Consider the following 56,596-nt stretch of genomic DNA (forward strand, 5'->3'; position numbering starts at 1 on the left):
GTGTCAGTGGAACTTTGGCAGCAGTGCGTGGAGCTTCTGCGCGATGAACTGCCTGCCCAGCAATTCAACACCTGGATCCGTCCGCTACAGGTCGAAGCCGAAGGCGACGAGTTGCGCGTCTACGCGCCTAACCGTTTCGTGCTTGATTGGGTTAATGAAAAGTACCTGAGCCGACTGCTCGAACTGTTGGGTGAGCACGGCAACGGCATTGCGCCTGCCCTTTCCTTATTAATAGGTAGCCGCCGTAGTTCGGCACCCCGTGCTGCGCCCAATGCGCCGTTGGCTGCTGCGGTGGCAGCGTCGCAAGCACAGGCTGCACAAGCGGCGGTGGTCAATGAGCCCGTTGCTGCACCGACTGCCGCGGTGGCTCCGGTCGCAGCGGAACCAGAGCAAGCGCCTTCGCGTGACAGCTTTGACGCCATGGGGGAGTCCAATACTGCTCCAGCACCGAGTGGCCGTACCGAACAGCGTACTGTTCAGGTTGAAGGTGCGCTCAAGCACACCAGCTACCTGAACCGCACCTTCACGTTCGAAAACTTTGTCGAAGGTAAGTCCAACCAGCTGGCGCGAGCTGCTGCCTGGCAGGTTGCCGACAACCCTAAGCATGGTTACAACCCGCTGTTCCTTTATGGCGGTGTAGGCCTTGGTAAAACGCACTTGATGCATGCTGTGGGTAACCACCTGCTCAAGAAGAACCCGAATGCCAAAGTGGTCTACCTGCATTCGGAGCGTTTCGTTGCCGACATGGTCAAGGCGTTGCAGCTCAATGCCATCAACGAGTTCAAGCGCTTCTACCGTTCGGTGGATGCGCTGCTGATCGATGACATTCAATTCTTCGCCCGCAAAGAGCGTTCCCAGGAAGAGTTTTTCCACACCTTCAACGCCCTGCTCGAAGGCGGCCAGCAAGTCATTCTGACCAGCGACCGCTATCCGAAAGAGATCGAAGGCCTGGAAGAACGGCTGAAGTCGCGCTTTGGCTGGGGCCTGACCGTTGCGGTCGAGCCACCGGAACTGGAAACCCGCGTCGCGATTCTGATGAAGAAGGCCGACCAGGCTAAAGTAGAGCTGCCCCATGATGCCGCCTTCTTTATTGCCCAACGTATTCGCTCCAACGTCCGTGAACTTGAAGGCGCATTGAAGCGTGTAATCGCCCATTCGCACTTCATGGGCCGTGACATCACCATCGAGCTGATTCGCGAATCGCTCAAGGATCTTCTGGCACTGCAGGACAAGCTGGTGAGTGTGGATAACATTCAGCGCACCGTTGCCGAGTACTACAAGATCAAGATCTCTGATCTGTTGTCCAAGCGCCGCTCACGTTCGGTCGCTCGGCCACGTCAGGTAGCCATGGCACTGTCCAAGGAACTGACCAACCACAGCCTGCCGGAAATCGGCGATGTGTTTGGCGGCCGCGATCACACCACGGTGTTGCATGCGTGCCGCAAGATCAACGAGCTCAAGGAATCCGACGCGGATATCCGCGAGGACTACAAGAACCTGCTGCGGACTCTGACGACGTGATTGGCGTCAGCGCAGCTTATTAAGGCAAGGGACTAGACCATGCATTTCACCATTCAACGCGAAGCCCTGTTGAAACCCCTGCAACTGGTCGCAGGCGTCGTCGAGCGCCGCCAGACCTTGCCGGTATTGTCCAACGTAATGCTGGTTGTTCAGGGTCAGCAGCTTTCACTGACCGGTACTGACCTGGAAGTGGAACTGGTTGGCCGTGTTCAACTGGAAGAGCCTGCCGAGCCGGGCGAGATCACCGTACCTGCACGCAAGCTGATGGATATCTGCAAAAGCTTGCCAAACGACGCGCTGATCGACATCAAGCTCGATGAGCAAAAGATCGTCGTCAAGGCTGGGCGTAGCCGTTTCACCCTGTCGACCCTGCCGGCCAACGACTTCCCGACCGTTGAAGAAGGCCCGGGCTCGCTGACCTGCAACCTTGAGCAAAGCCGTCTGCGCCGCCTGATCGAGCGCACCAGCTTCGCCATGGCCCAGCAAGATGTGCGTTACTACCTCAACGGTATGCTGCTGGAAGTCTCCAGCAACACCCTGCGTGCCGTGGCTACCGACGGTCACCGTCTGGCCATGTGCTCGATGAGTGCCGACATTGGTCAGGCCGACCGTCACCAGGTCATCGTGCCGCGCAAGGGCATCCTTGAGCTGGCGCGTCTGTTGACCGAGCCTGATGGCATGGTCAGCATCGTGCTGGGACAACACCACATCCGCGCCACTACCGGTGAATTCACCTTCACCTCGAAGCTGGTCGATGGCAAGTTCCCGGACTACGAGCGCGTGCTGCCTAAAGGTGGTGACAAGCTGGTAGTCGGTGATCGTCAGGCACTGCGCGAAGCGTTCAGCCGTACGGCGATTCTGTCCAACGAGAAGTACCGCGGTATTCGTCTGCAGCTGGCCAATGCTCAGCTGAAAATCCAGGCAAACAACCCGGAGCAGGAAGAAGCGGAAGAAGAAATCAGCGTCGACTACAACGGTAGCTCGCTGGAAATCGGCTTCAACGTCAGCTATTTGCTCGACGTGCTGGGCGTTATGACCACTGAGCAAGTTCGTCTGATTCTGTCGGATTCCAACAGCAGTGCGCTGCTGCAGGAAGCTGACAACGACGACTCCGCTTATGTTGTCATGCCGATGCGCCTGTAACGTGTTCAGCAGACGCTAGATGTCCCTCAGTCGCGTTTCAGTCACCGCGGTGCGTAACCTGCACCCGGTGACCTTCTCTCCCTCTCCCCGCATCAATATCCTGTACGGCGCCAACGGCAGCGGCAAAACCAGTGTGCTGGAAGCCGTGCACCTGTTGGGGCTGGCTCGCTCCTTCCGCAGTACCCGCCTGACACCGGTCATTCAGTATGAGCAACTGGCGTGTACCGTATTCGGTCAGGTCGAACTGAGTGAAGGTGGCAGCAGTAACCTGGGGATATCGCGGGATCGGCAAGGTGAGTTCACCATCCGCATCGACGGGCAGAATGCTCGCAGTGCTGCGCAACTGGCAGAGATTCTGCCGCTGCAGTTGATCAACCCGGACAGCTTTCGCCTGCTTGAAGGCGCCCCGAAAATTCGCCGTCAGTTCCTCGATTGGGGCGTGTTCCACGTGGAACCGCGCTTCATGGCTACCTGGCAACGCCTGCAGAAGGCTTTGCGGCAGCGGAACTCATGGTTGCGGCATGGTACACTTGACGCTGTTTCGCAAGCGGCCTGGGACCGGGAACTGTGCCTGGCCAGCGCTGAAATAGATGAATACCGCCGAAATTACATCAAGGCCTTGAAGCCAGTCTTTGAGCGAACCCTGAGCGATTTGGTCGAGCTTGAAGGGCTAACCCTGAGCTATTACCGAGGCTGGGATAAGGATAGAGAACTCAGTGAAGTACTCGCCTCTTCCTTGCAACGAGATCAGCACATGGGCCATACCCAGGCCGGACCTCAACGTGCTGATTTACGCCTGAGACTCGGTGCACATAACGCGGCCGATATCTTGTCTCGAGGCCAGCAGAAGCTTGTGGTCTGCGCATTGCGTATCGCTCAGGGGCACCTGGTTAGCCAGGCTCGACGCGGCCAATGTATTTATCTGGTGGATGACTTGCCGTCCGAGTTGGACGAGCAGCATCGCCGCGCACTGTGTCGCTTGCTGGAAGACTTACGCTGCCAGGTGTTTATCACCTGTGTAGATCACGAATTATTGAGGGAAGGCTGGCAGACGGAAACGCCAGTTGCTTTGTTCCACGTGGAACAGGGCCGTATCACCCAGACCCACGACCATCGGGAGTGAAGGCATGAGCGAAAATCAAACGTACGACTCCTCCAGCATTAAGGTGCTGAAAGGGCTAGATGCCGTGCGCAAGCGTCCCGGTATGTACATTGGCGACACCGATGATGGTAGCGGCCTGCACCACATGGTGTTCGAGGTGCTCGATAACTCGATCGACGAAGCACTCGCCGGCCACTGTGATGACATTACCGTAATCATTCACCCGGACGAATCCATCAGCGTTCGCGACAACGGTCGCGGCATTCCTGTCGACGTGCACAAAGAGGAAGGCGTATCTGCCGCCGAGGTCATCATGACCGTTCTGCACGCTGGCGGTAAGTTTGACGACAACTCCTACAAAGTATCCGGTGGTCTCCACGGTGTAGGTGTGTCTGTGGTTAACGCCCTGTCCGAAGAACTGATCCTGACCGTTCGCCGCAGCGGCAAGATCTGGGAACAGACTTACGTTCATGGCGTTCCCAAAGCGCCGATGGCCATCGTGGGTGACAGTGAAACCACGGGTACCCAAATCCATTTCAAACCGTCGGCCGAAACCTTCAAGAACATCCACTTCAGCTGGGACATTCTGGCCAAGCGGATTCGTGAACTGTCTTTCCTTAACTCGGGCGTCGGCATCCTGCTGAAGGACGAGCGCTCGGGCAAAGAAGAGTACTTCAAGTACGAGGGCGGTCTGCGTGCGTTCGTTGAGTTCCTGAACACCAACAAGACCCCGGTCAACCAGGTGTTCCACTTCAGCGTTCAGCGTGAAGACGGCGTGGGCGTGGAAATCGCCCTGCAGTGGAACGACAGCTTCAACGAGAACCTGTTGTGCTTCACCAACAACATCCCGCAGCGCGACGGTGGTACCCACCTGGTCGGTTTCCGTTCGGCATTGACCCGGAACCTGAACAACTACATTGAGCAGGAAGGTCTGGCCAAGAAGAACAAGGTTGCGACCACCGGTGACGATGCCCGTGAAGGTCTGACCGCGATTATTTCGGTCAAGGTACCGGATCCTAAGTTCAGCTCGCAGACCAAAGACAAACTGGTTTCCTCGGAAGTGAAAACCGCCGTGGAACAGGAGATGGGCAAGTACTTCTCCGACTTCCTGCTGGAAAACCCGAACGAAGCCAAAGCCGTTGTCGGCAAAATGATCGACGCTGCGCGCGCCCGTGAAGCTGCACGTAAAGCGCGGGAAATGACCCGTCGTAAAGGTGCGCTGGATATCGCCGGCCTGCCAGGCAAACTGGCCGACTGCCAAGAGAAAGACCCTGCCCTCTCTGAACTGTACCTGGTGGAGGGTGACTCCGCAGGTGGTTCGGCCAAGCAAGGTCGTAACCGTAAGACCCAGGCCATCCTGCCGCTCAAGGGTAAGATCCTCAACGTCGAGAAAGCACGTTTCGACAAGATGATCTCGTCCCAGGAAGTGGGCACCCTGATCACCGCGCTGGGCTGTGGTATCGGTCGCGAAGAGTACAACATCGACAAGCTGCGTTATCACAACATCATCATCATGACCGATGCTGACGTTGACGGTTCGCACATCCGTACCCTGCTGCTGACCTTCTTCTTCCGTCAGTTGCCAGAGCTGGTCGAGCGTGGCTACATCTACATCGCTCAGCCGCCGCTGTACAAGGTCAAGAAAGGTAAGCAAGAGCAGTACATCAAAGACGACGAGGCCATGGAAGAGTACATGACCCAGTCGGCGTTGGAAGATGCCAGCCTGCACCTGGACGAATCGGCACCGCCTGTTTCCGGCGTTGAGCTGGAGCGCTTGGTTAACGAATTCCGTACAGTGATGAAGACCCTCAAGCGTCTGTCGCGTCTGTACCCTCAAGAGCTGACCGAGCACTTCGTCTACCTGCCACCGGTTTCTCTGGAGCAGTTGGGCGACCATGCTGCCATGCAGCAGTGGTTGGGCAAGTTCGAAGAGCGTCTGCGCATCAGCGAGAAGTCGGGCCTGCTGTACAAGGCCAGCCTGCGTGAAGACAAAGAGCGTAATGTCTGGCTGCCGGAAGTGGAAATCACCTCCCATGGCCTGGCCAGCTACGTCACCTTCAACCGTGACTTCTTCGGCAGTAACGACTACCGCACCGTCACCGCCCTGGGCGCACAACTGAGCACTCTGCTCGGCGAAGGTGCCTACGTGCAACGTGGTGAGCGCAAGAAGGCTGTCACTGAGTTCAAGGAAGCCCTCGACTGGTTGATGACCGAAAGCACCAAGCGTCACACCATCCAGCGCTATAAAGGTCTGGGTGAAATGAACCCTGATCAGCTGTGGGAAACCACCATGGACCCAACCGTGCGCCGTATGCTTAAGGTCACCATTGAAGACGCGATCGCTGCCGATCAGATCTTCAATACCTTGATGGGCGATGCGGTTGAGCCACGTCGTGAGTTCATTGAGAGCAACGCGCTGGCGGTGTCTAACCTGGACTTCTGATCCGCTTGTAGGGGTGCAGAAAAGGTGACCGGATTGTCATAAAGATGACCGGCCGCCTCTGACTCCCACCGTGACCCAGTTACCACGAAGCCCGCGAAAGCGGGCTTTTTGCGTCAAAGCAGGTGAGCGAAGGTGCAACCAAACTCAATGCAGGATTGCCATGGGAAGCCTTCAGCTATGAGTAGTTTTCCCCGGACATTAGTGACGCGGAGCGTGGGAACGCGTCCCCACAAACCTCTGCGTCGGCACAGTACCACGGCGCAATTGCCATCACCTTGGCCATCCGAATACAATCGCGATTAATTCTTATCCGCATCGTTTTTTTGTAAAAGGAAGATCCGGGTGTCCCGCGCCTCGCTGCACGATGAAATGCACTGCCTCTATCGCGATCACGCCGGCTGGCTGCAAGGCTGGCTGCGCAAACGCTTGGGTGATCGGCAGCGTGCGGAGGACATTTCTCATGACACCTTCGTCCGCCTGATCGCCTCCACCGTGGCTTGTCCATTGCGCGAGCCGCGCAGCTTTCTGGCGACCGTGGCCAAGCGGGTGATGGTCGATCATCTGCGTCGGCGTAGCCTGGAGCAGGCCTATCTGGAGGCCCTGGCGCAGGAGCCGGAACTGCAGGTGTGCTCGCCGGAAAAGCGCCTGCTGATGCTGGAAACCCTGCTGCAACTCGACGCCATGCTCGATGGCCTCGGCCTCAAGGTGCGCCAGGCGTTTCTGTTCGCGCAACTGGAAGGCCTGAGCTATGCCGAGATCGCCCGGCGTCTGGATGTTTCCGTCAGTTCGGTGACCAAGTACATGGCCAAGGCCACCGAACAGTGCCTGCTGTTCGCCCTGGATGCCGAAGGATGAACAATCCCGCCGAACAGCGCCTGGCGCTGCGTGATGCGGCCCAATGGCACGCGCGCCTCGGCGCCGCGCCGGATTGCCGGAGCACCCAGCAGCAATGGCAGCTCTGGCACCAACAGAACGCTTTGCACCAATGGGCCTGGCAGCGCCTGGAAAACCTACAGGCTGAACTCCACGGTTTGCCGGGGCCGTTGGCGCGTCGCGCCATGGGCGGGAGCGTGCAGGCGACTCGGCGCACGCTACTCAAGGGGCTAGTACTCGGCCTGGGCGTTTCCGGCCTGGCCTGGACGGGCTATCGGCAGACGCCGATCTGGCTTGCCGATCAACGCACCGCCACCGGCGAGCGACGCAGCCTGACCCTGCCGGACGGCACCCGGCTGACCCTCAATACCGCCAGCGCGGTGGATATCCGTTTCGACGCCGAACAGCGGCTGATCATCCTGCGTGCCGGTGAAATCCTCATCGAGACGGCCAAGGACTCGCGCCCGTTCAAGGTGCGCAGCGCCCATGGCGAGATGCGCTCGTTGGGCACGCGTTTTAACGTGCGTCAGTATGAAGATCGCACCTCACTCAGTGTGCTGGAGCATGCCGTTGCCGTGCGTAACGCCCCGGGCCGTGAAGAAGTCCGTGTCGAGAGCGGCATGGGGCTCGACTTCGCCGCTGGCGCATTGGCCGCCCCGCACCCTATCGATACCAATCTGAGCGCCTGGAGCCAAGGGCGCCTGGTGATCGATGACTGGCGCCTGGATCGCACCCTGGCCGAATTGCAGCGCTACCGTCCTGGTGTTATCACGTGTGCCGATGAGATCGCCGGCCTGCGTCTGGCCGGCGCCTACCCGCTGGACGATACCGACCGCGCCTTGACCGTCATCGCCCAGGCGCTGCCGGTGCGCATCGAAACCCGTACCCGCTACTGGGTGAGCATCAAAGCGCGCAAGTGAAAATATTTTTCATTATCGATTGTCGGTTTTCCAATCTCGCTCGACCTCTCCTGCAAACCGCCTTACCGGCATTTGAAGGAGCCCTCATGTCGCATATCCACCAGCACACAAGAAAGCCTCTGGCCATCGCCATCCTCGGCACCACCCTGGCCCTGCACGCTGGCTTTATCCAGCCGCTGTTGAGCGACGCCAGCAAGGTCCATGCTGAAGAGGCGGTAAAGGCCTACGCCATCGCTGCTGGCACCCTGGGCTCGGTGCTCAGCCGTTTCGCCAACGAGGCGGGTGTCGTGCTGTCGTTCGATGCCGCGTTGACTAATGGCATGAGCAGTCAGGGTCTGCAGGGCAACTACAGCGTGGAGCAGGGGTTCGCGCATTTGCTCATGGGCAGTGGCTTGCAAGTGGTGCCAAGTGCAGGCGGCAACTACAGTCTTCAACCCGTTGGTGATGCGCTCACTCTCGCCCCCAGCACCGTTTCCGCTCCGGCGAACTTTGAAAGCGCCTGGGGTCCGGTAGACGGCTACATTGCCCGCCGAACCGCCACGGGAACCAAGACAGACACTTCAATGCTGGAAGCCCCCCAGGCCATCTCGGTGGTGACCCGCGAGCAAATGGAGGATATGGGTGTACAGCGCCTTGACCAGGCGCTGCGCTACACCTCGGGTGTTCGCTCCGACGGCGGCGGCGCCAGCAACGCCGCCGACAACATCTTCCTGCGTGGCTATGCCATCTCGCTCACATACCGCGATGGTCTGCGTCTGCGACCACTGGGCTTCTTCGGCATGTTCAGCGAAGAGCCGTACGGCATCGAGCGCATCGAAGTGCTCAAGGGCCCGAGCTCTGTCCTCTACGGCCAGGCGGAGCCGGGCGGCATGATCAACTCGATTTCCAAGCGCCCCACCGACTATGACCGTGGCGAGATCGGTGTTTCCGTGGGTAATGGCCACCGTCGCCAGGCCAAGTTCGACGTGAGCGGCGCGCTGAACGACGAAAAGACCCTGATGTACCGCCTGGTCGGCTTAGGCCGTGAGGCCGATGGCCTGTACGACCACACCGATGACGATCGCGGTTACATCGCACCCAGCTTCACCTGGCGCCCCGGCGACCAGACCCACCTGACCGTATTGGCGTCGTACCAGAAGAACAAGGGTCTGGCCCCAACCACCATTCCCTGGGCCGCCGTCAACGGCTCCAGCCCCTACGGCAAGGTACCCATGGGCCGCTTCGTCGGCGAGCCGGACTTCGACTTCGAGGAAGTTGAAAGCACCTCGCTTGGCTACGAGTTCAGCCATGAGTTCAACGATACCTGGGCCGTGCGCCAGAATGTGCGCTGGGCCGATTTCGACAATCAGGAGAATTATCTGGCACGTTCCTTCGGTGCCAGTGCGACCGGTCTGATCACCGGCCCCGACGGGGTTCCCGGCGCCTCAATCAACCGCGAGTGGCAGATCCGCCACGCCTACGGCAGCCACTTGGCACTGGACAACCAGTTGCAGGCCAGCTTCGATACAGGCCCGATTGCTCACACCGCGCTGTTTGGTATCGATTACAGCTGGAGCAAGTCGGTGCGAAACGAGCGCTGGGGCCGTGCCACACCGATCAACGTGTTCGATCCGTCCTACGGGAGCCCGGTTGACACCTCGGTTAACACCAGTTGGGTCAACAACCTGCAGCGCACCACCCAGATTGGCTACTACTTTCAGGATCAGCTCAAATGGGATCGCTGGGTGCTGACCGTGGGCGGCCGCGAGGATCGCGCACGCATCCGCACCGAAAATCGCTTCACCGACAGCGAAACGGCCGATCAGGACTGGCATGACTTCACTGGCCGTGCAGGCCTGGTTTACCTGTTCGACAGTGGCTTTGCGCCGTACGTCAGCTACAGCGAGTCGTTCAACCCGGTCGTCGGCTCCACCGGCCCAGCCCGTGGCAGCAAGCCTTTCGAGCCAGAAACCGCCAAGCAGTATGAAGTGGGCGTGCGCTACCAACCGCCAGGCACGGATACCCAGATCACCTTGTCGGCGTACGACCTGACCAAACAAAACACGGTCACTACCGATCCGAACGACCTGTTCAACAGCATCCAGACCGGCGAGATTCGCTCGAAAGGGATAGAGCTGGAAGCCATCACCACCGTGATGGACGACCTGAAACTGATCGGATCGCTGTCCTACAGCGACGTAAAAGTGACCAAGAGCAACGACGGCAACGAAGACAAGCGCCCATACAAGGTTCCTGCCAAACTGGCCTCGCTGTGGGCTGACTACGCCATCCCGTTCGACCCGCTGCAGGGCCTGAGCGTCGGTCTTGGCGTGCGCTACACCGGCTGGACCTTTGGCGACAGCATGAACACCTTCAAGGTACCGTCCTACACCCTGTATGACGCCGCCGTGCGTTACGAGCTTGGCAATCTCGACCCGAGCCTGCGTGGGGCCCAAGCCTCCATCAACGTCAATAACCTGACCAACAAGTACTACGTCGCCACATGCTTCTTCTACCAAGCGTGCAACCTGGGCGAAGAACGCAGCGTAGTCGCCGAACTTTCCTATAAGTGGTAAATCCCCTCTGTCACCAATCCCCTGCCTGACGCAGGGGGCTTCTTGCCCGTTGATCGTTCCCAAAATCGAAACTGGTCAGCAGCGAAAGATCGTTTTCGATCCTCACAATGGCTCCATCTGTTTGTTCCACGTGGAACCCAATATTGTGAGAACTCCCAGTTAAGGACTCGCAGAAAAGATGACTTCCCCCCCGTTTTGTTAGGGCCTTCGAATCATCTATCTGGTGACCCCACATCAGCGACTCTAGGCGTCACCCATAAAAAAGCCCGCTAACGCGGGCTTTTTCATTGTAGGAGCGGGCTTGCCCCGCGATACGGTGTGGCTGACACACCGCAATCGCGGGGCAAGCCCGCTCCTACTCTTCTTTCACTTCGTTCCAACTGCTGTCGGGGTCGAAACGCTTAATGGCAGCTGCTTGTTTGGTGCTATCTGGGCCGAGGTCTTTCTCGAACAGTTCGCCGTCGTGGCTGATCATGAAACTCATCACGCCAGTGTCCCCATACTTCGTCGGCCAGGCGATTACGGCAAAGCCGCGAGTCATGTGGCCGCCGATTTTGTAGTCATAGGCGCCGCCGGGTGCCGAGGGGCCTTGGGCGGTGAGGATGCGGTAGTGATAGCCGTGCCAGTCATCACCCACTGCGGCATCGCCAAACAGTGGCCCGAGTGGGCTTTCCTCGATGCCCTCCTTCTCAGGCCAGTACAGACCGTCGAACTGCCCGTCGCTACTGATGAATTTTTGCGCGTATTCGAGGACACCATCGCCATTACGATCAACCTCGGCGTAATCCATCTGCGCGTCGTGGTAGGCACGCACTGATTGAATGGTCGCCAGTTCGTTGCGTCCGATCCGGCGCAGGCGGATTTCCGCAGCGCCGGCTTTGGTGTCGAATGTCCAACCGCCAGCAACCTGCTTGATGGGCATCGGGAATACCCAGGGCGTGTTGCCGACGACCAGATGTGCCAGCTTCGGGTTATCGGACTGAATCTGATGTTTTTCCTTGTAGAGGGAAAGGAAGGCTTTGACGTCTGCACGGTCAACGCTTTTGCTGGGGATGTAACTTCTCCAGTCTTTGCCGAGCAGGTTGGCCAATTGTTGCTCATCGGCTTTCTCGTTACTGAGCGCCTGCACCAGCGCTTCGCTGGCAGCCTCCGGGGTTGGAAAGTGTTTTTGCGCGTAGCTGCCGGACGTCCAGAGCAGGAGCAGAACCAGCACAAATCGACTTGCAGTATTCATGACTGACTCTCCTCTCAACGACGACGGGCGCCACCGCCGGATTGCGCCCGCACGGGTCGTTGCACCTGGTGGCCCGTTCGCGCCGCAGAAGGTCGGTTGATGCTCTGGTGACTGACCTGGCCACGGTTGCTCGCGATGCGGGACTGCGAAGGATTGCGTACACCGGCCAACGCATTGTTGCGCGGTGCCTGAATGCTGGCATGTTGCTGGCGGACTTGTTGGCGTGCTTGCTGGTTGCGCACCGACGGCTGATGCTGGCGACTTTGCTGGGATACCTGAGCACGCTGGCGCACCTGACCGTCATTTTTCAATTGGCGCTCGGCAACCTGGGCACGCTCACGTGCGCCGCCGCCGGACTGCTCAATGCCGTGCTTCTGCAGGGTTTGCTGGGCGCGCTCACGGTCGGCACTTTGCACACGTTGGCGCGCTTCGAGGTTGCTGCTTGCCGGTGATTCGATGCCCCGCTGCGTCAGGCTTTCACGGGCGCGCGCGCGTTCTGCGACACGGTCCGGGGTGTCGCCGCGGTATGCAGTGCGCTGTTCGCTACCGGGCAGGCGTCGATCGAATTGGGCGCGGCTGGCCTGGTCGCGGTACGGTACGCCGTCGCGATACACCGGGTTGTGGCGCCAGGTGTTCTGGTTGGCATTGATCCTGCGATTGTCGTTGATATTGTTGTAGCGATTTACATTGATATCGACGTCATGATCATCCCAGTCGCAATCCCCCCACAGCGAGTTGACGATCGCCACGCCAGCACCGAAAGCCAGGCCGGTGGCCAACGCCGTGCCGATGGCATAGCCCGGTGACGGCGGGTAATACGCAGGTGGCGAGGACGGATAGGGCCAACTGCCGTACGCCACTTGCGGGTTGTAGCTCGGCACGTAGACGACCTGCGGGTTGGTCGGCTGGATCACGATGGTTTGTGCTGGCGCAGGCGCTTGTACCACCGTGGTGGTATTGGCTGCGGGGGCGCTTGCCGGCTGCACGATGACGGTCTGCTTATCATTGGATTCCAGGTTACCCGCAGCTTTGGCTTTTGCGCGCAAGCGCTGCACTGAATTCATCACCGCGTCGGGTTGGGCGAGAAACGCATCACCCACGCGCTGCACCCAGGCCGGATCCTGGCCAAGCGTATCGAGCACCTGCGGAAAGGCCACCAACGACTGCACGCTTGGGTCCCAAGGTTGGTCGGCGACCTGTTTGACGGCGGCATCACCGCTGACCTTCGGGTGTGCCTTGGACCAGGCCACCGCGTCGGCAACATTGCCCGGATAGGTGGTGGCCATCAGCACCTGCGCCAGCAAAGCGTCCGGATACAACGCCAAGGGCGCCATCATCTGATCAAGCTGCTCGGCGCTGAACACCGCCTCACTTGGCGCTGCAGGCGCAGCTGGAGCCGGCGCTGGAGCGGGTGCAGCCGGTGCGGCTGGGGCTTCGGTTGTGGCGGCTGGGGGCGGCGGGGCCGCTTTCTTGGATTGCGCATCTTCATCGGAACAACCCGAGAGCGCGAGCAGGGCGACGGTGAGCAGAATCGCCCGGTAAAAGCAGGCAAACATGACGATGCTCCTCTGGGAGAAATGTCAGGATCGAACGTCGGCACCCTGACACCCAATGGGCCACCGACTCAGCAAGCAACGCTCGGAAGACCCTGCGCCGCGAGTGAGCAGTATCAGCGTAGAAGAAAAAATGCCTTGCCGGCTGACTGCGATCAGTTCCCGCCTATGTTTCACGTGGAACCTATTGACGGAGCTCCCGGGTCATCTGTGGGATCAAAGCCCCAGTTCGCGTAGGCGGCGATAAAGCGTTCGCTCACTCATGCCAAGGTGCTGTGCCAGTGCACTGCGCGGACCGTCGAAGTTCTGCAGAGCCTGGGCCAACTGTCCGAGGTTATCCCTGTTGCGCCGCCGCCCGGAAGCCGATGACTCCCCTGCCCCATTTCTCAGTTCTGCAGGCAGATGCTCGGCACGGATGACGCCGTCGTCGGCGAACAATCGGGCTCGCTCAAGGATGTTGCGCAGCTCGCGGATGTTGCCGGGAAAGCTGTGCAGCCCGAGCAGTGTCAGTACTTCACGATCGACCTTGGGGGCTGACTTTCCGGCCAACCGTTGCAACAAGCTGTCGATCAGCAGCGGCAAATCATCGACCCGCTCGCGCAGAGACGGTAAGCGAATCGGGAAGCCGCTGATGCGGTAATAGAGGTCTTCACGAAAGGTGCCTGCCGCGACCATTTCCTTGAGGGGTTTATGCGTGGCTGAGACCAAGCGGAAATCTGAGTGGACAGTACGCAGGCTGCCGACGGGGCGAAAGCTGCCCGACTCGATCAGGCGTAGCAGTTTCACCTGCATCGCCAGTGGGACTTCGCCGATCTCATCGAGAAACAAGGTACCGCCGTGGGCGGCTTCGGCGAGGCCGATCTTGCGTTGCAGTGCCCCGGTGAAGGCGCCTTTCTCGTAACCGAACAGCTCACTCTCGAACAGCGACTCCGTTAGCCCTGTGCAGTCGACGACTACAAGCGGGCCATTGGCGCGAGGGCTACCCAGGTGTAAGGCACGGGCGAAGAGTTCTTTCCCAGTGCCCGACTCACCCTGTAGTAGCACCGGGATCTGTGCTGGCGCTGCTCGTTGCAGTCCGGACAACGACTCTTTGAACGCTGCAGAGCGTCCTACCAAGCCTTGCTGTTGTGGTTGGGCTGACGCCACTGCGATGCTGGTAAGGCGCTCGACAAAGGCCACCACTTCACCCTGCTGATCCAGAATCGGGCGCAGCTCAACATCAACGTGTTCAGGTCCGCGTGGTGTGTGATGAACATGCAGCACCCGCTCGGGGGTGCGGCTGTCCCAGGCCTTGCGCATCGGACACAATTCACCGGCCTGATCGCAGGGCACCGCGTAGTGGTGGGAAACCCGATGACATTTACCACCGAGCGGTGGCTGTCCTTCTACCCCGAACTGGCGTTGGTAGGCCGCGTTCGCAGCGAGGATGTTGTAGTCGGTGTCGAGCACGATGGTGGGTTGCGCGTCGTGTTCGAGGTAGGACACCAGCGCCTGGATGGCGGGTTCGGGAATATTTGGCGAAGAATAAGACATAAGGCACCAGGGGAAGCACCTGAGCAGCTTAACTGAAGGCGAGAGGACTGCCAAAAACTGCCAGGGACTGCCATGGTCTGACAGACAGTGCGGCAGTTTTAGGCAGGGGCAGCGTTTCGCAGTCAGTAAACACGGCATTTCAGGGCAGGAATTCGCTGCAGGGTCGATGGCACGCATCTTGATAAAAGCCTGACCAATGCGCACAAGGCTCGATGCCTGGGCACAAGGAACCATCTGGAGAGCGGTAATGATCATCGGCGGCAATTTGTATGTGGAAGCGCTGTTCGACAGTGTGACTTCAACCATCAGCTATCTGGTGATGGACCGTGGCAGCGGCCACTGTGCACTGATCGACAGCGTGCTCGACTACGATCCCAAATCAGGACGCACCAACAGCGCATCGGCAGATCAGTTGGTCACTAGGGTCAACGAGCTGGGTGGCAAGGTGCAGTGGATTCTGGAAACCCATGTGCATGCTGATCACTTGTCGGCGGCGGCCTACCTCAAGCAGGCCCTTGGTGGCCAAATCGCAATCGGCAGCCAGATCACCCAGGTGCAGAAAGTCTTCGGCGCCCTATTCAATGCCGACAGTGGCTTTGCCCGCGATGGCAGCCAGTTCGATGTGCTGTTCGAGGATGAACAGCCCTTCACCATCGGCAACTTGCAGGCCCGTGCCCTGCACACGCCGGGGCACACTCCAGCGTGCATGACCTACGTGGTGGAAGTCGGTGAGCACAGCATCGCCTTTGTCGGCGACACCTTGTTCATGCCGGACTACGGCACGGCCCGTTGCGATTTCCCAGGCGCCAGCGCCCGCACCTTGTATCGCTCGATCCAGCGCATCCTTGCCCTCCCCGCTGATACCCGGTTGTTCATGTGCCATGACTACCTGCCCGGTGGCCGCGAGCTGCGCTACATGACCAGCGTGGCGGAGCAGCGCGCCAACAATATTCATGTGCGCGAAGGCATCAGCGAGGACAGCTTTGTTGCCATGCGCGAAGCCCGCGATGCCACCCTCGACATGCCGGTGCTGATTTTGCCGTCAGTGCAGATCAACATGCGCAGCGGCCAGCTCCCCGAGCCTGAAGACAACGGCGTGCGTTACCTGAAAATTCCACTCAACGCACTCTGAGCTCCACCCAGAATTATTATTAAAGGAATACCTTGCCATGCCTGCTCACGCCACATCGCCGCAAGGCGATCATCACAAGATCCTGATTGTCGGCGCGGGGGCTGCCGGTATCGCTGTGGCTTCAAGCCTGATGCGTCGCGACCCGTCACTGGACATTGCCCTGATCGATCCGGCCGACACCCATTACTATCAACCCGGCTGGACCATGGTCGGCGCGGGCGTCTTCAATGCGCCGAGCACAGCCAGAAGCATGGCCTCGACCATTCCGCGCGGCGTTCACTGGATCAAGGCTCGGGTCGAACGCTTTGATCCTCATGCACAAGCGCTGACGCTGGATGACGGACGTGTGCTCAGCTATGAGCAGTTGGTGGTGTGCCCGGGGCTCAAGCTCGACTGGACTGCCATTGAAGGTCTGAGCGAAACCCTCGGGCGCAATGGCGTGACCTCCAACTATCGCTATGACCTGGCCCCTTACACCTGGCAGCTGGTGCAGAACCTGCGTAAAGGCCGTGCAGTGTTTTGCCAGCCGCCGATGCCGATCAAATGTGCCGGTGCGCCGCAGAAGGCGCTGTACCTGTCATGTGATCACTGGTTGCGTCAGGGGCGTCTGGGCAAGATCCAGGCGCAGTTCTTCAATGCGGGTGCCGTGCTGTTCGGGGTGGCGGACTATGTCCCGGCGCTGATGGAATACATTGATAAATATGCGGTGGACCTGCGCTATGCCCATCGCCTGGTTGCCGTCGATGGCCCTGGCAAGCAAGCCACCTTCGTGCGAACCCTGGCAGACGGCAGCACTGAAACGCTGACTCAATCTTTCGATATGCTGCATGTCGTCCCACCGCAAGTGCCTGCCGATTTCATCCGTAATAGCCCGCTGGCAGACACCGCTGGCTGGATTGATGTTGATCCGGCGACGCTTCGACATCGTCAGTTCGCCAACATCCATGCCCTGGGTGACGGTATCAATACCACCAATGCCAAAACTGCCGCGGCGGCGCGCAAGCAGGCACCGGTGGTGGCCAACAACGTGTTGGTTGCGCTGGGCCGATTGCCGAAGCCGGTGCACTACGATGGTTATGGCTCCTGCCCGTTGACCGTCGAGCGCGGCAAGATCGTGCTTGCCGAGTTCAGCTACGGCGGTAAGCTGGCACCGAGCTTTCCGCGCTGGTTGCTCGATGGCCGTCGCCCTACGCGTCTGGCCTGGTTGCTCAAAGCGCAGATCCTGCCGCCGTTGTACTGGCGCTGCATGCTCAAAGGACGTGAATGGTTGGCTAAACCTCAGCCGGCAGCGGTCGAGGCGCAGCAGTGATCGAACAACCCTTTCTCGCTGCTGGATTGGGCGCAATCATTGGTGCAGTGCTGGCGTTGACTGGTGCGGGTGGCGGCATTCTTGCGGTTCCGCTGCTGGTTTTCGGCCTGGGCTTGTCGATGGTCGAAGCGGCGCCGGTCGGCCTACTTGCCGTGGGCATGGCCGCTGCGGTTGGCGCGGTGTTGGGGTTGCGCCAGGGCGTGGTGCGCTATCGAGCGGCGGCGTTTGTGGCGCTGATCGGTATCGCTACTGCTCCACTAGGCCTGACGCTGGCGCATCAACTGCCCAATGCGCCATTGGCCTTGGCCTTCGCAGTGGTGCTGGTGTATGCCTGCGCTCGCATGCTGCTCAAGGCGCATCGGGAGCTGCGTGGCGAGCCGCCGCTGGGTAAGCGCATGGTCATGCCGTGTGTGCTCAATCCTTTGCAAGGACGCCTGCGCTGGACGTTGCCTTGTGCGCGGGCGTTGGCCTTCACCGGTGCCTTGTCCGGGCTGCTCTCCGGTTTGCTGGGCGTGGGCGGCGGCTTTGTGATCATCCCGGCGCTCAGCCGTTATACCAACCTGGACATGAAAAGCATTGTTGCCACGTCACTGGCGGTGATTGCCCTGGTGTCCACCGGTAGTGTGGTCAGCGCCAGCGTCGGAGGCGTGATGCACTGGAGTGTGGGCGCACCCTTTGCTGGCGGTGCGGTGGTAGGGCTATTGGTCGCCCGGCAATTTGCCGGGCGCTTGGCTGGCCCGCGCCTGCAGCAGCTGTTCGCCGTCGTTGGCATCTGTGCGGCAGTGCTGCTAACCATTAAAACCCTGAGCGCTTGAGCTTTACTCCGCCAGCAAGGCGCCCTGCTCTTGCGCGCACAAGGCCAGGAGAAAGTCCCAGACCACCCGCAAGCGCACTGACTTGTGCAGTTCGCGGCGGGTGCAGATCCAGTAGCTGCGCTGGATGGTTTCACTGGGCAGCACGCGTACCAGCGCCGGGTCGTGGCGGGCCATGTAGTTGGGTAGCACGGCAATGCCCAGCCCCGCGCGGGCGGCCTGTTGCTGGGCAATCACACTGGTGCTGCGAAACACCACGTTGGGCGCCCGGCAAAAGCTGTTGAGAAACAACAGTTCCTGGCTGAACAGCAGGTCGTCGACGTAGCCGATCCAGCTGTGCCGGGCGAGGTCTTCGCGACACTCCAGTGCTGGCGCCTTGGCCAGGTATTCGGGGCTGGCATACAGCGCCAAGCGGTAATCGGTGAGCTTGCGGGTGATCAGTAAATCAGCGTTGGGCCGTTCCAGGTGGATGCTGATTTCTGCCTCACGGTTGAGGATGCTGACGAAGCGCGGCACAGCGACCAGCTCCACCTCCAACCCCGGGTAGCGTTCGAACAGGCTGCTCATGCGCGGAGTGAAGAACATGATGCCAATACCTTCGGTAACGCCTAGCCGGATCTTGCCTAACGGGGTGATGGCCTGGGTGATTTCTTCCTGGGCCAGTAGGGCGACGTTTTCCATGGCTTCAGCATGTTTGAGCAGCGCCTGGCCAGAGGGCGTCAGCTCGTAGCCTTGGGCATGCTGGACGAACAAGGCGGTGCCCAGGCTCTGCTCGATATTGTCGATATGCCGGGCCACGGTGCTATGGGTGGTGTTCAGGCGCTTGGCCGCTGTCAGCAAGCGTCCACTGCGCTGCAACTCGAGAAAAAACCGCAGATCATTCCAGTCGAACATGCTTATCCTTGTGAATCAGGTGTTCACAGACGTTGTGTTAAAACGCACAGCACTTGAGTGAAATCTAACGTTTTCATCTCGAAATTAATCAATAACATGGAGCAGGACAAGAATAATAATCAGGCGCGAGGTTGCCCATGCCATCAGCCGATCCTGTCTACGACTTTGTGGTTGTCGGTGCCGGCCCTGCCGGGTGCCTGCTGGCCAATCGTTTGTCTGCCGACCCCGGCTGTCGAGTCTTGTTGCTTGAAGCGGGCGGTAAAGACAACTACCCCTGGATTCACATCCCGGTGGGTTACCTGTATTGCATTGGTAATCCGCGCACCGACTGGTGCTTCAAGACTGAAACTCAACCTGGCCTGAACGGGCGCGCCTTGGGTTATCCACGGGGCAAAGTGCTGGGTGGCTGCTCTTCGATCAACGGCATGATCTACATGCGCGGCCAGGCCAGTGACTATGACCGCTGGGCCGAGCAAGGTAACGCCGGTTGGGCCTGGAAAGACGTACTGCCGCTGTTCAAGGCCAGCGAACATCACTTCGCCGGTGCCAGCGATGTGCATGGCAATCAAGGCGAGTGGCGGGTCGAACAGCAACGTTATTCCTGGCCGATCCTCGATGCTTTTCGTGACGCGGCCGCCCAGAGCGGTATCGACAGCGTCGCTGATTTCAACGGTGGGGATAACCAGGGCTGTGGATACTTTCAGGTCAACCAGCGTTCCGGGGTTCGCTGGAATTCGGCCAAGGCCTTTCTTCGCCCGGTGCGTAACCGTCCCAACCTCACGGTGCTGACCGATGTATTGGTCGATCAGGTGATCCTCGACGGCGGTCGCGCCAGTGCGGTGAACGCGCGCTGGCAAGGTACATGGCAGCAATTCAGGGCCCGCCGCGAAATCATCCTCTGCGCAGGTTCGGTGGGTTCACCCGGCATCCTGCAACGCTCGGGAATCGGTCCGCGTGGTTTGCTTGAAGGCCTGGGGATAACTGTTCGGCATGAACTACCAGGCGTGGGTGGCAACCTGCAGGATCACCTGCAACTGCGGCTGATTTATCAAGTCAGCGGCGCACGCACCCTTAACCAGGTGGCTAACAGCGTGTGGGGCAAGCTGGGCATGGGCCTGCGCTACCTGTACGACCGCAGCGGCCCGCTGGCCATGGCGCCGAGCCAGTTAGGCGCGTTTGTCCGCTCCGGGCCGGAACAGGCCTCCGCCAACCTGCAATACCATGTGCAGCCGCTGTCACTGGAGCGCTTCGGCGAGCCACTCCATCGCTTCCCAGCCTTTACCGCATCGGTGTGCAACCTGCGCCCAGCCAGTCGCGGACGCATCGATATCCGTTCGGCCAACCCGGCTGACGCGCCGCTGATTGATCCCAACTACCTGAGCGACCCGGAAGATCTGCGGGTTGCCGCCCAGGCCATTCGTCTTACTCGCAAAATCGTTCAGGCCCCTGCCCTCGCGGCCTTCAACCCGCGTGAATACCTGCCGGGGGCTGCGCTGCAAAGCGAAGAACAATTGCATGAAGCTGCCGGCCAGATCGGCACCACGATTTTCCATCCGGTGGGTACCTGCCGCATGGGCAGTGGGCCGCTGGCGGTGGTCGACGAGCAGCTGCGCGTGCATGGCATACCGGGGCTGCGCATCGCTGATGCGTCGATCATGCCGCAGATTGTCTCCGGCAATACCTGCTCACCTACCTTGATGATTGCCGAAAAGGCGGCACAACTGATCACCCGGGGAATGTTATCCACAGCTCGGACCGAAGAAGAAAGCGCAATACCGACGCCCTGACCAGGGTGCGTGCAGTAACGACGCCGGAGGCAGTCTGCCGGCGTCGACAGTGGAACAACAAGAATAATCACTGGGGCCTTGAGGCCGAGGACAGCAACGATGTCGGATTACATTCAGGAACAAGGCGCGGCGACGGCCAGCAACAGTCGCCGTGAAGAGCGCAAGATCATTTTTGCGTCGTCCCTCGGGACAGTGTTCGAGTGGTACGACTTTTTTCTCTACGGGGCACTGGCGGCGGTCATCAGTAAGCAGTTCTTTGCCGGGGTCAACGACACCACGGCGTTTATCTTTGCCTTGATGGCCTTTGCTGCAGGCTTTCTGGTGCGACCGTTCGGGGCCCTGGTGTTCGGTCGACTGGGCGATATGATCGGCCGCAAGTACACCTTTCTGGTGACCATCGTGCTCATGGGCCTGTCTACCTTCGCCGTCGGCCTGCTACCGACCTACGCCAGCATCGGCATCGCCGCACCGATCATCCTGGTGATCCTGCGTATGCTCCAGGGCCTGGCGCTTGGCGGTGAATACGGTGGTGCAGCCACCTATGTGGCTGAGCATGCGCCACCGGGCAAACGTGGTTTCCATACTGGCTTCATCCAGTCCACGGCGACTTTGGGCTTGCTGTTGTCACTGCTGGTAGTGCTGGCCAGCCGCTACATCAGTGGCGATCAGTTTGAAGTGTGGGGCTGGCGCCTGCCGTTCCTGCTGTCGATCGTGCTGCTGGGGATCTCTACCTGGATCCGTATGAGCATGCACGAGTCGCCTGCCTTCGTGAAAATGAAGGCCCAGGGCAAGGCCAGTAAAGCGCCGATCCGTGAGTCGTTTGGCTCCTGGGCCAACCTCAAGGTTGTGCTCACCGCGCTGTTCAGTATCAACGCCGGGCAAGCGGTTACCTTCTACACCGCACAGTTCTATGTGCTGTTCTTCCTTACCCAAATGCTCAAGATGGATCCGGCGCAGGCCAATACCTTGCTGATTATCAGCGTGGTGATTGGTGCACCGTTCTTTGTGTTCTTCGGTTGGCTGTCGGACCGTGTCGGGCGCAAGCCGATCCTGATGCTTGGCCTGCTGTTGGCCACCCTGCTCTACTTCCCATTGTTCAAAGCCTTGAGCCATTACGCCAACCCGCAAATCGACGCTGCCAGCCGCCAGGCACCGATTGTGGTGATGGCCGATCCACAAAGCTGCACCTTCCAGTTCGACCCGGTGGGTAAAGCGCGCTTCGACAGTCCGTGCGACAAGGTCAAAACCTTCCTGGTCAAGCAAGGCCTGCCGTACAGCTCTGAATCGGTCGCTGCGGGTAGTGAAGTAGTGGTCACCGTTGGTGATCAGCGCATCAGCGGGTTTGATGAAGTGGCCCTGCGAGCCGCCATCGAAAAAGCCGGATACCCCGCCAAGGCCGACCCTGCCAGCGTGAACCAGACCATGGTGGTGGTGCTGATTGTGGCGATGATCCTGATCGCGACGATGACCTACGGCCCGCTGGCAGCGGTGATGGTCGAGCTGTTCCCGACCCGTATCCGCTACACCTCGATGTCGTTGCCGTATCACATCGGTAATGGCTGGTTCGGCGGATTCCTGCCGACGGTGTCGTTTGCCCTGGTGGTGTACACCGGCGATATCTTCTATGGCCTGTGGTATCCGGTGTTGATCACCGGGATCAGCCTGGTGGTGGGGCTGTTCTGCCTGAAAGAAACCCGCGATGTAGATATCGACAAGGTGTAAACACCTCTCTGTAGGAGCGGGCAAGACAGTTACCCCAGACACAGGCGTTTTTTTATTCCGGAAAAAACTTATGCACGATTTTCAGAAAACAGTCATACAGAAAAATAAGTAATCAAATTAAAGACTTAGCTATTTTTCAGGCGAAAAATCCAAATACTGTACACACGTTATCCACAGATCGTCAGGCAACCCCATGAGCGGCGTTTGGCGCCTGTGCAGGCAATGAACCCATGTCGCGCTGGGTTTGCTCGTTCCAGGCCGCTGCGCGGTCGTTGAGCTCGGCAATGGCACGTGGGCCGGTGCCTTCAGCGTACATGGGTGCACCGATCACCACTTCGATGGTACCGGCACGTTTGCCCCAACCCTCTTTAGGCCAGAACTTGCCAGCGTTGTGGGCAATCGGCAGTACCGGCAGGCCGGCGTTCACCGCCAAGGCAGTACCACCGCGGGAAAATTTGCCAATCTGGCCGAATGGCACCCGCGTACCTTCCGGGAAAATCAGTACCCAGACGCCATCTTTGAGTAGCTTGTCGCCTTCGCTGGCGACCTGCTTGAGTGCAGCCTTGGGGTTGTCACGATCAATTGCGATCGGCCGTAGCATGGCCATCGCCCAGCCGAAGAACGGCACGAACAGCAGTTCGCGTTTGAGCACCTGGCTCAACGGCGAAAAATAGGCGGAAAGAAAAAACGTTTCCCAGGTGCTCTGGTGATTGGAAAGAATCACGCAGGGTTGTTTCGGGACGTTCTCAGCCCCGGTCACCTTGACCTTGATGTTCAGAAAGACCCGCGCCAGCACCAGTGCAAAGCGGCACCAGTAGACATTGATGAAACGGTAACGGGCGCTGAATGGCAGAAACGGCGCGATAAAAAAGCTCAGGGTGCACCACAGCAACGAGCTGGTACCCAACAGCAGGTAAAAAAGAAAAATTCTGATCGCCTGCAGGATCGACATAGCGGCATGTACCGTTGCGGGCTTGCCCGCCTAGTAAAAGTGCGCCTGGTTCGCAGACGCCCTATTTGTGGATAAGTTCTCTGGCGATGGCTGCCAGATCATCGAAAATCAATGTTCCTTGTGGAATTCCCTTGCTCAGGGTTTTCTCGCCTTTCCCGGTTTTTACCAGAATTGGTTGAGCATCGACGGTCAATGCGGCTTCCAGGTCACCCTTACTGTCGCCAACGAACCACAGCCCAGCCAGTTCTACCTGGTAATGCGCGGCGATAGTTCGCAGCATGCCTGGCTTGGGCTTGCGGCATTCGCAGCCTTCATCCGGGCCGTGAGGGCAATAAACGATCAGGCCAACCTCGCCGCCCTGCTCGGCCACCAGCCTGCGCAGGCGCGCATGCATGGCTTCGAGGGTGGCAAGGTCGTAGTAACCGCGAGCAATGCCGGACTGGTTGGTGGCAACGGCCACCGTCCAGCCCGCTTTGCTCAACTGCGCGATGGCCTCAATCGAACCGGGAATGGGTATCCATTCCTCCAGCGACTTGATGTAAGCGTCGGAATCCTGGTTGATCACCCCGTCCCGATCGAGAATCAGCAGCTTCAAGGCTTACCCCAGCAACGAAATGTCGGCAACGCCCAGGAACAGACCGCGCAGGCGGCTGAGCAAGGCATAGCGGTTAGCCCGCACATTGGCGTCGTCGGCGTTGACCATCACCGCTTCGAAGAAGGCGTCGACTGGCTCACGCAGCGCGGCCAGACGTGCCAGCGACTCGCTGTACTGACGTGCCGCAGCCATAGGCTGTACAGCCTGGTCGGCTTGCTGGATCGCCGAGTACAGGGAGAACTCGTTGGCGTTGTCGAAGTACTTCGGCTCGACTGTGGTCGCAACCGCGCCTTCAGCTTTGCTCAGCAGGTTCGATACACGCTTGTTCACCGCAGCCAGGGCGGCGGCTTCAGGCAGCTGACGGAAGGCCTGCACCGCCTGTACACGTTGATCGAAGTCCAGGGCGGAGCCTGGCTTCAGGGCACGTACCGAGAGGTAGGTGGCAACGTCGATGCCTTCGTCTTCGTAGCGCGCGCGAAGGCGGTCGAAGATGAACTCCAGCACCTGATCGGCCAGGCCGGCAGCCTTGACCTTGTGACCGAACTGGGCGACGGCGAACGCCACGGCGTCATTCAGGTCCAGGTCCAGCTGCTTCTCGATGAGGATACGCAGCACACCCAGTGCGGCACGGCGCAGGGCATACGGGTCTTTGCTACCGGTTGGCAGCATGCCGATACCGAAGATACCGACCAGGGTGTCGAGCTTGTCGGCGATGGCCACGGCCGCGCCGGTCAGGGTCGACGGCAGTTCGGCACCTGCACCGCGCGGCATGTACTGCTCGTTCAGGGCCAGGGCGACGTCTTCTGGCTCACCGTCGTTGAGCGCGTAGTAGTAACCTGCGACGCCTTGCATCTCAGGGAACTCACCGACCATCTCGGTGGCCAGGTCGCACTTGGACAGCAGGCCAGCACGGGCTGCACGCTGAGCATCACCACCGATGTGCGGGGCGATGAAGGCCGCCAGTTTGGCAACGCGCTCGGCTTTGTCGAACACGCTGCCCAGCTGGGCTTGGAACACGACGTTCTGCAGGCGCTGGTTGAAGCTTTCCAGCGATTGCTTCTTGTCTTGCTTGAAGAAGAACTCGGCGTCGGTCAGACGTGGACGTACGACCTTCTCGTTGCCTTCGACGATTTGCTTCGGATCGCGGCTTTCGACGTTGGCCACGGTGATGAAGCGCGGCAGCAACTTGCCGTCAACGTCCAGCAGGCAGAAGTACTTCTGGTTGTCCTGCATGGTGGTGATCAGCGCTTCTTGCGGCACGTCGAGGAAGCGTTCTTCGAACGAGCAGACCAGCGGCACTGGCCACTCGACCAGCGCGGTCACTTCATCGAGCAGCGCAGGTGGCACGATCGCGGTGCCTTCCTGCTGCATGGCCAGCTCGGCGGTACGCTTGCTGATGATCTCGCGACGTTCGGCGAAATCGGCCAGCACGAAGGCTTTGCGCAGGTCTTCCAGGTAGTTGGCCGGGGCGCTGATACGCACGTCTTCCGGGTGGTGGAAGCGGTGACCACGGGAGTCACGGCCAGCCTTCTGGGCGAGGATGGTGCAATCGACGACAGTGTCGCCCAGCAGCATTACCAGCCATTGGGTCGGACGCACGAACTCTTCTTTGCGCGCACCCCAACGCATGCGTTTCGGAATCGGCAAGTCGTTCAGCGAATCTTCAACGATGGTCGGCAGCAGGCTGGCGGTGGCCTTGCCTGGAATGTGCTGGGAGAAGCGCAGTTTGGCGCCGCTCTGATCGATTTCCGACAGCTCTACACCGCACTTCTTGGCGAAGCCGAGGGCTGCCTGGGTTGGGTTGCCTTCAGCGTCGAAGGCCGCCTGGCGGGGCGGGCCATCGACGTTGATGCTGCGGTCTGGCTGCTGGGTGTCGAGGTTACGAACCAGCACCGCCAGACGGCGTGGTGCAGCGTACACCTGCTTGTCGGTGTAGTTCAGGCCTGCAGCCTGCAGGCCTTTTTCGATACCGGCGAGAAACGCATCAGCCAGGGCGCTCAGGGCCTTTGGTGGCAGTTCTTCGGTGCCCAGTTCAACCAGGAAATCTTGAGCACTCATTGTGCAGCCTCCAGCTTGGCCAATGCTTCATCACGCAATTCAGGGGACGCCATCGGGAAGCCCAGCTTGGCGCGGGCTTGCAGGTAGCTTTGCGCCACGGCCCGGGCCAGGGTACGTACGCGCAGGATGTAACGCTGACGCTCGGTTACCGAGATGGCGCGGCGGGCGTCGAGCAGGTTGAAGGTGTGCGAGGCCTTGAGGACCATTTCGTAGGTCGGCAGCGGCAGCTCCAGCTCGATCAGGCGATTGGCTTCGCTTTCGTAGAAATCGAACAGTTCGAACAGCTTCTCGACGTTGGCGTGCTCGAAGTTGTAGGTCGACTGCTCCACTTCGTTCTGGTGGAACACATCGCCGTAGGTCACCTTGCCGAACGGACCGTCGGTCCAGACCAGGTCGTAGACCGAGTCAACGCCCTGCAGGTACATGGCCAGACGCTCCAGGCCATAGGTGATTTCACCGGTGACCGGCATGCACTCGATGCCACCCACTTGCTGGAAGTAGGTGAACTGGGTGACTTCCATGCCGTTGAGCCAGATTTCCCAACCCAGACCCCAGGCGCCGAGGGTCGGCGATTCCCAGTTGTCTTCGACGAAACGGATGTCGTGCACCAGTGGGTCGAGGCCGATGGCCTTCAGCGAGCCCAGGTACAGTTCCTGGAAGTTCGCCGGGTTTGGCTTGAGCACCACTTGGAACTGGTAGTAGTGCTGCAGGCGGTTAGGGTTTTCGCCATAGCGACCGTCGGCCGGGCGACGGCTCGGTTGCACGTAGGCGGCGTTCCAGGTTTCCGGGCCGACGGCGCGCAGGAACGTGGCGGTATGGAAAGTGCCGGCGCCTACTTCCATATCGTAGGGCTGAAGCACCACACAACCTTGCTCGGCCCAGTAATTCTGCAGGGCGAGGATCAAGTCTTGGAAGGTACGCACTGCTGGCGTAGGCTGGCTCACGAAATTCACCTGTTTCTAGGGCTGCGAATATAAAGAGCGGGAGTATAACCCGATTCGCCAAAGCCTCTACCCTTGGAGCCTTATGCCACGTTGCTTTTGGTGTACCGACGATCCGCTTTACCAGGCTTACCACGATCAGGAATGGGGCACGCCGCAGCGCGACCCGGGCCAGTTGTTCGAGATGTTGCTGCTCGAAGGCTTTCAGGCCGGGTTGTCGTGGATCACGGTGTTGAAAAAGCGCGAGCGCTATCGTCAGGTGATGTACAGCTTCGATCCGCTGAAGCTGGCGCAGATGAGTGATGAGCGTATCGAGGAGCTGATGCTCGATGCCGGCATCATCCGCAACCGTCTCAAGCTCAAGGCTGCGCGGCGCAATGCGTTGGCCTGGCTGGCTGTGGATAACCCGGCCGAATGGTTGTGGTCGTTCGTCGGCGGTGAGCCGAAGATCAACCATTTCACCCAGCGCAGTGAAGTGCCAGCGGTTACCGATGAAGCCAAGGCCATGAGCAAAGCGTTGCAGAAAGCCGGCTTTACCTTTGTTGGCCCGACCATTTGTTACGCGTTCATGCAGGCTACCGGTATGGTCATGGACCACACCACCGACTGTGATCGCTACGCCGCGCTGGTGCGCTGAAGGGGTACAATGCACGGCTTGCAGATATAAGGAATCGGCCTGTGGAAAAATTCAAAGGCGCCGTGATGGTCGGGGTGCTGCGACTGTTCGCCAAGTTGCCCTGGAGCGCGGTGCAGCGCGTTGGCGCCGGCATTGGCTGGCTGATGTGGAAAATCCCCAACGGCTCGCGCAACGTGGTGCGTATCAACCTGGCCAAGTGCTTCCCGGAAATGGACCCGGTCGAGCGCGAGCAACTGGTGGGTCGCACGCTGCGGGACATCGGTAAATCCTTTGTCGAAAGCGCCTGTGCCTGGATCTGGCCACCGCAGCGCTCGCTGGAATTGGTCAAGGAAGTGCACGGCCTGGAAGTGCTTGAACAGGCGCTGGCCTCGGGCAAGGGCGTGGTGGGTATCACCAGCCACCTGGGTAACTGGGAGGTGCTCAACCACTTCTACTGCAACCAGTGCAAACCGATCATTTTCTATCGCCCGCCAAAATTGAAAGCTGTGGATGATCTGCTGCGTGAACAGCGCGTGCAGATGGGCAACCGCGTAGCGCCTTCAACCAAGGAAGGCATTCTCAGCGTGATCAAGGAAGTGCGCCGCGGCGGCCAGGTGGGCATTCCTGCCGACCCGGAGCCGGCCGAGTCTGCCGGGGTGTTCGTACCGTTTCTTGGCACTCAGGCGCTGACCAGTAAGTTCGTGCCGAACATGCTGGCCGGTGGCAAGGCCGTCGGTGTGTTCCTGCATGCGCTGCGCTTGCCGGATGGTTCGGGCTTCAAGGTGTTCCTGGAGGCCGCGCCACCAGAGATGTACAGCGAGGACGTCACCGTCTCGGCCGCAGCGATGAGCAAAGTGGTGGAGCGCTATGTGCGCGAGTACCCGAGCCAGTACATGTGGAGCATGAAGCGCTTCAAGAAGCGTCCACCGGGCGAGGCGCGCTGGTATTGATAGATCGGGGGCAAGCCCGCTCCTACTGTGGGAGCGGGCTTGCCCCGCGATGCGTCTAACCGGCTTTATCCAGCTTCTTGAGAAACACCGTCATCTCTTTCTCGGCCTGCTTGTCGCCATGCGCCTTGGCAGCTTCCAGTCCCTGTTCCCAGGCCTGACGCGCCGCCGCTTTATCGCCCTGCAGCTGATGCGCTTTGCCTAACAGCTTCCAGGCCGCCGAATACTTCGGATCAAACTCGACGCAGCGTTGCAGGTGCACGGCCGCTTCTTCACCTTTGCCTTCATCCAGCCAGGCCTTGCCCAGGCCGAAGCGCAGCAGGGCGTTGTCCACACCCTTGGCCAGCATCTTTTCCAGTGATTCGCGCATTGCTGCTCCCTCTTAGAAGAAGCTCAACCCTACATGGAATAGCTTCTCGACGTCACGGATGTACTTTTTATCCACAACGAAGAGGATCACATGGTCACCGGCTTCAATCACCGTGTCGTCGTGGGCAATCAGCACTTCTTCATCGCGAATGATCGCACCGATGGTGGTGCCGGGCGGCAAGGCGATGTCTTCGATGGCTTTGCCGATCACTTTGCTCGACTTCGAGTCGCCATGGGCAATGGCTTCGATGGCCTCGGCTGCACCACGGCGCAGCGAGTGGACGCTGACAATGTCGCCACGGCGTACGTGGGCCAGCAGTGTGCCGATGGTGGCCAACTGCGGGCTGATGGCGATGTCGATATCGCCGCCCTGAACCAGATCGACATAGGCCGGGTTGTTGATGATGGTCATCACCTTGCGCGCGCCCAGGCGCTTGGCCAGCAACGAGGACATGATGTTGGCTTCGTCGTCGTTGGTCAGGGCCAGGAAGATATCGGCTTCGGCGATGTTCTCTTCGAGCATCAGGTCGCGGTCCGAGGCGCTGCCTTGCAGTACCACGGTGCTGTCCAGGGTGTCGGAAAGGTAACGGCAGCGTGCCGGGTTCATCTCGATGATCTTCACCTGGTAGCGGCTTTCGATCGCTTCGGCCAGGCGTTCGCCAATCTGCCCGCCGCCAGCGATGACCACGCGCTTGTTGGTTTCATCGATGCGCCGCAGCTCGCCCATTACGGCGCGAATATGGGCCTTGGCGGCAATGAAGAACACTTCATCGTCGGCTTCGATCACCGTATCGCCCTGCGGCAGAATCGGCCGGTCGCGGCGGAAAATCGCGGCGACGCGGGTGTCGACGTTGGGCATGTGCTCGCGGATCTGGCGCAGTTGCTGACCGACCAGTGGGCCGCCGTAATAGGCTTTGACTGCTACCAACTGGGCTTTGCCTTCGGCGAAGTCGATCACCTGCAGGGCGCCAGGGTGTTCGATCAGGCGCTTGATGTAGTGCGTGACAACCTGCTCGGGGCTGATCAGTACATCGACCGGGATGGCGTCATTGTCGAACAGACCGGCGCGAGTCAGGTAGGCCGATTCGCGTACGCGGGCAATCTTGGTCGGGGTGTGGAACAGGGTATAGGCGACCTGGCAGGCGACCATATTGGTTTCATCGCTGTTGGTCACCGCTACCAGCATGTCAGCATCGTCAGCGCCGGCCTGGCGCAGCACGGTCGGGAACGAGGCGCGGCCCTGGACGGTACGGATATCCAGACGGTCGCCGAGATCGCGCAGACGATCGCCATCGGTATCCACCACGGTAATGTCGTTGGCTTCGCTGGCCAGGTGCTCGGCCAGCGTACCGCCAACCTGCCCTGCACCGAGGATGATGATCTTCATCCGCTCTTCCCTTCTCTTGTTATCCGCGTGTGGCGGCGATTTTGATCAGCTTGGCATAGTAGAAGCCGTCGTGTCCGCCTTCCTGGGCCAGCAACTGGCGGCCGTGTGGCTGGCGCACACCGGCCTGGGTGGCCAGGTCCAGCTCGCGGGCACCTGGGGTGCGGGCGAGGAAGGCTTCGATGACTTCGGTGTTTTCCGTTGGCAGCGTCGAGCAGGTGGCGTACAGCAGAATGCCGCCGACTTCGAGGGTCGGCCACAGGGCATCGAGCAGCTCGCCCTGCAAGGCTGCCAGGGCCGCGATATCGTCCGCCTGACGGGTCAATTTGATGTCGGGATGACGGCGAATCACACCGGTGGCCGAGCACGGCGCATCGAGCAGGATGCGCTGGAAGCCTTTGCCGTCCCACCAACTGGCAGTGTCGCGGGCATCGCAGGCAATCAACTGGGCATCAAGGCCGAGGCGGTCGAGGTTCTCGCGCACCCGCGTCAGGCGCTTGGCCTCAAGGTCGATAGCCACCACGGCGTCCAGTTTGGCCTCGGCTTCGAGCACATGGCAGGTCTTGCCGCCGGGTGCGCAGCAGGCATCGAGCACCCGCTGGCCGGGCGCGAGATCAAGCAGGTCGGCGGCCAGTTGCGCCGCTTCATCCTGGACGCTGATCCAGCCCTGATCGAAACCGGGCAGGCTGCGCACATCGCAGGCCTGGGCCAGCAGGATGCCATCGGCACTGAATTGGCAGGCGCTGGCTTCAATACCCGCGTCGTGCAACAGCTGCAGATAAGTCTCACGGTTGTGATGGCGGCGGTTGACCCGCAGGATCATCGGCGGATGGGCATTGTTGGCGGCGCAGATGGCTTCCCATTGTTCCGGCCAGAATGCCTTCAGCGACTTTTGCAGCCAGCGCGGATGGGCGGTGCGCACCACCGGATCACGCTCCAGCTCGGCAAGGATGTCACTGCTCTCGCGTTGCGCGCGGCGCAGCACGGCATTGAGCAGGGCCTTGGCCCAAGGCTTTTTCAGCTTGTCGGCGCACCCCACGGTTTCGCCGATGGCGGCATGGGCAGGGATGCGGGTGTAGAGCAGCTGGTACAAGCCCACCAGCATCAGCGCTTCGACATCGGCATCGGCTTTCTTGAACGGCTTTTGCAGCAAGCGCTCGGCCAGTGCCGAGAGCCGCGGCTGCCAGCGCGCAGTGCCAAAGGCCAGGTCTTGAGTCAGGCCACGGTCACGCACCTCGACCTTGTCCAGTTGCGCGGGCAGCGAGCTGTTCAAAGACGCTTTACCGCTGAGTACTGCCGCCAGGGCGCGGGCGGCTGCCAAACGTGGATTCATTGACCCAGCACCGTACCGACGGCGAATTTCTCGCGACGGCTGTTGAACAAGTCACTGAAGCTCAGCGCCTTGCCGCCGGGCAATTGCAGGCGGGTCAGGCACAAGGCCTGTTCACCGCAGGCGACGATCAGGCCGTCTTTGCTAGCGCCGATAATTTCACCCGGTGCGCCGGTGCCTGTGGATAAGCTCGCGGCGAGCACTTTCAGCGCTTCACCGTTAAGGCTGCTGTGGCAAATCGGCCACGGGTTGAAGGCGCGAATCAGACGCTCCAGTTCAACAGCCGGGCGGCTCCAGTCCAGGCGTGCTTCGTCTTTGTTCAGCTTGTGTGCATAAGTGGCCAGGCTGTCGTCCTGGATCTCACCTTGCAGCGTGCCAGCAGCCAGGCCGGCCACCGCTTCGATCACCGCTGGCGGGCCCATTTCGGCGAGACGGTCGTGCAGGCTGCCACCGGTATCGCTGGCGCTGATCGGGGTGATGACCTTGAGCAACATCGGGCCAGTGTCGAGCCCGGCCTCCATGCGCATGACGGTAACGCCGCTTTCACTGTCGCCCGCCTCTACCGCGCGCTGGATCGGCGCAGCTCCGCGCCAGCGTGGCAGCAGGGAGGCGTGGCTGTTGATGCAACCCAGACGCGGGATATCCAGCACCGCTTGCGGCAGGATCAGGCCGTAGGCAACCACCACCATCAGGTCGGGTTTGAGGGCGGCAAGTTCAGCTTGAGCCTCGGCATTGCGCAGCGTTGGCGGTTGCAGGACAGCAATGCCGTTATCCACAGCCAGCTGCTTGACCGCACTGGGCATCAGCTTTTGCCCGCGCCCGGCCGGACGGTCCGGTTGGGTGTAGACGGCCACCACTTCATAAGGGCTGTCGATCAGGGCCTTGAGGTGTTCGGCGGCAAACTCTGGGGTGCCTGCAAAGACAATGCGCATGGCGTTCTCGCTTAACTCGCTGAAAAAGAAAAAGGCTTGCCGGAGCAAGCCTTTGGAAAGAGGAGATCAAGCTTGCTGGCGATGCTGCTTTTCCAGCTTCTTCTTGATCCGGTCACGTTTGAGCGTCGACAGGTAATCGACGAACAACTTGCCGTTGAGGTGATCACATTCGTGCTGAATGCATACCGCTAACAGGCCTTCGGCGATTTCTTCGAAGGGCTTGCCGTCACGGTCGAGCGCTTTGATCTTCACCCGCACCGGGCGGTCGACGTTCTCGTAGAAACCGGGCACCGACAAGCAGCCTTCCTGATACTGATCCATTTCGTCGGTCAGCATCTCAAGCTCAGGGTTGATGAAGACCCGTGGCTCGCTGCGGTCTTCGCTCAAATCCATGACCACGATGCGCTTGTGCACGTTGATCTGGGTGGCGGCCAGGCCGATACCCGGGGCTTCGTACATGGTTTCAAACATGTCATCGATCAGTTGACGAACGCCGTCATCAACTTCGGCCACCGGTTTGGCGATGGTGCGAAGGCGCGGGTCCGGGAATTCGAGGATGTTCAGAATGGCCATAAGCGTATGAGCTGCACTGTGCGATGAGTTACAAACATGAGTACACATAATAAAGGGATTCGACGCATTCGGCACCTGGCAAAGGTCAGCTAAGGTTTCAGACAGCCGCTGATTTGGCTGCCAAGGGAAATCTTTCAACCGGTTGTCAAAGCATTATCAACAGAGTTATCCACAGGTTGTGCAGCGTGTGGGCAACGCCTTCGATCAAGGATGATCGTCATGTCTCAAACCGCTTACCGAGGTGGTTCGCCCGCCGAACTTGAGGCGCGATTGCGCCTGCATCAAATCCCAGGGCTTGGCCCGCAGCGATTTCACTTGCTGCTCCAGGCTTTTGGCAGCGCATCAGCAGCATTGAGCGCGACGGCCACTGCCTGGGCCGCGTTGGGGCTACCCAGCGAGAGTGCCCACGCCCGTCGCAGCGTTGAAGTGCGCGATGGTGCAGCGGTTGGATTGGCCTGGCTAGAGCGTCGCGACCAGCATTTGCTGATGTGGGACGACCCCGCTTACCCCGCCTTGCTGGCGGAGATTCCTAACGCACCACCGCTATTGTTCGTGGCCGGTGACCCTGCCCTGCTGGAGAAACCACAGCTGGCGATTGTTGGCAGTCGCCGTGCATCGCGCCCGGCACTGGACACCGCTGCGGCGTTTTCACGAAGTCTGGCCCAGAGCGGGTTTGTGGTGACCAGCGGTCTGGCGTTGGGGGTAGACGGTGCCGCTCATCAGGCAGCGCTGGACGTCGGCGGCCACACCATCGGGGTGCTGGGCACCGGCTTGCAGAAACTTTATCCACAACGCCACCGGACGCTGGCGGCTGCGATGGTCGAACACGGTAGCGCCGTGGTTTCCGAGTTTCCCCTGGATGCTGGCGCGGTAGCGGGCAATTTTCCCCGGCGCAATCGCATCATCAGTGGCCTGTCGCTGGGGGTACTGGTGGTGGAAGCAAGCCTGGCCAGTGGTTCGCTGATTACTGCACGCCTGGCCGCCGAGCAAGGGCGCGAGGTGTATGCCATTCCGGGTTCCATTCATCACCCCGGCTCCAAAGGCTGTCACCAACTGATTCGTGACGGCGCGCTGCTGGTGGAGTGCATCGATCAGATCATCGAAACCCTGCAGGGCTGGCAGCGTTTGCCGCCCGCGCCTTCCGGCCAGTTGGCTCAACCGCGCCATGTGCTGGAAGATCTATTACTGGCAGCCCCGCAAACCAGCGAGGCACTGGCGATCAGTAGCGGCTGGCCTTTACCTCGGGTGCTAGCCGCGTTGACCGAGCTTGAAGTGGACGGACGGGTTTGTAATGAAGCTGGGCGTTGGTTTGCCCGGCCGGCCTAAGTACACTGCTCGTCAGCCTTTATGCGGAGTGATAGCAATGGTGAGCAGTTGGCGTGTGCAACAAGCCGCGCGTGAAATTCGGGCCGGTGCGGTGATTGCCTATCCAACCGAGGCCGTGTGGGGCCTGGGCTGTGATCCCTGGAACGAAGAAGCGGTGGATCGTCTGCTGGCGATCAAATCGCGCTCGGTCGACAAGGGACTGATCCTGATCGCCGACAATATCCGCCAGTTCGACTTTTTGTTCGAAGATTTCCCCGAAGTCTGGCTTGATCGGATGAGCAGCACCTGGCCTGGCCCGAACACCTGGCTGGTGCCACACCAGAATATGCTGCCGGAATGGATTACCGGTGTTCACGACACCGTCGCCCTGCGTGTCAGTGATCATCCGCAGGTGCGTGAGCTGTGTTCGCTGGTCGGGCCGCTGGTGTCGACTTCGGCCAACCCTCAGGGGCGCCCTGCGGCCAAGACCCGCTTGCGGGTAGAGCAGTACTTCCGCGGGCAGTTGGACCTGGTGCTGGGGGGCGCCTTGGGCGGGCGGCGTAATCCGAGTGTGATTCGTGATCTGGCTAGCGGGGATGTGGTTCGGCCGGGTTGAATATCAATCGCGGGGCAAGCCCGCTCCCACCACTGTGGGAGTGGGCTTGCCCCGCGAAGCGATTAAGGCAACAACACCGTAGACCCAACGGTGCGCCGCGCCGACAACTCAGTCTGCGCCTTGGCCGCTTCGCTCAGCGGATAGCGCTGCTGAATATCCACCGTCAGCTTGCCGCTGGAGATCATCGCGAACAGGTCGTCAGCCATGGCCTGGGTGTTTTCGGCAGTGTTGGCGTAGCTGGCCAGGGTCGGGCGGGTGACATACAGCGAACCCTTCTGCGCCAGAATCCCCAAGTTGACCCCGCTGACCGCCCCTGAGGCGTTGCCGAAGCTGACCATCAGGCCGCGCGGTGCCAGGCAGTCCAGCGATGTCAGCCAGGTGTCCTGGCCAACGCCGTCATACACCACCGGGCATTTCTTGCCATCAGTCAGCTCTAGTACGCGCTGCGCGACATCCTCATGGCTGTAATCGATGGTCGCCCAAGCGCCCAGCGCCTTGGCGTGCTCGGCTTTTTCAGCAGAGCTGACCGTACCGATCAATTTGGCGCCCAAGGCCTTGGCCCACTGGCAGGCCAATGAGCCAACACCTCCGGCGGCAGCATGGAACAGAATGGTATCGCCCGCCTGTACCGGGTAGGTTTGCTTGAACAGGTATTGCACGGTCAAACCCTTGAGCATGACGGCTGCAGCCTGTTCGAAGCTGATGCTGTCAGGCAGTTTGACCAAGTTGGCTTCAGGCAGCACATGCACTTCGCTGTAAGCCCCCAGAGGGCCTCCGCCATAGGCTACCCGGTCGCCGACTTTCAGGCGTGTCACCTGCTCGCCGACCGCTTCCACGACCCCCGCACCTTCGGTGCCCAGCCCTGATGGCAGTGACGGCGGTGCGTACAGCCCGTTACGGAAGTAGGTGTCGATAAAGTTCAGGCCGATAGCCTGGTTACGCACACGGACCTGCTGCGGGCCGGGGGCGGCAGGCTCGAAATCGACCAGTTGCAGGACTTCAGGGCCTCCATGCTGGCTGAACTGAATACGCTTGGCCATCTGCACTCTCCGTCGGTTGTGGAAAACCCCTATCGGACGCCTTTGCTTGATCGCCGTCAACTGCGGCCGGTGGGTTGCCGGTGGTATGCTACGCGCCGAATTTGCTCATGCCCGCTTCCAGGTGACCTGATGACTAGCCGCACCGAGGCCGTGAAAGCCTACCTGCTCGACTTGCAAGACCGTATTTGCGCCGCTCTCGAAACCGAAGACGGCGGTGCTCGCTTTGTTGAAGACGCCTGGACGCGCGAAGCCGGCGGTGGCGGGCGCACGCGGGTAATTGGTGAAGGCAAGGTCATCGAAAAAGGCGGCGTGAACTTCTCCCACGTCTTTGGCAGCGGCCTGCCGCCTTCGGCCAGCGCCCATCGGCCCGAACTGGCCGGACGAGGCTTCGAGGCCCTGGGCGTATCGTTGGTGATTCATCCGCATAACCCGCATGTGCCAACTTCGCATGCCAATGTGCGTTTCTTCATTGCCGAGAAGGAAGGTGAAGAAGCGGTGTGGTGGTTCGGCGGCGGTTTCGACCTGACCCCTTACTACGGTAACGAAGAAGACTGCCTGCACTGGCACCAGGTGGCCGAGCGCGCCTGCGCGCCGTTCGGTGCGGATGTCTACCCGCGCTACAAAGCCTGGTGCGACCGCTACTTCCACCTCAAGCACCGCGGCGAACCGCGTGGTATTGGCGGCCTGTTCTTCGATGACCTGAACGAATGGGACTTCGACACCTGCTTCGCCTTCATGCGCGCTATTGGCGATGCCTATGTCGAGGCTTACCTGCCGATCATCCAGCGGCGCAAGCATCAGCCTTACACCGCCGAACAACGCGAGTTCCAGGAGTATCGCCGCGGCCGCTATGTCGAGTTCAACCTGGTGTACGACCGAGGCACCCTGTTCGGTTTGCAATCGGGCGGGCGTACCGAATCGATTCTGATGTCACTGCCACCGCAAGTGCGTTGGGGGTACGATTGGAAAGCCGTGCCAGGCAGCGAAGAAGCGCGCCTGACCGAGTATTTCCTGCAGGACCGTGACTGGATTGGCGAAGCCAAGGCAGCGCACTGAGTCACTGTGGATAACTTCCGGCCCTGCCCGACTTTGACCCAGGAACCGTGTAAATGGACCAGTACGTTGTATTTGGCAACCCGATCGGCCACAGCAAATCGCCGCTGATTCACCGGCTGTTTGCCGACCAGACCGGCCAGCAGCTTGAATACAGCACCTTGCTGGCGCCGCTGGACGATTTCAGCATGTGTGCCCAGGGTTTCTTCAAGCAGGGCTTGGGTGCCAATGTCACGGTACCGTTCAAAGAAGAGGCCTATCGCCTGGTCGACAGCCTGACACCACGGGCGCAACGTGCGGGCGCGGTCAATACCCTGAGCAAGCTGGCTGATGGCAGTTTGCAGGGCGACAACACCGACGGTGCGGGCCTGGTGCGTGATTTGACGGTCAATGCCGGTGTGCAACTGACCGGCAAGCGCATTCTTCTGCTTGGCGCCGGTGGTGCCGTGCGTGGGGTATTGGAACCATTGCTGGCGCACAACCCGGCCTCGCTGGTGATTGCCAACCGCACCGTGGAAAAGGCCGAGCAACTGGCCCGTGAATTCGCCGACCTGGGGCCTGTGGCAGCCAGCGGTTTCAGCTGGCTGCAAGAACCGGTCGACCTGATCATCAACGCGACTTCCGCAAGCCTTGCCGGTGAGCTGCCACCGATTTCTGCCAGCCTGATCGAAGCGGGCAAGACCGTTTGCTACGACATGATGTACGGCAAAGAGCCGACCCCCTTCTGCCGCTGGGCCAGTGAACACAAGGCTGGCAAGGTGCTGGATGGGCTGGGCATGCTTGCCGAGCAGGCCGCTGAGGCGTTCTTTATCTGGCGTGGTGTTCGTCCGGATACGGCTCCGGTGCTGGATGAATTACGACGGCAGTTGGCTCGAAGTTAAGGGCACATCGCGGGGCAAGCCCGCTCCTACCGGTAGGAGCGGGCTTGCCCCGCGACAGCGCTATTCCTCGAAACGAATCGGGCAATGTTCCACCCCTTCCAGCTTATGTAACTCCTCAACAACCTGAGGCCGCGCCCGGTGCAGCGTCAGGCTGCCGCCTGCACGACGCAGACGGCGGGCTTCACGGTGAAGCATGTCGACCCCGGAATAGTCGATGAAGTTGATCTGCCGCGCATCGATGATCACCTCCGGCCCCTGACAGCGCTGCAGGCGCACCTGCAAGTAATGGCTGGCACCAAAGAAGATCGACCCTCCCACACGCAGCACATCGGCATTGCCTTCACGTGACTGCTGAATGCGCGGCCGCGAAGTGCGCTTGAGGTAGAAGAACAGCGAAGCCAGCACCCCGGCGTAAATCGCGGTTTGCAGTTCCAACAGCAAGGTTGCGGTGGCGGTCAGGCTCATGACCAGAAACTCTGAACGGCTGACCCGGAACAGCGCTTTGATGGCCCGATGGTCGACCAAGCCCCAGCAGATCAGCAGAATGCTCCCCGCCATCGCCGGAATCGGAATGTGCGCGATCAGCCCTGCACCGGCCACCGCGAACACGGCCACCCACAACGCCGAGAACACCCCGGCCAGGGGTGACTGGGCGCCAGCGTCATAGCTGAGCCCGGAGCGGGTGAAAGAGCCTGAAGACAGGTAACCGGAAAACAAACTGCCAACCATATTCGACAGACCCTGACCGCGGATTTCCTGGTTGGCGTCGATCAATTGCTCTGAGCGCGACGACAATGAACGGGCAATCGACAGGCTAGTGACCAGCCCGAGCATGCCCACCGCTACAGCGCTGGGCAGCAGGCGCAGGATCAGCTCAAGGTCCAGCAAGGGCACTGGGCTGAACGGCGGTAATTGGCCGATGAAACCCGGAACCAGGCGCACATGGCCGAACACGCCGGGCAGCAGCCACACCAGCAGGCTGGCAATGACCAGGGTTATCAACAGGCTGGGCCAGCGTGGACGCAGCAGTTTGATCGTTACACCGGTTATCAGCGTGCCTAAGCCCAGCGTCAGGGACGGCCAGTCCACTTCACTTACGTGCTCCAGCAAGCTTTCCAGGGTATTCAGCGCTGTAGCCTGACTGGGCAAATCCAGCCCCAACAAATTAGGCAGTTGACCGAGAGCGATCACCACGGCGGCGCCGAGAGTGAAGCCCAGCACAACGGATTGAGAGACGAAATTCACCAGCGCGCCAAAACGCAGCATGCCCAGCAACCACTGAAACACCCCGGCCAGGAATGTCAGTAACAGGATCAGGCTGATGTAGTCGTCGCTACCACTGACGGCCAGTGGGCTGACACTGGCATACAGCACAATGGAAATCGCAGCCGTCGGCCCGCACACCAGGTGCCAGGACGAGCCCCAAAGGCAGGCGATGATCACCGGTACGATCGCCGCATACAGGCCGTACTCGGCGGGAAGGCCGGCGATCAGGGCGTAGGCGATTGACTGTGGTAGCGCCAGAATCGCGCCACTCAACCCCACCAGCACATCGCGGCGCACGCTGCCGCGCGTTTGCGCGGGCAGCCAGGTCAGAAAGGGCAGCAGATGGTGGCGATCAGGCCGGGCCATGGGCAGTCTCTATCGCGAACAAGGGCCGCTCAGGGTGCGATGTCTGGCGCTTGGACGCAAGTCGCGTCAAAGCATCAGGTTCAAATGGCTAAGGCGGAAGATAATGAATTTTGCAGTTTAATTTAGACATATGTTGTCTGTTTTTTCAGAAACTTCCTACAAGTAATAAACATTATCCGCCTTTAGACTGACCACTCTTACCACAAGGAGTGCGTTGCATGGCCAATCACAGTTACATGACCATTACCGGAAAGAAGCAAGGTTTGATTTCCGCTGGTTGCTCAAGCCAGCAATCAATAGGGAATAAATGCCAAGCGGGCCACGAAGATGAAATCATGGTGCTGGCTTACACTCATAATATGGCAGGTGGCAATGACGGCAGCACGTCAGGTGGTCGTGGCCAACATATGCCGGTCGTTATTACCAAAAACATTGATAAGTCCACGCCTTTGCTAGCCAGCGCTTTGCAGGAAGGCGAAGAAATCGAATGTAAAATAAATTTCTATCGCAGCACACCTGCGGGTGGTCACGAAAGATATTTTACTGTGTCGTTATCGGGTGGGCGGATTGCCAATTTAAGCGTTCAGGTGCCCCATGCCATTCACATGGGGGATGCGCAGCCACAAGAGCTTCTGGCCATTAGGTACCGGGATATCAGCTGGGTACACCACCCGGCAAGCACAAGTGCCTATGCTTTTTGGGGTGGCGAAGGTGAATGAGCAATCATGCGATATCAATGATGTCGCCAAAGCTGGCTCTGACTTGGTTGCACTGGGCTGCACCATTAGCGCGACTAACTTCTATGATGGGATGATTCAGCTTGAGTTCGGTGCCGTCGTATCCAATTATGTTAATGAAATAATAAATGATGTTAACGACGGTATAAAAAGCGCTTGGGAGGGTGTGCAGGAGATAAAGGCAGAGTATGCCGAGCTGGCTTCCAAGGCGAGTTTTTATGCTCAAAACGGAATTGGGGTCGTAGCGGGTGTGATGCAGATTAAAGTTGGAATTAAGACTTCCGGGTCTGCATACGGTTTGGGAGTTCCAGTAGGCGCGCTTTTCGTCGCACACGGTGTTAATAATATTTATGAAGGTGGGATGAATATATATAACGGCCCGGCAGGAAAAGCGGCACAGGGTCCAACCAGACGTGCCTATCAAGCCCTTTTTAAAGATGAATACTCAGGGAACATGGCGTATGGTGTGGTCGACTTGGCTCTGTCGGCTAGAGGTATGATGCAGCCCATACGAAAGACGAATTCAGTGCAGCTTTTTAGGAGGGATCCAGTTAATTACGAGCCTGCGTATCAACAAGTCGGTAAGTTGGCCTTATTTTTTGAGGCCTTAGTGAATTCAATTACGATTAACTCTATGGTATCAGCGGAAAATCCGGAAGTTAAAAGTAAATAATCCCATGGCGAGATTAGCTTTCACTCGAAGGGCTCTGTAGAGATGTATACAGTTAGATATTTAGTAAGCTTGGGTTTGACTATTGCAGGTTGCTCTATATTTTACACGGCTGTTGTTATGTGGTGCGTGACAGAAATATTTCCGCTAGAAAAAAAGTCATATTGGATTGCATACGGATTTATTTATGTTTTTATCACCGCTGCTGGCTTAAGGTTTTACATCCCCAGGTTACGCGATACATGGTGGTAAAGTGATTTGATCCTCGATCATAAGTAAAATTGTGAGCAGTCCGATATCCTACGTATCGCCAAACTGTTTGGTGTGACGATGGCTACCATGTATTTCGTAGCATGGGGATGTAAATTTTTAAACCGACAATGGAAATAATAACAAACAAAATTCCCCCTGTAATCCAGTATGTGGTTTCTTCGAGGGGGTATAGTTTTCTTATGCCAATCATGATAAGTCCTGTGTAAAAAAATGCGCAGATAATAATGGTTGGCACTGTTCTTATTAAATATCTAAGCGTGTACATTTCTACAAATCCATTTAGATGTGAATGCATAAAAAACACTAGATCTAGCTAGGGGTAAATGCAATAAAAGGATAGTCAGTAAATTGTTGCGGCTTCAATCAAAAGCATAAGCTGCACAGGTGGTGATGTCTGGTTTGGCAGAGCAAGTCGCGCATTGGAGTTAGCCAGCGTATAGTCGTGGAAGATAACTTGGCGTCCGAGCTTGGACCAGCAGCATTCAGGAGTCAGTGTGCAGAGGATCAAAGGCTATCACGCCCATGTTTACTACGACGCCAGCACCCTGGAGCAGGCGCGGCAGTTATGTGAAGAGGCGGCCAAGCTGTTTGGCGTGAGCATGGGCCGTATGCACCAGAAGCCGGTCGGGCCGCATCCAGACTGGAGTTGTCAGCTGGCGTTCGGGCCAGAAGTGGTAGGTGTGGTGCTGCCCTGGCTGGCGTTGTATCGCCATGGGCTGGTGGTGTTTCTGCATCCGCTGACTGGGGATGAACTGGCGGACCATCGCGATCATGCGATCTGGATGGGGGCGATCAGGCCTTTGGATTTGTCGATTTTTGAATAATTGATCGCGGGGCAAGCCCGCTCCTACAGGAGCGGGCTTGCCCCGCGATGTATCACGCTGTACGTGCGCCCCGCACACCCTGGGCCAGTGCCGAACACAGCTCCAGCACATCACCCACGGCCTGCTCAGTCGATTTCGCCTGGGCAATTTTGTCGACCAGCGCCGAACCTACCACTACCCCGTCAGACAGCTTGGCAATCGCTGCCGCCTGCTCTGGTGTGCGAATACCGAAGCCAACGCTGATAGGCAGGTCAGTGTGCCGACGCAGGCGAGCAATAGCGCTGCTGACCTGTTCAGTCGTAGCCGAACCAGCACCGGTGACACCCGCCACCGAGACGTAGTAGACGAAACCGGAGCTGCGCTCCAGTACGCGCGGCAGGCGCACGTCGTCGGTGGTCGGGGTGGTCAGGCGGATGAAGTCGATTCCGGCAGCCTGTGCTGGGGTCGCCAGTTCTGCGTCATGCTCAGGCGGCAGATCAACAATGATCAGGCCGTCGACACCGGCTTCCTTAGCCTGGGCAACGAAGGCTTCGACGCCAAAGCGATGGATCGGGTTGTAGTAGCCCATCAGCACAATCGGTGTGCTCTGGTTCTCGACGCGGAACTCGCGAACCATCTGCAGGGTTTTCGCCAGGGTCTGGCCGGCATCCAGGGCGCGCAGGGTCGCCAGTTGGATAGCCACACCATCGGCCATCGGGTCGGTGAACGGCATGCCCAGTTCGATGACGTCGGCGCCAGCTGCTGGCAGGCCTTTGAGAATCGCCAGCGAGGCATCGTAGCCCGGGTCGCCAGCAGTGATGAAGGTGACCAGCGCAGAGCGGCTTTCGGCCTTCAGTTCGGCGAAGCGTTGTTCAAGACGGCTCATGCCTGTTTCTCCTGGGCGGCCATATGGCTCATCACGGTTTGCATGTCTTTGTCGCCACGCCCGGAAAGGCACACCACCATCAGGTGATCCTTAGGCAGCGTTGGGGCGCGTTTGATCGCTTCGGCCAGCGCGTGGGAGGTTTCCAGGGCCGGGATAATGCCTTCCAGACGGCAGGTGGTGTGGAACGCAGCCAGGGCTTCTTCGTCGTTGATGCTGACGTACTCGACGCGTTTCACTTCATGCAACCAGGCATGCTCAGGGCCGATGCCGGGGTAGTCCAGGCCTGCGGAAATCGAGTGGGCGTCGGTGATCTGGCCGTCGGCATCCTGCAGCAGGTAGGTGCGGTTGCCGTGCAGTACGCCCGGCATGCCACCGGTGAGGCTGGCGGCGTGCTTGTCGGTATCGACACCATGACCACCGGCTTCAACGCCGATGATCTGTACGCTGGTGTCGTCGAGGAAGTCATGGAACAGACCCATGGCATTCGAGCCGCCGCCGACACAGGCGATCAGGCTGTCGGGCAGACGCCCTTCTTTCTCTTGCAACTGGGCGCGGGTTTCTTTGCCGATGATCGACTGGAAGTCGCGGACCATCGCCGGATACGGGTGTGGGCCAGCCACGGTGCCGATCAGGTAGAAGGTGTCATCGACGTTGGTGACCCAGTCGCGCAGCGCTTCGTTCATGGCGTCTTTGAGCGTGCCGGTACCGGAGGTCACCGGCACGATCTCGGCGCCGAGCAGCTTCATGCGGAACACGTTGGCTTGCTGGCGCTCGATGTCGGTGGCACCCATGTAGATCACGCATGGCAGGCCAAAGCGTGCTGCAACAGTGGCAGTGGCGACACCGTGCATACCGGCGCCGGTTTCGGCGATCAGGCGCTTTTTGCCCATGCGCTTGGCCAGCAGCACCTGACCGATGCAGTTGTTCACCTTGTGCGCGCCGGTGTGGTTGAGTTCTTCACGTTTGAAGAAGATTTTCGCGCCGCCGCAGTGTTCGGTCAGGCGTTCAGCGAAGTACAGCGGGTTCGGGCGGCCGATGTAGTCGCGCTGGAAGTACGCCAGTTGCTCAAGAAACTCCGGGTCGGCCTTGGCCGCTTCGTATTCGCGGGCCAGGTCGAGCACCAGCGGCATCAGGGTTTCAGCCACGTAGCGGCCGCCGAATGCGCCAAACAGGCCATTGGCATCGGGGCCGGCGCGGAAGTTGGTCTGGGTCATGGGTCGCTCCAGGGCGTAGTGAAAACGAAGAATGGCTTTACTGTACCCACGACAGGCCCAACTGAAAACCGATAAGATTGCCTAAACATGTCAGGAAAACTCACACGTCATGCGTAACGACCTGCCTCCCCTCAATGCCCTGCGCGCCTTCGAAGCCACGGCGCGGCTTAATAGCGTCAGCCAGGCCGCCGAGCAGTTGCACGTTACGCACGGTGCGGTAAGCCGGCAGTTGAAGGTGTTGGAGGAGCATCTGGGTGTCAGCCTTTTCGTCAAAGACGGGCGCGGCATTAAACTCACAGATGCAGGCCAGCGCCTACGCGATGCCAGCTTTGACGCCTTTGACCGCTTGCGCAGCGTATGTGCCGAGTTGAGCCACAGCAATGCCGATGCACCGTTCGTGCTGGGTTGTTCGGGTAGCTTGTTGGCGCGTTGGTTCATTCCGCGCTTGGGGCGGCTGAAGGCCGACTTGCCGGAATTGCGTTTGCATCTGTCTGCCGGTGAAGGGGATCTCGACCCGCGGCGGCCGGGGCTTGATGCCCTGTTGGTATTCGCCGAGCCGCCATGGCCGAGCGATATGCAGGTTCACGTGCTGGCCCAGGAGTGCATCGGCCCGGTCCTCAGCCCACATTTCGCCGGATTCTCGCGCTTGCAGAACGCACCTGCGCAAGCCTTGCTGGCGGAAACGCTGCTGCAGACCACTTCGCGGCCGCAGGCCTGGCCGAATTGGGCGCAGCAGCAAGGCATCGATCCTGAGGCGCTGCGCTACGGCCAGGATTTCGAGCATCTGTATTACTTGTTGGAAGCGGCGGTCGCCGGGCTTGGGGTGGCAATCGCTCCGCAGCCGCTGGTCGCTGATGACCTGCGCGCCGGGCGTCTGGCCGCACCCTGGGGCTTTTGTCAGACGCAGGCCGCCTTGGCGCTGTGGGTGCCGCGACGCGCCGCAGATGGGCGCGCCGAGCAACTGGCCGGGTGGTTGCGCGCCGAGTTGGCGCGTCAGGCCGATTAATTACTGCGTTTGCACATCAAGTACGCGGCGAGCAGGCCCAGGGCGCCAATCGTCACCCCTGCAGTGGTCCAAGGGTGCTGCTGGGCATAGTCGCGGGTGGCCACACCGGTCTCGCGGGTTTTGGTTTTCACTTCATCATAGGCATCGCTGAGCAGGCTGCGCGAGTGGCGCAAAGCGTTTTCGGCGTTGCCCTTGAGCGTTTTCAGGGTGTTGCGCGACTCATCCGAGGCGTCGTTCTTGAGGCTTTCCAACGATTTGAGCAGGCTTTCGATCTCCGCTTCCATGCTTTGCAGCGACGCTTTACGCAACGAGTGGTTGGCCATGGTGGCTCTCCTTCGTGGTGTGAGTGAGCTGTTGAGGTTGGGACTTCAGTGTAGAGCGAAAGTGCCGTGCGACTTTTCCGAGCTGGTGTCTGGCCACGGATAAAACCCGCCGACGCTGCTAGGCTCAGTGTTCACCTTCGAAAAGGAGACTGATCATGTCGGATCATCACACCTACAAGAAAATTGAACTCGTCGGCTCGTCACCCACCAGCATCGAAGACGCCATCAACAATGCCCTGGCCGAAGCCGGCAAAAGCATCAAGCACCTTGAGTGGTTTGAAGTGGTCGAAACGCGTGGGCACATCAAAGACAACAAGGCCGCGCACTTTCAGGTAACGCTGAAGGTCGGATTCCGGATTGCCAATAGCTGAAAGCATGTCACTGGCTTGTGCGGGTCAATTGAGTTACACAGTCTTGAGGCGACCGGATAAGTTCCGGCGCCATCCTCCACTTTGATCTGAACAAGGAAAGCGATCGATGAAGAAGTTGGTAGTAGCACTGGGTTTGATGATGCTGGCGGGTACTGCGCTCGCAGCGGGCAAACCGTGCGAAGAATTGAAGAGCGAAATAGCCGCCAAGCTGGACGCCAAGGGTGTCAGCGGTTACTCGCTGGAAATCATCGACAAAGGTGCGGCCTCGGGCGGCAAGGTCGTCGGGACCTGCGAAGGCGGCACCAAGGAAATCGTCTACAAGCGCGGTTGACGCTGATCGCGGGGCAAGCTCCCACAGAACACACCGTGTGGGAGCGGGCTTGCCCCGCGACAACTCACCTACTCGCTGCGCATGACCTGCGCCAGCAACTCATACGAGCGAATCCGGTCGGCGTGTTCATACAGGTCGCAGGTAAAGATCAGCTCATCAGCTTGAGTCTGCTCCAGCAATACCTCGAGCTTGGCGCGGATTTTCTCCGGCCCGCCGACCATCGCCAGCCCCAGGAAGCTGCCCACCGCCTCGCGCTCATGCGGTAACCACAGGCCGTCCATGCTCTCGACCGGTGGCCGCTGTACCAGGCTTTGGCCACGCATCAAGGCCAGAATGCGCTGGTACACCGAGGTCGCCAGGTAGTTGGCGCGTTCGTCGCTGTCGGCCGCAACCAGCGGCACACCGAGCATCACATAGGGTGTGTCGAGCACTGCCGAGGGCTGGAAGTGGTCGCGGTAAATGCGGATGGCTTCGTGCATATAGCGCGGTGCGAAATGTGAGGCGAAGGCATACGGCAAGCCGCGCATTCCCGCCAACTGCGCGCTGAACAGGCTGGAACCGAGCAACCAGATCGGCACCTCGGTGCCATAACCTGGCACAGCGATGACCTTTTGGTCCGCCGTTCTTGGGCCGAGGTAACGCACCAGTTCTTCGACATCGTCGGGGAAGTCGTCAGCGCTGCCAGAACGTTCGCGGCGCAGCGCCCGTGCGGTCATTTGATCGGAGCCGGGCGCGCGGCCCAGGCCCAGATCGATACGACCGGGATAGAGACTTTCCAGGGTGCCAAACTGCTCGGCAATCACTAACGGAGCATGGTTGGGCAGCATGACGCCACCGGCACCGACGCGGATGGTCGACGTGCCACCTGCCAGGTAGCTGAGCAGAACCGCTGTGGCCGAGCTGGCAATGCCGTCCATGTTGTGGTGTTCAGCAACCCAGAAGCGGTTGTAGCCGAATTTCTCTACGTGCTGTGCCAGGTCCAGCGAATTGCGCAGGGATTGTGCCGGGCTGCCGTCTGCGCGCACTGGCACCAGGTCGAGGGTGGAGAATTTAGTGTCCGCGAGTCGCTTCATGGGCTATTGAGCCTCCAGGCAGTCATTTGGCCGACATTACGCGTAGGCCTTTTCAACTCTGTATGGGCACTTCCTGAGGATTCAATGCCTGCGGTGCAATCGCGCTGAAGCAAGGGAGGCAGAACCGTGATCGGTGCTTGTGGTCAAATGGGTGTCGGCACACTCGCTGCCGTCACAAGGAGTTGTCCCCATGATCCGTGTTGCAATCGCTGTGCTGGCTTCGCTGCTGGCAACCTCTGCACTGGCTGCGCCGAAGAATTGTGAAGAGCTCAAGGCTGAGATCGAAGCGAAGATCCAGGCCAACAACGTCAGCTCCTACACCCTGGAAATCGTCAAGAACGAAGAGGTCCACGACCAGAACATGGTGGTCGGCAGTTGCGAGGGTGGCACCAAGAAGATCATTTATCAGAAAAATGATCGCTAAGCGTCAGGGAATGCAGAAGATGTCGTTGGCTTCTTCGGCAAGCACCTTGCGTTGTGCGTCGTACAGGTAGGCACTGGGTCGCATGGCGGGTGCCCGCGCCTCCAGGCGATAACGCTGACCGGCTTCGAAGTGGTCGTAGCGCACTTTCAGGTAGCAGGTGCGCTCTACGGGGTTCATAGAGAAACCACCGGAATACACCTCGAAATCGAAACGTACTGTCAGCTCGTGTTTGCCTGGTGTGACCTGAAAGAAGCGCCCATCGTTGAGGCGCTCACCATCCAGGCGGTCGGCCATCAGCGTTTTACCAGGCGTCATGGTGTACAGATCGACCCAGGCTTGCTTGCTGTCAACTGGCGGCAAGGGGCTGGCGCACGCCCCCAGGGTACTGAGGGCAATCAGCATCATTGGCTGGCGCATGGCAAACTCCCGGCATGCAAGCTTCAAAGCATAAGCATAGCGCCATTCACCTTATCAGGTGCGTTGGCAGCCCGCCGGTAGCCCTTTGCTGATCAGATTGCGCTGCTCGTCATACAGCTTTGCCCAAGGGCGAAAGCCGATGCTGCCTGCTTCCAGTTGATAGCGTTGCCCGGCAGTGAAATCCTTGAATTTCACATTCAGCTGGCAATCGCGCCACAGCGGTTCGCTGACCGGGCCGATGTTGCTCGGCGTCACTGGGAACAGGTAGCGTACGGTCAGCTCGTGGCTGCCTGGGGGCACTTCAAAATAGCGCTTGTCGGCCCAATCACGATCATCCACCTGCACGGCATGCAAGGTATCGTCCTGGCCGGGCGCGAGGTCAATCCAGGCCTGGTTGGGGTCGGGTTGAGGCAGCAGCAGCCCGGCGCAGCCGGACAGAAGCAGAAGACTACTGATGACAAGCAGTGTACGCATGGCAAAACTCCAACCGGGCAGGATAGTCTTGAAGCTGAAGAGTTCTTGAGCGGAAAACGGGACGCGAATGCTTCGACTATTTCTTTTATTGCGCTCAAGTCTTGGGGCACTCGACCATTTTTTTCGCTACTTGGTTCCCTTGCTGGCGCTCGGGCTGCTCAACGGTTGTTCCAGCGTCAGTTATTACGGGCAATTGGCGAGCGGTCAATGGCAGCTGCTGCAGGCCCGTATGTCCGTGGCAGAGCTGGTCACAGCGCCAGACACACCGGAAAAGCTGCGCCAGCAATTGCTTCAGGCCGAACAGGCCCGCGCCTTTGCCAGTGCGCAACTGAGGCTGCCGGATAACCGCAGCTACCGGGTGTATGCCGACATTGGCCGGCCGTTTGTGGTGTGGAATGTGTTTGCGACCCCCGAGCTGTCCCTCGAACCCGAAACCCATTGCTTCCCGATAGCCGGCTGCGTTGCTTACCGCGGTTACTACAGCCAGGGCGCGGCGCGCGGCGCTGCGGCGTTGCAGAAGCAACAAGGGCTGGATGTCTATGTGGGCGGGGTCGAGGCCTATTCGACCCTGGGGTGGTTCGATGACCCGATTCTTAGCTCCATGTTGGGTTGGGGTGACGAGCGTCTGGCCGCCGTGATTTTCCACGAGCTGGCGCACCAGCAGGTGTACGTACAGGACGACACGGCTTTCAATGAGTCGTTCGCCACCTTCGTTGAACAGGAAGGGGCGCGGCAGTGGCGCGCCGCGCGTGGCCTGCCGCAGCAGACTCAGGACGACAACCAGCAGCGTGAGCAATTCATCGCCTTGGTGTTGGCCAGCCGGGAACGGCTGAAAACACTGTATGCGGCGCCGCTGAGCGTGCCAGCCAAGCGCGCTGGCAAGCAGGCTGAGTTTGAACGCCTGCGTCGCGAGTACCGGGCACTGCGCGATAGCCAGTGGGGCGGTAAAGGGCGCTTCGATGCCTGGATCAATGCACCGATGAACAATGCCAAACTGTTACCGTTTGGACTGTATGACCAGTGGGTACCGGCGTTTGCCGCGTTGTTTGCCGAAGTCGGCGGCGATTGGCAGGTGTTTTATGCGCGGGTTGCGGCGATGGGTAAGTTGGCGCCTGTGGAGCGGCAGCAGGCTCTGAATAGCATCGCGGGGCAAGCCCCCTCCCACACCGCTCGGTAGGAGCGGGCTTGCCCCGCGATCAGACCATCAACCGCGCAGAAACGCCTGATGCAGCTCACCCAAGGTCGCAAAGTGGTAAGCCGGCTGCTCTGCACTGAGTTCCTCGTGGCTGCCAAACCCGTAACCCACGGCCACCGCTTCAAGGCCATTGCTGCGCGCGCCGATCAGGTCGTGTTTACGGTCGCCGATCATCAGCGTTTGCGCTGGGTCCAGCGACTCTTCGGCCAGCAGGTGAGCAATCAGCTCGACCTTGTTGGTGCGGGTGCCGTCCAGCTCACTGCCGTAGATCACCTTGAAGTGATGGTCGAACTGGAAGTGCCGGGCAATTTCCCGCGCGTACACCCAAGGTTTGGAGGTGGCGATGTACAGCGTCCTGCCCTGCCCGTTCAGGGCTTCGAGCAGTGGCTTGACGCCGTCGAACACCAGGTTTTCGTAAAGACCGGTGACCTTGAAGCGCTCGCGGTAGAAGTTCACCGCGTCCCAGGCCTTGGCCTCGTCGAAGCCGTAGAACTGCATGAAGGCCTGCAGTAAGGGCGGGCCGATGAAGTGCTCAAGGCGGGCCAGGTCCGGCTCGTCGATGCCGAGCTTGGCCAGGGCATACTGGATCGAACGGGTAATACCCTGGCGCGGGTCGGTCAGGGTGCCGTCAAGGTCGAAGAGGATGTTTTGCTGATGCATGACTGTCTCGATAAGGGCTGTAAACCGGTTTACTCAGGCAGGTGGTAGCCTTCGGCCAGATGCTGGTCTTTGAGCTTCACGTAGTTGCTGGCGCTATAGGGAAAGAATGCGCGCTCTTTCTCGGTCAGGGCACGGGCTTGTTTGACCGGGCTGCCGACATACAGAAAACCACTTTCCAGGCGTTTGCCCGGCGGCACCAGGCTGCCAGCACCGATGATCACTTCGTCTTCGACCACCGCGCCGTCCATGATGGTGGTGCCCATGCCAACCAGAATCCGGTTGCCCAGCGTGCAGCCGTGAAGCATGACTTTGTGTCCAATGGTTACCTCATCGCCGATCAACAGCGGAAAACCGTCCGGGTTGAATGGCCCGGCGTGGGTAATGTGCAGCACGCTGCCGTCTTGCACGCTGGTGCGCGCACCGATGCGAATACGGTGCATATCGCCGCGGATCACCGTCAATGGCCAAACCGAGCTGTCGTCTCCGATCTCGACGTCTCCCAAAACCACGGCGCTGCAGTCCACGAAGGCGCGTTCGCCCAAGCGGGGTGTATGGTTCTGGAAACTGCGGATGGCCATGATAGGAGTTCTCTTTGGTATTGATAGGGCTGCGGTCGGCGTCGATTGTAATTAAGATGGTCCAGTGTTTCTTCTGCCAAGGTGTTTAACCGTGAGTGCGACCAACCCGCTCCTGCAGTCTTATGACTTGCCGCCCTTCTCGGCGATCCGTGCCGAGCATGTGCAGCCGGCGATTGAACAGATCCTGGCCGACAACCGTACCGCTATTGCCGACATTCTCAAGCGCCAGGGTCAGCAGCCAAGCTGGGCCGGCCTGGTTCTGGCGATGGACGAACTCAATGATCGCCTGGGCGCAGCCTGGAGCCCGGTCAGTCACCTCAACGCCGTGTGCAACAGCGCCGAGCTGCGCGAAGCCTACGAGGCCTGCCTGCCGGCGTTGAGCGCTTATGCGACCGAACTGGGTCAGAACCGCGAGCTGTTCCAGGCCTATGAAGCGCTGATTGCCAGCCCTGAAGCGGCGGGTTTCGACGTCGCGCAAAAGACTATTCTTGAACACGCCCTGCGTGACTTCCGTCTGTCGGGTATCGACCTGCCTGCCGAAAAGCAGCAGCGTTATGCAGAAGTGCAGAGCAAGCTCAGCGAGTTGGGCAGCCGTTTCTCCAACCAACTGCTCGATGCCACTCAAGCCTGGACCAAACAGGTCACCGACGAGGCCGCGCTGGCAGGCCTGACCGATTCGGCCAAGGCGCAAATGGCTGCTGCGGCCCAGGCCAAGGGCCTCGACGGCTGGCTGATCAGCCTGGAGTTCCCGAGCTACTACGCGGTGATGACCTACGCCGAAGATCGCGCCCTGCGTGAAGAGATCTACGCCGCTTACTGCACCCGCGCTTCCGATCAGGGGCCGAATGCCGGCCAGTTCGACAACGGCCCGGTGATGCGCGAAATCCTCGACCTGCGTCAGGAACTGGCCACGCTGCTCGGTTATGCCAACTACGCCGAGCTGAGCCTGGCAACCAAAATGGCCGAGTCCAGCGATCAGGTCCTGAGCTTCCTGCGTGACCTGGCCAAACGTAGCAAGCCGTTCGCTGCCCAGGATCTGGCCCAGCTCAAGGCCTATGCCGCCGAGCAAGGTTGCCCAGACCTGCAAAGCTGGGACAGTGGTTTCTTCGGTGAAAAACTCCGCGAGCAACGCTACAGCGTTTCGCAGGAAACCCTGCGTGCCTACTTCCCGATCGACAAAGTGCTGTCAGGGCTGTTCGCCATCGTCCAGCGCCTGTATGGCATCGAGATTGCTGAGCTCAAGGGCTTCGACACCTGGCATCCGGATGTGCGCCTGTTCGAAATCAAAGAACACGGCCAACACGTCGGTCGCTTCTTCTTCGACCTGTATGCGCGTGCCAACAAGCGTGGCGGCGCCTGGATGGACGGTGCTCGCGACCGTCGCCGCGCCGCTGACGGCAAGCTGCAGAGCCCGGTGGCCAACCTGGTGTGTAACTTCACCCCGGCCGCACCCGGCAAGCCTGCGCTGCTGACTCACGACGAAGTCACCACCCTGTTCCACGAGTTTGGTCATGGCCTGCATCACCTGCTGACCCGTATCGAGCATGCAGGTGTTTCCGGAATCAACGGTGTGGCCTGGGACGCTGTCGAGCTGCCAAGTCAGTTCATGGAAAACTGGTGCTGGGAGCCTGAAGGTCTGGCGCTGATTTCCGCGCATTACGAAACCGGCGCGGCCCTGCCCCAGGACCTGCTGGAAAAAATGCTGGCAGCGAAGAACTTCCAGTCCGGGCTGATGATGGTCCGCCAGTTGGAGTTCTCCCTGTTCGACTTCGAATTGCATGCCAGCCATGGCGATGGCCGCAGCGTGCTGGAAGTGCTTGAAGGCATTCGCGATGAGGTTTCGGTGATGCGCCCACCGGCGTACAACCGTTTCCCCAACAGCTTTGCGCACATCTTTGCCGGCGGTTACGCCGCCGGTTACTACAGCTACAAGTGGGCTGAAGTGCTCTCGGCTGACGCGTTCTCGCGTTTTGAGGAAGAAGGTGTGCTGAACGCTGAAACCGGTCGTGCCTTCCGCGAAGCCATTCTGGCCCGCGGCGGTTCCCAGGAGCCGATGCTGCTGTTCGTCGACTTCCGTGGCCGTGAGCCGTCAATCGATGCACTCTTGCGTCACTGTGGTTTGAGTGAGGAAGTGGCGGCATGAGCGATGCGCCCGTGATCAAAACGAAAAAACGCTTTATCGCCGGGGCGGTCTGCCCGGCGTGCAGCGAGCCGGACAAGCTGATGATGTGGAGCGAAGACAGCGTTCCGCACCGTGAGTGCGTGGCGTGCGGGTTTTCCGACACCCTCAATGAACAGGGGTTGTCGGTGCCCAAAGAGCTGGGTACCCGGGTCAACAAGGTGGAAGTCAAACCGGCTGAGGCAAAGGTGCAGACGGTACAGTTCTTCCCCAATCCGAAGCTTAAAAAGCCTGTCGAGTAAGGCGGGTGTGGCACCCGATACAATTACGTTTCGGGTGCCACATAGTTAACACCCGTCATTGAGTGCGGCGTTCCAGAGTGATGAGATTATTCACGTCACTCTGGAATCAGCATGCACAGCGATAACCCCTTCCTGCAAAACGACCAGCCGCTCGATTATGCGGCGGTCCGCCTTGAGCATCTGCGCGCAGCGGTCGAGCAGATCATCAGTGATAACCGTATCGCCCTGGACGTCATCATCGAGCAGCAACGTACCTTGCCAACCTGGGACGACCTGGTGCTGGCGGTGGATGCGTTGGATGCGCGTCTGAACAACACCCTCTATAGCATCGCGCCGTTGCTTTCACTCGAAGGTGACTGGCAAGAGGATGCGAATGAGTGTTGGGATCTGGCCCAGGCCTATTTCCTGCAGAACCTGCAAAACGCCGAGTTGTTGAGCCTGTACGAGCGCCTGGCGGCCAGCACCTATGGCATGAATCTGGATCGGCAGCGCAAAGCGGCGTTGCAACGAACCCTTAAAGCCATGCGCCTGTCGGGGGTTCACCTGACGGACATTCAGCGCGAGCAGCTACAGGCGCTGGAGCAGCGAATCAGCGACCTGCAGAACGCGTTTTTCGACAACGTGGTGCGCTCTGGCGAGGCCTGGAATGTGCACATCATGGATGAGCAGCGCCTGCGTGGCATACCGGCACTCAATCGGGGGGCGATGGCGGCGGCGGCACACACCAAAGCGTTGAGCGGATGGCTGATCACCCTAGAAGAAGCGCCGTGCCTGGCGGTAATTGAGCATGCCCAAGACCGCGATTTGCGTGAGCAAGTGTACCGGGCGTGGATGACACGCGCGGTCAGCCAGGAACCCGGTGAGGACAACGGTGAAATCTTTCAGGATCTGGCTGATGCCCGGCAGGAAAAGGCTCGTTTGCTTGGGTTCGATCGCTTTCCACTGTTCAATTTGCAACGCAAAGGCGGTGTTTCTCAGGATCAGGTGATACGCTTTCTCCAGCAACTGAGTCGGCAGGCAAAGCCGAGCTTTGAACAGGAACGTAAACGCCTGCAGGACTTTGCCCAGCAGCAGGGTCTGCCGCAGGTCCAGCCCTGGGACGTCGCTTATCTGCGCAAGCAGGCTCGACAAATGCCTTTGAGCCTGTCCGAAGACGAGGTGCACGCTTGTTTCTCGCTGGATACCGTAATCAAGGCCCTGGTCGATCTGGCCAAGCAGCTGTTTGGTGTTGTACTGCGCGAGACACCTACTGCCAGCTGGCACCCAAGTGTGCGCACGTTCGAGGTCGAGCAGGACAATGCGTTACAGGGACATCTGCACATCGATGCCATCGCCAGGGACGGCAAACATGCGGAAGGCGCCTGGACCTACTACCTGAGTAACCGCCATATTGACGCTGAAGGCCGCTACCACGGCAGCGCGGTGGCGATGTTTGCCAGTGTGGCCGCCGGACAGGGCAATGTTCCACCACTGTTGAGCCATCTGGACCTGCGCAAGGTGTTTCATGAGTTTGGCCACTGTCTGCATCACCTGTTGGTACGTACCAACAATTACCACCTGTCGGATGTACAGAACCTGGGCCCTGGTGGCTTTGAGGTAGCCGGCAAATTGCTTGAGCGTTGGTGCTGGTCGGCGCAGTACCTGGCGAGCATTTCTTCGCACTACCTGACTGGGGCGCCACTGAGCGCTCCGGCACTGCAGACGTTCCTCGAACAACTTCAGGCGCAAGAGCAGTCGAAGCTGGCGGTGGAGCTGGCAAAAGCGTTGTTTGATATGGACCTGCACAACGCCCCGGATGATGGGCGCAACGTGCAACAGCGGGTCGAAGACAGTTTCAGCGCCGCCGGGGCCTGGCCGCTGGCTGACTTCGAGAGGCCGTTGCATGCGTTCGATCATCTGGTGACAGGCTACGAAGCGGGTTATTTCGGCTACCTGTGGGCCGATGTGCATGCCTTTGACCTGTTCAGCCGTTTTGAGCAGGAAGGCTTGCTCAATCGGGCAACCGGGCGCGAGTTGCATGAGCTTGTGTTTATGCCTGGCGCTTCGCAGCCCATTCAGGTAGGGGTCGAAAGCTTTCTCAAGCGCCCGCTGAGTGCTGCGCCATTTCTTCGCTGGCATGGATTGAGCGCGTCCTGAGGTTTGCTGCCCAGCGGTGCTGGATCAACTGAGCACCCTGTTGTACTGTATAAAAAAACAGTGAAAGGGTGCGCCATGCATACTCCAGCGCCGCTGCGTGGTCGCGGCACCACCAGCAATCCTCATAATCGTTTCGCCCCGAACCGCTCGGTGGTAGAAGACGACGGCTGGTATCAGGAAGTGCCGCTGACCCAAGGCACCGAAGTGCGCAGTGAAACGGCCAAGAGCATCATTACCCGCAACAACTCGCCTGACCTACCCTTCGACCGCTCGATCAATCCTTATCGCGGCTGCGAACATGGCTGCATTTACTGCTACGCACGCCCCAGCCACGCCTATTGGGACTTGTCCCCGGGGCTGGATTTCGAAACCAAGCTGATCGCCAAAACCAACGCCGCCGAGGTGCTTGAGCAGCAACTGAGCAAGCCGGGCTACGTCTGTGCACCGATCAACCTCGGCTCCAACACCGATCCTTACCAGCCCATCGAGCGCGAACAGCAACTGACCCGACGCTTGCTGGAAGTGCTGCTGCGATATCGCCATCCGGTCACTATCGTAACCAAAGGCTCTCTGATCCTTCGCGACCTTGATCTGCTTACCGAGCTTGCTCAGCAGCGGCTGGTGTCAGTGATGATCAGCCTGACCACGCTCGACGACGAACTCAAGCGCACACTGGAACCACGGGCGGCAGCCCCCAAGGCGCGGCTACGGGCCATCCGGGTGTTGAGTGAGGCTGGTATTCCCGTCGGTGTTCTGTGCTCGCCGATGATCCCGATGATCAACGACAGCGAGTTGGAGCACTTGCTGGAGGCCGCCAAGGCCAATGGCGCCAGAACTGCGGCGTACA

General features: G+C 59.7%; 53 protein-coding genes (1 of these 53 cut by a window edge). 30 read left to right on the plus strand and 23 right to left on the minus strand.

Annotation, left to right across the window (positions count from 1 at the left end; genetic code table 11):
• The 7 genes from dnaA (at position 1) to ACVWSC_RS00035 (ending at position 10,557) form a co-directional block, all read left to right on the plus strand.
• Entirely contained in the window at positions 1–1,521 is a 1,521-nt protein-coding gene (gene dnaA, locus ACVWSC_RS00005) for a chromosomal replication initiator protein DnaA (RefSeq protein WP_442111073.1), read from the plus strand.
• Positions 1,522–1,560: 39 nt separating this feature from the next.
• Positions 1,561–2,664 (plus strand): DNA polymerase III subunit beta, encoded by a 1,104-nt coding sequence (gene dnaN, locus ACVWSC_RS00010; RefSeq protein ID WP_442111075.1) that lies wholly within the window; start codon positions 1,561–1,563, stop codon positions 2,662–2,664.
• Positions 2,665–2,683: 19 nt separating this feature from the next.
• Positions 2,684–3,787, plus strand: coding sequence for a DNA replication/repair protein RecF (gene recF / locus ACVWSC_RS00015; RefSeq protein WP_157190617.1), 1,104 nt, complete (start codon positions 2,684–2,686; stop codon positions 3,785–3,787).
• A 4-nt stretch (positions 3,788–3,791) separates the two neighbouring features.
• Positions 3,792–6,209, plus strand: coding sequence for a DNA topoisomerase (ATP-hydrolyzing) subunit B (gene gyrB / locus ACVWSC_RS00020; protein ID WP_442111077.1), 2,418 nt, complete (start codon positions 3,792–3,794; stop codon positions 6,207–6,209).
• A 369-nt stretch (positions 6,210–6,578) separates the two neighbouring features.
• On the plus strand, positions 6,579–7,064 hold the full coding sequence (locus ACVWSC_RS00025) for a sigma-70 family RNA polymerase sigma factor (RefSeq protein WP_442114395.1): 486 nt from the start codon (positions 6,579–6,581) through the stop codon (positions 7,062–7,064).
• Complete coding sequence (locus ACVWSC_RS00030; protein WP_442111079.1) at positions 7,061–8,002, plus strand: FecR domain-containing protein; 942 nt, start codon at positions 7,061–7,063, stop codon at positions 8,000–8,002. Before ACVWSC_RS00025 ends, ACVWSC_RS00030 begins: the two co-directional genes overlap by 4 nt.
• An 86-nt stretch (positions 8,003–8,088) precedes the next feature.
• Positions 8,089–10,557 carry a TonB-dependent siderophore receptor gene (locus tag ACVWSC_RS00035; RefSeq protein ID WP_442111081.1) on the plus strand — a complete coding sequence of 823 codons (2,469 nt, stop codon included), beginning with the start codon at positions 8,089–8,091 and terminating at the stop codon, positions 10,555–10,557.
• A gap of 355 nt (positions 10,558–10,912) precedes the next feature.
• Here the strand turns inward: ACVWSC_RS00035 and ACVWSC_RS00040 are convergent, their stop codons facing one another.
• The 3 genes from ACVWSC_RS00040 to ACVWSC_RS00050 form a co-directional block, all read right to left on the minus strand.
• A complete protein-coding gene (locus ACVWSC_RS00040) occupies positions 10,913–11,791 on the minus strand; it encodes a DUF2950 domain-containing protein (RefSeq protein ID WP_442111083.1) in 879 nt (292 codons plus the stop codon).
• 14 nt (positions 11,792–11,805) lie between these two features.
• A complete protein-coding gene (locus ACVWSC_RS00045) occupies positions 11,806–13,347 on the minus strand; it encodes a DUF3300 domain-containing protein (protein WP_442111085.1) in 1,542 nt (513 codons plus the stop codon).
• Positions 13,348–13,560: 213 nt separating this feature from the next.
• Positions 13,561–14,856, minus strand: coding sequence for a sigma-54 interaction domain-containing protein (locus ACVWSC_RS00050; RefSeq protein WP_442114396.1), 1,296 nt, complete (start codon positions 14,854–14,856; stop codon positions 13,561–13,563).
• Between the two features lie 268 nt (positions 14,857–15,124).
• On the opposite strand from ACVWSC_RS00050, the gene ACVWSC_RS00055 reads away from it, so the two are divergent.
• The 3 genes from ACVWSC_RS00055 to ACVWSC_RS00065 are packed head-to-tail and all read left to right on the plus strand — an operon-like array spanning position 15,125 to position 18,133.
• Complete coding sequence (locus ACVWSC_RS00055) at positions 15,125–16,009, plus strand: MBL fold metallo-hydrolase (RefSeq protein WP_442111087.1); 885 nt, start codon at positions 15,125–15,127, stop codon at positions 16,007–16,009.
• A gap of 37 nt (positions 16,010–16,046) precedes the next feature.
• A complete protein-coding gene (locus tag ACVWSC_RS00060) occupies positions 16,047–17,318 on the plus strand; it encodes an NAD(P)/FAD-dependent oxidoreductase (RefSeq protein ID WP_442111089.1) in 1,272 nt (423 codons plus the stop codon).
• The gene (locus tag ACVWSC_RS00065) at positions 17,315–18,133 is read left to right on the plus strand and encodes a sulfite exporter TauE/SafE family protein (protein WP_442111091.1); all 819 of its coding nucleotides are present in this window, start codon (positions 17,315–17,317) and stop codon (positions 18,131–18,133) included. The genes ACVWSC_RS00060 and ACVWSC_RS00065 overlap by 4 nt, the downstream gene beginning before the upstream one ends.
• Positions 18,134–18,136: 3 nt before the next feature.
• On the opposite strand, the gene ACVWSC_RS00070 is transcribed toward ACVWSC_RS00065, so the two are convergent.
• Positions 18,137–19,024: a LysR family transcriptional regulator gene (locus tag ACVWSC_RS00070; RefSeq protein WP_442111093.1), complete on the minus strand. Its 888-nt coding sequence runs from the start codon at positions 19,022–19,024 to the stop codon at positions 18,137–18,139.
• Positions 19,025–19,161: 137 nt separating this feature from the next.
• Between ACVWSC_RS00070 and ACVWSC_RS00075 the strand changes: the two genes are divergently transcribed.
• Together ACVWSC_RS00075 and ACVWSC_RS00080 are read left to right on the plus strand one after the other, a co-directional pair.
• Positions 19,162–20,811: a GMC family oxidoreductase gene (locus tag ACVWSC_RS00075; protein WP_442111095.1), complete on the plus strand. Its 1,650-nt coding sequence runs from the start codon at positions 19,162–19,164 to the stop codon at positions 20,809–20,811.
• A 99-nt stretch (positions 20,812–20,910) separates the two neighbouring features.
• Positions 20,911–22,533: an MFS transporter gene (locus ACVWSC_RS00080; RefSeq protein WP_442111097.1), complete on the plus strand. Its 1,623-nt coding sequence runs from the start codon at positions 20,911–20,913 to the stop codon at positions 22,531–22,533.
• Positions 22,534–22,714: 181 nt separating this feature from the next.
• On the opposite strand, the gene ACVWSC_RS00085 is transcribed toward ACVWSC_RS00080, so the two are convergent.
• The 4 genes from ACVWSC_RS00085 to glyQ form a co-directional block, all read right to left on the minus strand.
• Entirely contained in the window at positions 22,715–23,485 is a 771-nt protein-coding gene (locus tag ACVWSC_RS00085; RefSeq protein ID WP_442111099.1) for a lysophospholipid acyltransferase family protein, read from the minus strand.
• A 61-nt stretch (positions 23,486–23,546) separates the two neighbouring features.
• Positions 23,547–24,080 carry a D-glycero-beta-D-manno-heptose 1,7-bisphosphate 7-phosphatase gene (gene gmhB, locus ACVWSC_RS00090; RefSeq protein WP_442111101.1) on the minus strand — a complete coding sequence of 178 codons (534 nt, stop codon included), beginning with the start codon at positions 24,078–24,080 and terminating at the stop codon, positions 23,547–23,549.
• Positions 24,081–24,083: 3 nt separating this feature from the next.
• Positions 24,084–26,138, minus strand: coding sequence for a glycine--tRNA ligase subunit beta (gene glyS / locus ACVWSC_RS00095; RefSeq protein WP_442111103.1), 2,055 nt, complete (start codon positions 26,136–26,138; stop codon positions 24,084–24,086).
• Positions 26,135–27,082, minus strand: a complete 948-nt coding sequence (gene glyQ, locus ACVWSC_RS00100) for a glycine--tRNA ligase subunit alpha (protein ID WP_116551285.1) — start codon at positions 27,080–27,082, stop codon at positions 26,135–26,137. The genes glyS and glyQ overlap by 4 nt, the downstream gene beginning before the upstream one ends.
• Positions 27,083–27,164: 82 nt before the next feature.
• Here glyQ and ACVWSC_RS00105 point away from each other — a divergent pair, with 82 nt between their 5' ends.
• Together ACVWSC_RS00105 and ACVWSC_RS00110 are read left to right on the plus strand one after the other, a co-directional pair.
• Complete coding sequence (locus ACVWSC_RS00105; RefSeq protein ID WP_442111105.1) at positions 27,165–27,716, plus strand: DNA-3-methyladenine glycosylase I; 552 nt, start codon at positions 27,165–27,167, stop codon at positions 27,714–27,716.
• A gap of 41 nt (positions 27,717–27,757) precedes the next feature.
• Positions 27,758–28,645 (plus strand): lysophospholipid acyltransferase, encoded by an 888-nt coding sequence (locus tag ACVWSC_RS00110; protein ID WP_442111107.1) that lies wholly within the window; start codon positions 27,758–27,760, stop codon positions 28,643–28,645.
• 55 nt (positions 28,646–28,700) lie between these two features.
• Here ACVWSC_RS00110 and ACVWSC_RS00115 read toward each other — a convergent pair whose 3' ends face one another.
• The 5 genes from ACVWSC_RS00115 to def all read right to left on the minus strand — a co-directional run bounded on the left by ACVWSC_RS00115 (position 28,701) and on the right by def (position 33,230).
• The gene (locus ACVWSC_RS00115; RefSeq protein WP_442111109.1) at positions 28,701–29,012 is read right to left on the minus strand and encodes a tetratricopeptide repeat protein; all 312 of its coding nucleotides are present in this window, start codon (positions 29,010–29,012) and stop codon (positions 28,701–28,703) included.
• 12 nt (positions 29,013–29,024) lie between these two features.
• Positions 29,025–30,398, minus strand: coding sequence for a Trk system potassium transporter TrkA (trkA, locus tag ACVWSC_RS00120; protein WP_128322041.1), 1,374 nt, complete (start codon positions 30,396–30,398; stop codon positions 29,025–29,027).
• A gap of 19 nt (positions 30,399–30,417) precedes the next feature.
• A complete protein-coding gene (gene rsmB / locus ACVWSC_RS00125) occupies positions 30,418–31,728 on the minus strand; it encodes a 16S rRNA (cytosine(967)-C(5))-methyltransferase RsmB (RefSeq protein ID WP_442111111.1) in 1,311 nt (436 codons plus the stop codon).
• Positions 31,725–32,657 (minus strand): methionyl-tRNA formyltransferase, encoded by a 933-nt coding sequence (gene fmt, locus ACVWSC_RS00130; RefSeq protein ID WP_442111113.1) that lies wholly within the window; start codon positions 32,655–32,657, stop codon positions 31,725–31,727. The genes rsmB and fmt overlap by 4 nt, the downstream gene beginning before the upstream one ends.
• A gap of 66 nt (positions 32,658–32,723) precedes the next feature.
• Positions 32,724–33,230, minus strand: a complete 507-nt coding sequence (def, locus tag ACVWSC_RS00135) for a peptide deformylase (RefSeq protein ID WP_442111115.1) — start codon at positions 33,228–33,230, stop codon at positions 32,724–32,726.
• Between the two features lie 219 nt (positions 33,231–33,449).
• On the opposite strand from def, the gene dprA reads away from it, so the two are divergent.
• Both dprA and tsaC read left to right on the plus strand, forming a co-directional pair.
• Positions 33,450–34,556 (plus strand): DNA-processing protein DprA, encoded by a 1,107-nt coding sequence (gene dprA / locus ACVWSC_RS00140; protein ID WP_442111117.1) that lies wholly within the window; start codon positions 33,450–33,452, stop codon positions 34,554–34,556.
• 37 nt (positions 34,557–34,593) lie between these two features.
• The gene (gene tsaC / locus ACVWSC_RS00145; RefSeq protein WP_442111119.1) at positions 34,594–35,151 is read left to right on the plus strand and encodes an L-threonylcarbamoyladenylate synthase type 1 TsaC; all 558 of its coding nucleotides are present in this window, start codon (positions 34,594–34,596) and stop codon (positions 35,149–35,151) included.
• 62 nt (positions 35,152–35,213) lie between these two features.
• Here tsaC and ACVWSC_RS00150 read toward each other — a convergent pair whose 3' ends face one another.
• Entirely contained in the window at positions 35,214–36,191 is a 978-nt protein-coding gene (locus tag ACVWSC_RS00150) for an NADPH:quinone reductase (protein WP_442111121.1), read from the minus strand.
• 129 nt (positions 36,192–36,320) lie between these two features.
• Here ACVWSC_RS00150 and hemF point away from each other — a divergent pair, with 129 nt between their 5' ends.
• Both hemF and aroE read left to right on the plus strand, forming a co-directional pair.
• Positions 36,321–37,247: an oxygen-dependent coproporphyrinogen oxidase gene (hemF, locus tag ACVWSC_RS00155; protein ID WP_442111123.1), complete on the plus strand. Its 927-nt coding sequence runs from the start codon at positions 36,321–36,323 to the stop codon at positions 37,245–37,247.
• Positions 37,248–37,300: 53 nt separating this feature from the next.
• Entirely contained in the window at positions 37,301–38,125 is an 825-nt protein-coding gene (gene aroE, locus ACVWSC_RS00160) for a shikimate dehydrogenase (RefSeq protein WP_442111125.1), read from the plus strand.
• 60 nt (positions 38,126–38,185) lie between these two features.
• On the opposite strand, the gene ACVWSC_RS00165 is transcribed toward aroE, so the two are convergent.
• Positions 38,186–39,757, minus strand: a complete 1,572-nt coding sequence (locus tag ACVWSC_RS00165) for a SulP family inorganic anion transporter (protein ID WP_442111127.1) — start codon at positions 39,755–39,757, stop codon at positions 38,186–38,188.
• Between the two features lie 218 nt (positions 39,758–39,975).
• Between ACVWSC_RS00165 and ACVWSC_RS00170 the strand changes: the two genes are divergently transcribed.
• The 3 genes from ACVWSC_RS00170 to ACVWSC_RS00180 all read left to right on the plus strand — a co-directional run bounded on the left by ACVWSC_RS00170 (position 39,976) and on the right by ACVWSC_RS00180 (position 42,261).
• The gene (locus ACVWSC_RS00170) at positions 39,976–40,476 is read left to right on the plus strand and encodes an Hcp family type VI secretion system effector (RefSeq protein ID WP_442111129.1); all 501 of its coding nucleotides are present in this window, start codon (positions 39,976–39,978) and stop codon (positions 40,474–40,476) included.
• Positions 40,469–41,167 (plus strand): DUF4225 domain-containing protein, encoded by a 699-nt coding sequence (locus tag ACVWSC_RS00175; RefSeq protein ID WP_442111131.1) that lies wholly within the window; start codon positions 40,469–40,471, stop codon positions 41,165–41,167. The genes ACVWSC_RS00170 and ACVWSC_RS00175 overlap by 8 nt, the downstream gene beginning before the upstream one ends.
• Positions 41,168–41,931: 764 nt before the next feature.
• Positions 41,932–42,261, plus strand: a complete 330-nt coding sequence (locus ACVWSC_RS00180) for a DOPA 4,5-dioxygenase family protein (RefSeq protein ID WP_442111133.1) — start codon at positions 41,932–41,934, stop codon at positions 42,259–42,261.
• Positions 42,262–42,313: 52 nt separating this feature from the next.
• Here the strand turns inward: ACVWSC_RS00180 and trpA are convergent, their stop codons facing one another.
• Together trpA and trpB are read right to left on the minus strand one after the other, a co-directional pair.
• Positions 42,314–43,126: a tryptophan synthase subunit alpha gene (gene trpA, locus ACVWSC_RS00185; protein WP_442111135.1), complete on the minus strand. Its 813-nt coding sequence runs from the start codon at positions 43,124–43,126 to the stop codon at positions 42,314–42,316.
• Positions 43,123–44,340, minus strand: coding sequence for a tryptophan synthase subunit beta (gene trpB, locus ACVWSC_RS00190; protein ID WP_442111137.1), 1,218 nt, complete (start codon positions 44,338–44,340; stop codon positions 43,123–43,125). The genes trpA and trpB overlap by 4 nt, the downstream gene beginning before the upstream one ends.
• A 109-nt stretch (positions 44,341–44,449) precedes the next feature.
• On the opposite strand from trpB, the gene ACVWSC_RS00195 reads away from it, so the two are divergent.
• The gene (locus ACVWSC_RS00195) at positions 44,450–45,346 is read left to right on the plus strand and encodes a LysR family transcriptional regulator (RefSeq protein ID WP_442111139.1); all 897 of its coding nucleotides are present in this window, start codon (positions 44,450–44,452) and stop codon (positions 45,344–45,346) included.
• On the opposite strand, the gene ACVWSC_RS00200 is transcribed toward ACVWSC_RS00195, so the two are convergent.
• Positions 45,343–45,669, minus strand: a complete 327-nt coding sequence (locus tag ACVWSC_RS00200) for an ElaB/YgaM/YqjD family protein (RefSeq protein ID WP_442111141.1) — start codon at positions 45,667–45,669, stop codon at positions 45,343–45,345. The genes ACVWSC_RS00195 and ACVWSC_RS00200 overlap by 4 nt on opposite strands.
• Before the next feature lie 155 nt (positions 45,670–45,824).
• On the opposite strand from ACVWSC_RS00200, the gene ACVWSC_RS00205 reads away from it, so the two are divergent.
• A complete protein-coding gene (locus tag ACVWSC_RS00205) occupies positions 45,825–46,040 on the plus strand; it encodes a dodecin (protein ID WP_442111143.1) in 216 nt (71 codons plus the stop codon).
• Between the two features lie 106 nt (positions 46,041–46,146).
• A complete protein-coding gene (locus tag ACVWSC_RS00210) occupies positions 46,147–46,371 on the plus strand; it encodes a DUF1161 domain-containing protein (RefSeq protein WP_442111144.1) in 225 nt (74 codons plus the stop codon).
• Between the two features lie 68 nt (positions 46,372–46,439).
• Here the strand turns inward: ACVWSC_RS00210 and ACVWSC_RS00215 are convergent, their stop codons facing one another.
• Positions 46,440–47,444, minus strand: a complete 1,005-nt coding sequence (locus ACVWSC_RS00215) for an LLM class flavin-dependent oxidoreductase (RefSeq protein ID WP_442111146.1) — start codon at positions 47,442–47,444, stop codon at positions 46,440–46,442.
• Positions 47,445–47,634: 190 nt separating this feature from the next.
• Here ACVWSC_RS00215 and ACVWSC_RS00220 point away from each other — a divergent pair, with 190 nt between their 5' ends.
• Positions 47,635–47,868 (plus strand): DUF1161 domain-containing protein, encoded by a 234-nt coding sequence (locus ACVWSC_RS00220; RefSeq protein ID WP_442111148.1) that lies wholly within the window; start codon positions 47,635–47,637, stop codon positions 47,866–47,868.
• Positions 47,869–47,871: 3 nt separating this feature from the next.
• Here ACVWSC_RS00220 and ACVWSC_RS00225 read toward each other — a convergent pair whose 3' ends face one another.
• Both ACVWSC_RS00225 and ACVWSC_RS00230 read right to left on the minus strand, forming a co-directional pair.
• A complete protein-coding gene (locus ACVWSC_RS00225) occupies positions 47,872–48,285 on the minus strand; it encodes a PA0061/PA0062 family lipoprotein (protein ID WP_442111150.1) in 414 nt (137 codons plus the stop codon).
• Between the two features lie 54 nt (positions 48,286–48,339).
• On the minus strand, positions 48,340–48,759 hold the full coding sequence (locus tag ACVWSC_RS00230) for a PA0061/PA0062 family lipoprotein (RefSeq protein WP_442111152.1): 420 nt from the start codon (positions 48,757–48,759) through the stop codon (positions 48,340–48,342).
• Between the two features lie 67 nt (positions 48,760–48,826).
• On the opposite strand from ACVWSC_RS00230, the gene ACVWSC_RS00235 reads away from it, so the two are divergent.
• Positions 48,827–49,936: an aminopeptidase gene (locus ACVWSC_RS00235; protein WP_442111154.1), complete on the plus strand. Its 1,110-nt coding sequence runs from the start codon at positions 48,827–48,829 to the stop codon at positions 49,934–49,936.
• Between the two features lie 27 nt (positions 49,937–49,963).
• Here the strand turns inward: ACVWSC_RS00235 and ACVWSC_RS00240 are convergent, their stop codons facing one another.
• Positions 49,964–50,614, minus strand: a complete 651-nt coding sequence (locus tag ACVWSC_RS00240; protein WP_442111156.1) for an HAD family hydrolase — start codon at positions 50,612–50,614, stop codon at positions 49,964–49,966.
• A 29-nt stretch (positions 50,615–50,643) separates the two neighbouring features.
• Positions 50,644–51,192 (minus strand): gamma carbonic anhydrase family protein, encoded by a 549-nt coding sequence (locus ACVWSC_RS00245; RefSeq protein WP_442111158.1) that lies wholly within the window; start codon positions 51,190–51,192, stop codon positions 50,644–50,646.
• Between the two features lie 91 nt (positions 51,193–51,283).
• On the opposite strand from ACVWSC_RS00245, the gene prlC reads away from it, so the two are divergent.
• From prlC to ACVWSC_RS00265, 4 genes are all read left to right on the plus strand, one after another.
• Complete coding sequence (gene prlC, locus ACVWSC_RS00250) at positions 51,284–53,335, plus strand: oligopeptidase A (RefSeq protein WP_442111160.1); 2,052 nt, start codon at positions 51,284–51,286, stop codon at positions 53,333–53,335.
• Positions 53,332–53,613 (plus strand): YheV family putative zinc ribbon protein, encoded by a 282-nt coding sequence (locus tag ACVWSC_RS00255; RefSeq protein WP_442111162.1) that lies wholly within the window; start codon positions 53,332–53,334, stop codon positions 53,611–53,613. The genes prlC and ACVWSC_RS00255 overlap by 4 nt, the downstream gene beginning before the upstream one ends.
• A gap of 111 nt (positions 53,614–53,724) precedes the next feature.
• Positions 53,725–55,749, plus strand: a complete 2,025-nt coding sequence (locus tag ACVWSC_RS00260; protein WP_442111164.1) for a M3 family metallopeptidase — start codon at positions 53,725–53,727, stop codon at positions 55,747–55,749.
• Positions 55,750–55,824: 75 nt separating this feature from the next.
• Positions 55,825–56,596, plus strand: partial view of a PA0069 family radical SAM protein gene (locus tag ACVWSC_RS00265; protein ID WP_442111166.1) — the 5' portion only. It continues 287 nt past the right edge of the window; 772 of the gene's 1,059 nt are visible here — the first part of the coding sequence; the start codon lies at positions 55,825–55,827; its stop codon lies beyond the right edge, outside the window.

This window comes from Pseudomonas sp. NUPR-002, assembly GCF_056322725.1.

Bases quoted from the DNA above. Each gene is read 5' to 3' on its own strand.
- dnaN (WP_442111075.1), top strand. From the start codon at position 1,561: ATGCATTTCACCATTCAACGCGAAGCCCTGTTGAAACCCCTGCAACTG.
- recF (WP_157190617.1), top strand. From the start codon at position 2,684: ATGTCCCTCAGTCGCGTTTCAGTCACCGCGGTGCGTAACCTGCACCCG.
- gyrB (WP_442111077.1), top strand. From the start codon at position 3,792: ATGAGCGAAAATCAAACGTACGACTCCTCCAGCATTAAGGTGCTGAAA.
- ACVWSC_RS00025 (WP_442114395.1), top strand. From the start codon at position 6,579: ATGCACTGCCTCTATCGCGATCACGCCGGCTGGCTGCAAGGCTGGCTG.
- ACVWSC_RS00030 (WP_442111079.1), top strand. From the start codon at position 7,061: ATGAACAATCCCGCCGAACAGCGCCTGGCGCTGCGTGATGCGGCCCAA.
- ACVWSC_RS00035 (WP_442111081.1), top strand. From the start codon at position 8,089: ATGTCGCATATCCACCAGCACACAAGAAAGCCTCTGGCCATCGCCATC.
- ACVWSC_RS00040 (WP_442111083.1), bottom strand. From the start codon at position 11,791: ATGAATACTGCAAGTCGATTTGTGCTGGTTCTGCTCCTGCTCTGGACG.
- ACVWSC_RS00045 (WP_442111085.1), bottom strand. From the start codon at position 13,347: ATGTTTGCCTGCTTTTACCGGGCGATTCTGCTCACCGTCGCCCTGCTC.
- ACVWSC_RS00055 (WP_442111087.1), top strand. From the start codon at position 15,125: ATGATCATCGGCGGCAATTTGTATGTGGAAGCGCTGTTCGACAGTGTG.
- ACVWSC_RS00060 (WP_442111089.1), top strand. From the start codon at position 16,047: ATGCCTGCTCACGCCACATCGCCGCAAGGCGATCATCACAAGATCCTG.
- ACVWSC_RS00070 (WP_442111093.1), bottom strand. From the start codon at position 19,024: ATGTTCGACTGGAATGATCTGCGGTTTTTTCTCGAGTTGCAGCGCAGT.
- ACVWSC_RS00075 (WP_442111095.1), top strand. From the start codon at position 19,162: ATGCCATCAGCCGATCCTGTCTACGACTTTGTGGTTGTCGGTGCCGGC.
- ACVWSC_RS00080 (WP_442111097.1), top strand. From the start codon at position 20,911: ATGTCGGATTACATTCAGGAACAAGGCGCGGCGACGGCCAGCAACAGT.
- ACVWSC_RS00085 (WP_442111099.1), bottom strand. From the start codon at position 23,485: ATGTCGATCCTGCAGGCGATCAGAATTTTTCTTTTTTACCTGCTGTTG.
- glyS (WP_442111103.1), bottom strand. From the start codon at position 26,138: ATGAGTGCTCAAGATTTCCTGGTTGAACTGGGCACCGAAGAACTGCCA.
- ACVWSC_RS00105 (WP_442111105.1), top strand. From the start codon at position 27,165: ATGCCACGTTGCTTTTGGTGTACCGACGATCCGCTTTACCAGGCTTAC.
- ACVWSC_RS00115 (WP_442111109.1), bottom strand. From the start codon at position 29,012: ATGCGCGAATCACTGGAAAAGATGCTGGCCAAGGGTGTGGACAACGCC.
- trkA (WP_128322041.1), bottom strand. From the start codon at position 30,398: ATGAAGATCATCATCCTCGGTGCAGGGCAGGTTGGCGGTACGCTGGCC.
- rsmB (WP_442111111.1), bottom strand. From the start codon at position 31,728: ATGAATCCACGTTTGGCAGCCGCCCGCGCCCTGGCGGCAGTACTCAGC.
- fmt (WP_442111113.1), bottom strand. From the start codon at position 32,657: ATGCGCATTGTCTTTGCAGGCACCCCAGAGTTTGCCGCCGAACACCTC.
- def (WP_442111115.1), bottom strand. From the start codon at position 33,230: ATGGCCATTCTGAACATCCTCGAATTCCCGGACCCGCGCCTTCGCACC.
- dprA (WP_442111117.1), top strand. From the start codon at position 33,450: ATGTCTCAAACCGCTTACCGAGGTGGTTCGCCCGCCGAACTTGAGGCG.
- tsaC (WP_442111119.1), top strand. From the start codon at position 34,594: ATGGTGAGCAGTTGGCGTGTGCAACAAGCCGCGCGTGAAATTCGGGCC.
- ACVWSC_RS00150 (WP_442111121.1), bottom strand. From the start codon at position 36,191: ATGGCCAAGCGTATTCAGTTCAGCCAGCATGGAGGCCCTGAAGTCCTG.
- hemF (WP_442111123.1), top strand. From the start codon at position 36,321: ATGACTAGCCGCACCGAGGCCGTGAAAGCCTACCTGCTCGACTTGCAA.
- aroE (WP_442111125.1), top strand. From the start codon at position 37,301: ATGGACCAGTACGTTGTATTTGGCAACCCGATCGGCCACAGCAAATCG.
- ACVWSC_RS00165 (WP_442111127.1), bottom strand. From the start codon at position 39,757: ATGGCCCGGCCTGATCGCCACCATCTGCTGCCCTTTCTGACCTGGCTG.
- ACVWSC_RS00170 (WP_442111129.1), top strand. From the start codon at position 39,976: ATGGCCAATCACAGTTACATGACCATTACCGGAAAGAAGCAAGGTTTG.
- trpA (WP_442111135.1), bottom strand. From the start codon at position 43,126: ATGAGCCGTCTTGAACAACGCTTCGCCGAACTGAAGGCCGAAAGCCGC.
- trpB (WP_442111137.1), bottom strand. From the start codon at position 44,340: ATGACCCAGACCAACTTCCGCGCCGGCCCCGATGCCAATGGCCTGTTT.
- ACVWSC_RS00195 (WP_442111139.1), top strand. From the start codon at position 44,450: ATGCGTAACGACCTGCCTCCCCTCAATGCCCTGCGCGCCTTCGAAGCC.
- ACVWSC_RS00200 (WP_442111141.1), bottom strand. From the start codon at position 45,669: ATGGCCAACCACTCGTTGCGTAAAGCGTCGCTGCAAAGCATGGAAGCG.
- ACVWSC_RS00205 (WP_442111143.1), top strand. From the start codon at position 45,825: ATGTCGGATCATCACACCTACAAGAAAATTGAACTCGTCGGCTCGTCA.
- ACVWSC_RS00210 (WP_442111144.1), top strand. From the start codon at position 46,147: ATGAAGAAGTTGGTAGTAGCACTGGGTTTGATGATGCTGGCGGGTACT.
- ACVWSC_RS00215 (WP_442111146.1), bottom strand. From the start codon at position 47,444: ATGAAGCGACTCGCGGACACTAAATTCTCCACCCTCGACCTGGTGCCA.
- ACVWSC_RS00220 (WP_442111148.1), top strand. From the start codon at position 47,635: ATGATCCGTGTTGCAATCGCTGTGCTGGCTTCGCTGCTGGCAACCTCT.
- ACVWSC_RS00225 (WP_442111150.1), bottom strand. From the start codon at position 48,285: ATGCGCCAGCCAATGATGCTGATTGCCCTCAGTACCCTGGGGGCGTGC.
- ACVWSC_RS00230 (WP_442111152.1), bottom strand. From the start codon at position 48,759: ATGCGTACACTGCTTGTCATCAGTAGTCTTCTGCTTCTGTCCGGCTGC.
- ACVWSC_RS00235 (WP_442111154.1), top strand. From the start codon at position 48,827: ATGCTTCGACTATTTCTTTTATTGCGCTCAAGTCTTGGGGCACTCGAC.
- ACVWSC_RS00240 (WP_442111156.1), bottom strand. From the start codon at position 50,614: ATGCATCAGCAAAACATCCTCTTCGACCTTGACGGCACCCTGACCGAC.
- ACVWSC_RS00245 (WP_442111158.1), bottom strand. From the start codon at position 51,192: ATGGCCATCCGCAGTTTCCAGAACCATACACCCCGCTTGGGCGAACGC.
- ACVWSC_RS00255 (WP_442111162.1), top strand. From the start codon at position 53,332: ATGAGCGATGCGCCCGTGATCAAAACGAAAAAACGCTTTATCGCCGGG.
- ACVWSC_RS00260 (WP_442111164.1), top strand. From the start codon at position 53,725: ATGCACAGCGATAACCCCTTCCTGCAAAACGACCAGCCGCTCGATTAT.